Consider the following 56,824-nt stretch of genomic DNA (forward strand, 5'->3'; position numbering starts at 1 on the left):
ATTTCATCGGGGACCAGTTCGGAGGCGATGCACGACTGGCCCGGATTTACGGCTTCGCCTATGACGGCACCTATTACGAGATGCCGGAACCCACGATCTTTCTGGTGCATGGCGAAGGCGAGAGCGCGACGGGTGGCAACCTGCCCCATGGCTTCAAGCTGCAGACCAGCAATGACGCTAACGCGCCGGACACCACGCAACAGGCCGCACGCGCGCCGATGAACCCCTCGGTTTCGGGCGTCGCGGCAGCGGATTACCAGATGGCCAATGACATCCGCGTCTGGAACTACGATCAGGCCGATTACACCATCCGCATGGATATCGCAGCCGGTCAGATCGAAGACGTGCTGCTGGACGTCTATTTTGAATATGACGCACCGATGATGTCCGGAGCCAAGGTCTCGGGCGCCAAGGTGAGCGGGGCCAAGGTCTCGGGCGCGAAGGTCAGCGGGGCCAAGGTGTCCGGTGCTAAGGTGTCAGGTGCCAAAGTCAGCGGCGCAAAGGCGCGTGGTGAATAAGAAGGCTGAAATGATCCTGACCTATTGACGTTTGGTTTTATTCCGACGTCTGCTTTGGGTTGGCGGGCCATTTATGCCTGACCCGCCATCCCTTTCGAAGATCAGAACTTGCCGTTTTCGTGCGCCATTTCGGCTGGCGTAGGCGAAACGACGTCCCAATGTTCAACGATCTTTCCATCTTCGACTCGCCATAGGTCGAAGAAGGCCCAAGGGTTCCCGCTGACGGTGGCATCTGAGGCGACAAAGACAAAGTTGCCTTCGGCCACCACAATCTGCGGCTCGAATTTGGTGATCACATTCCTCTGCTCTGCCCAGGCTTTGGTGCCCTCGATCAGGCCATCGATCCCATCGGCAAGCATTGGATTGTGCTGCATATAGACCTCGGAATACATCGGAGCTTTCTCGGGCGCGGCACCGCCCAGAACGTCACGCACAAACCCCAGAACCAGCGCCTTGTTTTCTTCTGTTTTCTCAAGATTGGTGATCTCGGTCGGCCCATCTGTCATGCCACGGCCCGACACTGTTGTTTCGGGAACGGGCTGCAAATTGTCCCAATGTTCAGCAACTTTGCCATTCTCGACGCGGAATATGTCAAAGGCGGCGAGGGTCGGTGCACCAAAAGCGTCCGCGTTGTCGAACGTGCTGTGCAATACAACCATATCGCCCTCGGCGAAGACCCGGTGGGTAGTTGCAGTCATCCCGGATTGTTCGACCAAAGGGATCAGGCCGGCCAGGCCTTCGGCTCCGGTCGGGATTTGCGGGTTGTGCTGAATATAGTCCGGGGTAACGAGCTGTAGCGCTGCCTCCGGATCATGTTCAGCAAAGGCAGCCGTAAAAAGTGCGATTACAAGTTCTTTGGGGGACATGTTGATTTCCTGTGATTCGTATCTACTGGATACGTGGTAGCAAATCCATACTACATTTCAATTACGTACTTTAAAATGACCTGGTATGCTTGAGGCTACTGCCTGAATTTTCAGGGAGTTGTACCGAAGCTAAGGTGACGCTATTGTGCGATTAAGTTTCGAAATAATACCAGAGACTGAGATGCTACCAATTGGTGTTGCCAACAAGGCAGAAGCTTCCAACTGCTCAATCCGTTCCGTACTGTCCAATGTGACGGGCAAATGGCGGATGATCATCATCCTTGCGCTGGAGGATGAGCCGAAACGCTTTGGCGATCTCAAGCGCTGTATCGGAGACATCACACAAAGTGTGTTGACCGAAAACCTGCGCGGATTGCAACGTGATGGCTATTTGACCCGCACCGTCGATCCCGGACCGCCAGTGGCAGTGTCTTATGAATTGACACCTTTAGGCCGAAGCCTGCTTGAAATGCTGAAACCGCTCGTCTTCTGGTCGCATGAGCAGATGGATGAAGTCAGGCGACTACGCATGCAGTTCGACCGCGAACAGGCGAGTTGATTTTTATAGGCGAGATCGGGCAGCAGCTCAGAACCCGGCCTTTTTGAGCCCCTCGACAAAATGCTGCGTGTCGTCGGACAGGCGGTCTGGCTGAACCTTGGCCCAGCGCGACAATGAGAAATTGGGATGCGCTGCGCGGTGTTTGTCTGCGATTTGGCGGGCCATTTCCAACTCGCCCTTATGGGCATAACTGGCGGCCAGCACGCGCTGCCCTTCGGTCGGGTTATTCATCTTGTTCACGCATGAGATCACGTCGTCATAGCGTTTGAGATTGTAATAGGCCCCGCCCAGATGCCACAGGTACTGATCGGGGAAATAGGGGTTCAGGCGCATCGCCTGCTGCAGATGTTTGATGGCGGTTTCGTTGTCGCCCCAATGGGCCAGCGCATCGGCGTAGTCCGAATGCATGTCCGCATCGTTGGGGTTAAGCTGCAGGGCGCGTTTGTAGGATTCGATCGCCGAGTCATGCTCTTTGCGATAAAGCTGCACATAGCCCAGCTCTCCAAACCCGCGCGCGTCTGTGGGGTCAAGCTCCACCGCACGCTGAGCCAGCGACAGCGCCTTGTCCAGCGCGCTGTTTGGGTCTTCGGTCCATGAATAGCGCCAATCGATGTTGAGCGTGCGTGACAGGGCTGCTGCAGCCCGAGCATAGCCGCCGTCGCGCTCAAGCGCGGATTCGTAGCAATGCTGCGCCTTGCGGTTGTCGTTGCGGGTGTATTTGAAAATATGGTGCTGCCCCTGCAGAACCGAACCATAAGCCCGCAGATCTGACGGGATTGCCTGCACCATGCGCAGCTTTTCATGCGACTCGATCATGACTGCAGTGGCGGCAACGATGCACTCGGTCACCTCATCCAGGATGTCGAAGATATCATCGAGCTTACGGTCGAACCGTTCACCCCAGATGGTGCGTTCGGTGTTGGCGTCGATTAGCTCGGCCGTGATCCGGATACGACTGGACGAGCGGCGCACACTGCCGCGCGCGATATAGCGCACGTTCAGACGCCGAGCGGCCTCCTGCGGCGACATCGACTGGGTCTTGAAGAAGAACGAGGAATTCCGGGCAATGATGAACAGGTTCCGGAATTTGGACAGGTTCATGATGATGTCGTCGGTCAGCCCTTCGGCGACCCAGCTGTCATCTTCATCCCCGCCTTGGCTGGTAAAGGGCAGCACCGCAACCGACGGGTTATCGGGCCTTTCAAGCACTTCCAGCTGCATCTCAGGACGTAGGGTTGCGGCCATTGTTGCACCCTCGACCTCGGTTCGGACACAATAGGTCGCGACCGGAGACATGATGTTCTTGAGCTGCTTGGGACCAAGGAATTCATAGCCATAGCGCAGGCGGTTGCGGATCTGTTCATAGACGGCTGCGCTGACATAAACCCGTTCTGGCTCGGCAATCTCCTGCAGGCGGGCAGCGATATTGACGTTGTCACCATGGATGCCGCGTTCGTCCATCAGAACTTCGCCCATGTGAACGCCAGCGCGGAATTTGATGTTGTGCTCATCATCGCGCGCTTGATTATGTTCCGCAGCGATCCGATGCAGTTCGATGCTGAACTCTACTGCACTGGTCGCCGTGTCGAATAAAGCAAGGATGCCGTCACCGCGCACTTCGATGATTTTGCCCTGATACTTTGAGCAAGCCGATTCAAGCTGCGAAAGCAAAGACTTCAACGCGTTATACGTATCCATCTCGTTCTCGCTCATCAGGCGGGAATAGCCGACAACGTCGGCAAAAAGCACCGCGCCTAGTTTCTGTTTTATTGATGCGTCCGAACCGGTCGTGTTCACTGGCAATACTCAATTGTGTTGTCATGTCGAATCCGACAGGACTGTTTTAGCAAAAAATGACTCAGAATACGTAACATTTTAGGTATCTGCACCGGAATCGGGGGGCCAAGACCACCCAGAGGCATCAAAACTGACCACTGTTTGGGTGCCTAACTCCTGCGCGAGCACCTCTCGACGCGCGATCCAGTCCTGCTGCAACATGCCGACGACAACCATGTCATGGAACTGCCCATCCGCGAACCAGGCTTGACGCATCGTGCCCTCGATCTTGCAGCCGATTCGCTGGATCAGATCGCGGCTGCTGTGATTGTCGGCCCGGTAATACGAAGTGATACGATTCAGCCCCAATTGCCGGAATGCGAAATCCAGCATCAGCGCAACCGAACGCACCGCCACGCCATGTCGACGGATGGATTTGTCGACAAAAACCGGAACCACCGCATCCCTGTTGACGCTGGAAATTGCTTCAAGCCCGGTCACCCCCACCAGATCACCACTGTCAGATTCGATAGCGAACCAGCATTTGCAGCAGTCCTTTGAGGCGTTTATCGCGTCTTCCCAATATTGTTCGGTCTGTACCAGGTTCTGAGGAATGCGCGACGTTCGATCGAACAGTGCCAGGTCATGGATATCCTGAAACCAGCGCGCAACTGTTCCCAGATCCGCCTTTTCCAGAGGGCGCAATCTGAACAACCGGGATGAGCTATCGGGCAAGAGAAAATATCCTCCGAGTACAATTCTGAAAATCTATTCGCGGGATACTAGCACGAAAATTTCAGAAACAATAAGAGGTTGTTCACACAACGCGGCCGTAGGCCGCTACCCGCTGAACGGGTGCAGCCGACAAACTTGTAATGGGTGGCAGGTCGTAAAGAAGCGTTACGATCAATCAGCGGTTTTCAGCGCGAATAAGGAAGATGTTGCGCAGGTAGATGGACAGGCCCATCGACTGACCCAGAATAAAGACCGGGTCACGGCGATAGATCGCATAGCTCAGCAGGATAAGCCCGCCGCCGATCGAAAGGTACCAGAACGCCATCGGGATGACGGATTTCTTGGCGCGCTCGGACGTGATCCATTGCACGATAAACCGGGCGCTGAACATCAGCTGACCGGCCAGACCGATAAAGACCCAGAGCGCCTCGGTCGGGCTGTCGACGTGCAGGATTTCCAGAATGGTTTCTTTCATGACCGGGACGCCTCGGTTGCGGAAACGGATTTGGCGCGGCGGGTCAGCCAGACGACGCCGAACAGATCCCAGATGCCGACCATGGCCCGCCCGAAATTGGTGTATTTGGATTCGCCCGACAAACGCTGCTGATGCGCCACATCCACCAGCGCGATATTCCAGCCATAGGCCTTAAACAGGGCGGGCAGATAACGGTGCATATGATTGAAAAAGGGCAGATCAAGGAAAGCCTGCCGTCGGAACGCTTTGAAACCGCAGCCGGTGTCGCGGGTGCCGTCTTTCAGCATCCAGCCCCGCAGTGCATTGGCAAAGCGCGAGGCAAGCTTCTTTGACGCAGTGTCTTGCCGGCCAACCCGTTGCCCCGCCACCAGGCCAATCGAGGCATCACCACCCGACACCAGCGGCGCCCAAATCTTTGGCAGCTCTTCCGGCGGGTTCTGTCCGTCGCCATCCAGCGTACAGCAGATATCCGCGCGTGCTTCCTTGACGCCGGAATGCACGGCAGCACTTTGGCCACCGGCCGTTTTGTGCTGCAGGATGCGCAGTTGCGGACAGTCTTTCTGCATCTGTTGCAGCGCCGCAAAAGTGCCATCGGTCGATCCGTCATCAACCGCGACAATCTCGAACGCGGGCAATTCGGTCGCAGCAGTGCAGATGCCCTGGATAAGACCAGGAACAGCCCCCTGTTCGTTATGCATGGGAATCACGATCGACACAGTGGGTCGATTGTCAGCGTTGGCATCATGATCAGCATGCATAGTGGATAGCTTTACTTGTTTCAGTCTCAGGGCTTTTGCGGGATCAACGGCGAAAATTCAAGTGGCCACCGCATCGCAGGCCAACATCTGCGCAACTTGTTGGGGCATTGTTCAGCGATGGGGCGGATTGCACCGTGTCTCCTATTCAGGGGCGGGCGTGACACCGGTTGCTGACCAATAGACCAAACCGTCAACCGCAGTTGGCTGCGTCTCGAGCCCGATCAGGTCAGGTGCCAGCTCAGACAACTCACCCTCCGAACAGAGCCCTCGCAGCGGGCCGGTGGTATAGCCGAACCTGTCGAGGTATTTGTGCAGCTCCAGCCGTCTGAGATAGACAAAGCGCCTACCGTTGGAAGCAAAGACCGATGCGGCCCCGGGCGGTACGCGCAACTTGCGGTCATAGGCGCAGAGCAGCAGGGTTTCATCCGGTTGCAGCATTGCACCCAAAGGGGTCAGAATCTCGGCCTCGGGCACGCCCAAACGCACGCGACCCTTGCCCAGATCGGTGGCATCGCGGTCATAGAACAGGCCGCCTGCAACAAAGACCAGACCCAGCGCGGCCACCATCCCGGCCCAGTGCAGGCGCTTGACCGAAAACAACAAACCGGTTGCCGCGACCATCAGCATCGGCAGGATCAGCAGGGTGTAGCGTGCATAAACCTTGCCGGCTGCGGCCCACATCATGATAATGAAGAACGCGGCTATCCCTGTTGCAGCAAGAAGTCTGGGCCGCTTTTGCAGAAATGGCAGAGCGCAGATGCCGACAAAACCCAGCAGCCGCAACCACGGCTCGCCCGAGATGATCAGATCATAGAGCTTCCCGAAGCCGCGATCGCTGAGCGATGGGCGAAAACGATCCAGCATCTCGCCTTTGATGTTGCCATCAAGCGAGTCGCCAAAGAGGAACCGAAGCTCTTGCAGGATCGGCCAGGCGAAGGCCAGCGGGATCGCAATCTTGAGCGTCCGGCGAAACGTTCTGTTCTGCCAGATCTCGCTGAACGGTTCCGTCTGCCATCTGTTGGTCAACTTCAGCGTCACTAGTGCCAGCGCCAGAAAGGCCAGCGGGGTTGGGCTTTTCTGCAAAGCGGCCAACACCAGAGTTACGCCGAAATAAGGCCAGTATTTCGGCTTTTCCAATGCTGCCAGCAGGGCTGCAATTCCAAGGGTCGAAAAGAAAACCGCACCGGTATCAAGCATCGCGGATGTGGCGTGTTTCCAGAACTGAAGCGACGTGGCCACCAGCAGGACCGAAGGCAGCATGGCCCAGGGGCTGTCCGGGATCATCACCCGCGCCAGTACGGCCGTTGCCATCAGCGCGCCCAGCGCAAAGATCATCGACGGCAGGCGCAAGGCCAGAATATCAGATACGCCAAACTCCATCAGCAGTGCAGACATCCAATACTGCATGGGCGGTTTTTTTAGGCTAGGTTCGTTGTTGGAATAAACCGCCAGCCAGTCCCCATTGCGCGCAAAGCCTGTACTGCGGTCATAAGTGTAGAATTCATCGTAGTGATAGATATTCCCAACACCCAGATCAGTCAGATACCAGGACCAGACCAGGACCATCACCAATGCGGTGACGAAGTAAGGAAGCAATCTTAGCCAATTTGGGGAGGTACCGGTCATGCTTTCCGTGGTCCTATCGCGTCATAGAAATATGTGGTGTTGATCCCGCCGGGCCTTGTTTGAAACTGCCGCGCGTCGCGCTCCCATTATTGCGTCGCCCGTCCAAGAGCAAGAAGTTTAGAAGGGCGACCGCGCTTGTCAGACTGCAGGCTCGGCCTCGTCGGGCAACATCAGGCTCAGCTCACCCTCTTTGAAGCCATCGAAGGACAAGTCCCAGCTGGCACCGGGCCAAAGCAGTTGCAACTGCTTCTTCGCAGGCCGATAGACCGCAGTATAGAGCGTGCCGAAACCTGATCTGAAAGCCGTTGAATAAAGCGGCGGACGCAGGAACGCATCGATAAACCGCTTCTCGCTTTCCGGGTGCTGGTTGAGACGGTTGAGCAAGAATCTTTCGCGTTCCACGGTGGCCGTAAAGCGCGCATGCGTGGACCATTCGACATGGCCCTGATGGTTGGTCGCGACCGGCTGGTCCGAGATTTGCGGGTGCCGGTCTGGGGCTAGATAAACCGTGCTGTGGTTATACTTGGCATCCAGAACGGTGACGTTATAGCTCATGTGGCAGGGGATGCGGCACAGGCAGTCGACCGCCTCGGCCGTTGTCTCGCAGGTTTGAAGGACATAGCGCAGGATCAGCGGCACGCCAAAGCCGTCGCCGACCTCGCGCCGCCCGCCAAAGGTGAGCGAGACCGTCAGACCGGCATCGTTGATGCCATCAAGCAGACCCAGAACGCCGTCGCTCATCCCGATGACCCCGCGCCCACCCCATTGGGTTTTCAGCAGAGCGGCGTCAAAGGTTTTTGGATGGTAGTCGTAATTGCGCACCAGAAACGGTGTTTTGCCACGCCAAATCGCCTGGCTGCAGCCCGAAAGATATTTCGGCGGGCAGTAAAAGCTGAGAAACCGTGCCTGGCTGTCGCTGCCGCCGACCAGTTCGACGATCTCTTCGTACAGCGGCAAAATCTCGGGCATGTGTTTTTGCAGGGCGCGTAGACATTCGCGATAGGTGGGGCGGGCCGAATACCCCTCTTGCGCCCACCATTTGCGGTAGGCGGGCCAGTATTCGGCAAACAGCCCGGCCAGCTTGGGACCGGGCTGTTCCTCGTCGATTGAGCGAAAAACAAGCGCCATAGGGCTTTCTACATAATTTTGAACGCGGGGTCTTCCATCGGCTGTGCCGCGGGCAGCGGTTCAGCCGTATAAGCCGAAGTGATCCCATGAATCCACTTCTTCGATTTGTCCGTCAGTTTAAAGCCCTTGGTCATTGACCGCCCGCGAGTCACGAGGATACCCAAATCAGCGCCCTCATAGCGGTAATCACCGACATTCGAGATACGCAGGAAGAACGCTTCGTTCTCGCCCACCGCGCGGCGGTGATAGTCGAACCGGTCGAACACGACGCGGCCATCTTCCAGCATCTTGTAGATGCCCGATTGTGGGGCCTGCGTGATCCGGTCGACACTGTCATCGGTGTGTTTGATTACCATTTGCGACCAGCTGTCGATCATGTCCGGATCCGCCCAGCGGGCATTCAGTTCCTCGACATCCAGCTCGAAGGGCTTCTTTGAAAACTCAAGTAGATGGAACAGAAACAGTGGCGCATCAGCGTGCGCAAAGGCCGCGTGGTTGGTCATCGAGCTGGCGCCAGTGATACGGGGGTTCAATTCGCCCAACCACAGTTCGTCGGTTTTCTTATCGATCAGGAAGTCGAGTTCGAAATAGCCGCGATAGCCTGATTTGCGCAGCTCTTCCCCGAATTGGAAGGTCAATTGCCGCGCCTGTTCACGTGCTTTCGGTGGAAAGGCGGTTGAGAAAATCTCATTCCCGCACCAGCCGCCGCGATAAGGCGTGAGTTCCTTGAAGCCCACAAGCTCAGTCATCAGCGGGCCAACGATGGTACCCTCCGAGGTCGCACAAGCCTCGATCGCCGCCCCGCGACAGTCGATCCGCTTCATGATCTTGATCTCGCCTTCGCCGACGATCTCGTCTTTGTGCTTGTTGAAATCGGCCTCGGACTTGATGAAAAACGTCGTATGGCCACTGTCGCCGAAGGCGGATTGTAGCACCAGATCATTCCCCAATCCGGCCTTTTCGCAGATCTTTTTCAGGTGATCATAGCTTTTGACAACGCTCAGCGTGTTGGGCACCGAAGGCACACCCGCCTTATTGCCGATACGGACAGTTTCGATCTTGTTGTCACATTTGGTGCGCAGCTTGGCTTTGGGGAACCACAGCTGACCGCCCAGCTCCTTGACCAGCTTCTCGGTCGTCTCGTCGAACATCAGGAAGACAAACTTGGGCTTGCCACCGCGCCGCTTGACCAGGTCGATGACCTCTTTGTGCTGCAGCAGATAATTGTTGATGTCTTCGATGGACTGAAACTCATCATGCGGCATTTCCGAAGGCACAAACACGTTCGGATGTCGCCCGTCAAAGCAATCCATGTAGCAGATATAGGTGAAGTTCATCACCCATTCATCCAGCCCCAACAGGTTGAAATTGGTCGCCGATACAAAATAGATCGGGTCCTTGTTGGTGTGGAAATACCGGCGAATTTCCGAGATGTTTTTCAGCACCTTCTTTGGCATGATTGTTGTCCTCCCTGACCCCTTAGGGGTTCTTTACTGATTTCAAAGCGTCTTCGGTAAAAATGCGCAGGCCCAGATCGGCACGGAATCCGTGGATCTCTGACACGTCCAGTTCCTGCATGAATTTGAGAATTTCAGGGCTGATCACCTGCCCCGGTACCAAAATGGGAAAACCCGGCGGATAGGGAATCACGAAGGTGGCCGAGACCATCTCTTCCCCGGCTTCGAGCCGTTCCAACATCTCCTTGTCGGGCTCGACGTAGTCGCAATTGTCTTCGTCATAGGACAGAAAAAACGCCGTGCGAATGTCACCAGCTTCGGTACCTGCCTCACAGCGGAACGCATCGTGGAACCGACTAAAATCGGGCAGAGGTGGGACGTGTTCGCTCAGATTCCTGACGCGCTTTTCAAAGGCCCGTTTTTCCATCTTCGAGGCATCGTCCATCAGATCGTCGAGTTCCTTGGCGATCTCGACCAGCACCTCGATAAGATAGGCGACCGAGCTGCGCGTGGTGCCGATATTGGTCATGAACAACACGGTATTACGCGAGGTTTTGTTGATCTGGATGCCGTATTTATCCATCAGGATCTTGGTCTTGAACGTATCCCCATCCCAGCCGGTCGCGCCCACATGCAGGGTGATACGCGTGGCATCCAGAACAAACTCGTCTTTGGCCCAGCAATCCCAAACATCGGCCCAGCCCTGATCGGGATCGAAATAGCTGGTCATGCCGCTTTCGCGATATTGCTCGGGGATCATGTCGCCCGCCGTGACCAGCTTGAAATACTTCCTGAGCAGCGGATGGGTCGTCACGGCCCGGCGGATTGCCATCGCGCTTTCGACCTGCCGCTGGACGAACTCGTACCCTTCGATCTCGACCTGTCTGCGCCCAACATCCAGCGAGGCGATGATCTGATAATTGGGAGAGGTCGAGGTGTGGGTCATATAGGCCTCGTGAAACGCCTCTTCGACCGCACCTTTGAACTGCTGGTCATTGACGTGGATCATCGAACCCTGCCGCAGCGCAGTCAGCGTTTTATGCGTTGATTGTGTGGCATAGACCCTAACGCGTGCATCGGGCGGAGCGATCAGGCGGGTGTTCAGAAGGGTTTCATCATCCGCGCCCTTCAGTTCCTCCTGCTGGTTGGCATAAGCCTCGGCATGTTCTGGGGTGCGGAATTGTTCGCGCAGGATATTGGCTGATCGCATCGCAGTACGTACGCGCGAATTTGGGGCAAAGCGCGCGTAACCGAACCACGCCTCATCCCACAGGAACACAAGGTCCTTTTTGATCGCCAGACATTCCTGCATCACCCGCTGCACGTTGTAGACGATGCCGTCGAATGTGCAGTTGGTCAGCAGCACCATACGAACCTGATCCAGCTTGCCTTCGGCCTTCAGGGTCAAAAGCTTGTGCTTGATCTCTCGGATCGGCACCGCGCCATACATCGAGTAATCGTGCAGCGGATAGCTGTCCATATAGACGACGCTCGCCCCGGCCAGCACCATGCCGTAGTGGTGCGATTTGTGGCAATCGCGGTCGATCAGCACGATGTCTCCGGGCCGTACCAGCGCCTGCACCACGATCTTGTTGCAGGTCGAGGTGCCATTCGTGGCAAAAAACGTCTGTTTAGAGCCGAATGCGCGGGCGGCAGCCTCCTGCGCCTCTTTTATCGGACCTTTGGGTTCCAGCAGAGAATCCAGCCCGCCAGACGTGGCCGAAGTTTCCGCCATGAAGATATTTGATCCGTAGAACGCCCCCATGTCCTGAATCCAGTGGCTGCGACTAATCGATTTACCCCGGCTGATCGGCATCGCGTGGAACACGCCCGTGGGCTGTTTTGAGTATTCCTTGAGCGCCGTGAAGAACGGTGTCTTATAGCGCCGCTGCACCCCGCGCAGGATGTTCAGGTGTAATTCCAGAAAGTCTTCCTGATTGTAGAAGACCCGCCGGCACAGGCCCAGATCGAGACCGGCAATATCTTCCGCCGAACGGTCGGTGATTAGATAAGCGTCCAGCTCGGGGCGCAGCATGCCGATCCTGCGGCAGGTTTCAGGGCCGTATTCCGAAGGGGACAGCGCATCAAGATCGGCGCCCTCGCCATAGAGGCTGATATAGCGGCCCAAAACATTGGTTTCGTTCTTGGACTTCAGGCTAAGGCCCGGGCGAACAATGACCGCCTGTACATTCTGGTTGAACAGAACCCCGATCAGCGCATCCTCGACACTGGGAACGACAACGGTTTCATAAATAAACGGATCTTCGCTGCGGCGCATCCGTTGCAGGCTGGTTTGCAGGAACCGTTCCTGATGTTCGTTGACCTTGTCAACGATCATCACCTCGAAATATGGGCGGCCCAGCGCGCGGGCTTCATGGCTTTGGGTGGACTCGTCCTCAAACTCATCAACCTCGGTCTCATCCGCGATCAACGGGATCGAGCGGCGACGATAGGCCCCTGAGGTCAGCGCCCGCGACACCCGGCGCACGGCGGTAGAGAAATCGCCAAAGTTACCATGGTCCAGCAAACGACGCAGATAGTCGAACGCCGATCCGCCCGGAAAAGCGAAATACATCTCGATCGGGGCCAGCGCCTGCAGCAACTGCCGTGCCCGGTCCCGATCTTTTTCGTTACCGCCCTGATCCAGGGACTCGGCCGTTTCCCGCAGCGCGCTCCATCGGTCTGCCCTCAGTTGCGAGGCGCTGTAGTAGTCCGAGATGGTGTGGAGCTTTTCGCTATCGGAAATGCCGTGCATGAAATTTTTCCTTTCTGCCGATACCGAAAAGCTGGGCCGGTATCAGTCTGTGCCAGAGCGTCCTTTGTAGAGATACAGATTGTCGGGCTTGGTCGCGGCGTCTTCAGTATATCCCAGCGCCGTTCTGGGGTCGGATGCAGCGACGCCCGCAACGTCGCCTTTCTGCGGAATGCGCAGCGGGCCGAGCGTGTGCAGATAGGCATCCGCCCCGCTGGAACGGTCATAGACCGGGAACTCCGCCTCGCGGTCGCGGAAGCTTTTGAGAACCTGCCCCAGACCTTTCAGTCCGACCTCGCGTTGGCGGCGGACCTGATCAAGATCGATCTCGATAGGGAAGATATCCTCCTGTCCCGCAGACTGGTGCAGCACGGTGGCCGAGGGATCAACGACCAGTGAGCGGCCCACGCCCCCGGCGGCCAGCCCGTTCACGTCAAACACGTAGCATTGGAACTGCGCAGCGGTCGCCTTGGCGATCGACAGCTCGGCCTCGCGGTCGGTTGTGCCGGTCAGAACCGGGTGCAGAAGAACCTCGACCCCTTGGCTAGTCAGGTGGCGGGTGGTTTCGGGGAACCAGATGTCGTAGCAGATCGACAGGCCAAACCGGCCCACATCCGGCACATCAAAGATGCAGAATTCGGTACCCGATGCTATGTTCTGTTCATAAGGCTTGAACGGGAACATCTTGGAGTATTTTGAGACGATCTCACCTTCGGGGTTGATCACCACCGAGGTGTTGAAAATCCGTCCATCTTCGTGCTTTTCGAACATCGAACCGGGGATCAGCCAGATCCCATAACGCCGAGCGGCATCCTGAAAGCGCGACAGGTCGTCATTGGGAAAGGGCTGGGCAAACCGGTCGAGCGGACCATGAGGCGCCAGTTCGCTGAACAGGGCCATCTGGGTCCAGGGGAACCGTGCCATCATAATGTCGATCCGGTGCAGCATCGCGTCGACATTCGACTGCAACGCACCGACATGCATCTGGATTCCGGTTATCGCAAAAGGGGTCATTTTTCGTTTCTTCTCATTTTCTTGCCGATTGCGACCGCCGATTTGATCCGGCGTTCTTCATCGGAACATAAAACCGTGTGGTCACGCAAGCCTGCTGTCCTCAGGCTATGGTTTTCCGAGGCGACTGCCCTCATACTGCGGCTTCCTCGGCGGTATCTTCTGCCTGCGGTTCCACAAAATCGATGTCGTTGCGAACCCAGAAGAACCGGAATCCGCAACTGCGCAGCCATTTCTCAAGCCGATCAAGGCTGGACCACTCCCGCCGCAGCCCGCGCGTGGATTCGACCAGCGCCCATTGGCCATCGACCAGAAAGTATACAGTCCAAGTATTGGGATGCGCCGAGTGGTTGGCAAAGCCGCCGCTGATCACCTCACGCGCCGTGCGAACGGCGACCGGATAGTCGCCGATGCGACCCTCAGCCGCGAGAATGGCCAGATCGTTTTGACGGATCGTGAATGTGGGAAGGGGGGCGTCGTTCATGCAGCCTCGATCTGCGCCGCGTCCAGCAGCGCTTTTCGCCGTTCACTGATATCCGCTGGCTTCAGGTTTTCGACGCGGGTCGCCAACGTCCAGACATGACCGAACGGATCGGCAATCGTGGCGCAGCGTTCACCCCAATAGGTGTCCGCCGCCTCAGCGATCAGGCTGGCACCGCTTTCCAACGCGACTGCAAGGGCAGTGTCCACATCTTCGACATACATATGATGCCCAATCGGAGTGACTGTGCCCGGAATGGCGGGGCCGTGCGCACCCCATCCGGCGGTGACAAACAGCATCGAGTTGCCGATCTTGATCGAGGCAAAGCCGGGGGCCTCATCCGCATCATAGGCCTGTATCTTCGCATCAAAGGCGCTTTCGTAGAAAGTTAGCGCGGCATCGACGTCGGCGACGGCAAGCGATGCGGTGCAGGTGCGATAGCCACGTGGCAGAGTGGCAGGTTTCTTTTTCATTCCGGTACTCTCTGAATTGGGCGGCGGACACCCTGGATTATCTGCAGGAATTTCCCGCACTATGCATCATACTGTGGATCAAACCAGGAGATACTGCAACACTATGATGCATAGTGCTAAAATTTCTGCCGTGATGCTTAGAATGTAGGCGGAGTACAGGCGCTGATGACCCGGCAAACTTCGGGGCCGACCTGCCTGAACCGGTGCGGGGTGCGACTGTCGAAATAATAAGCATCGCCTGGTCCCAGTACCTTGCGCTTATCGCCCACGGTCACCTCCACCCGACCCGAGATGACAATACCGCCCTCTTCCGCCTCATGCCCGTACATCACGCGACCGGTGTCAGCCCCTAACTCGTAAGTTTCCTGCAAGATCATCATAGCGCGACCATGAAGGTTTGATCCTACCTGCCGCAGAGACAGCCCACCCTTTCCGATCTCAGTAAGTTCTTCTGAGGCGTAAAACACGGTCTGCTCAGGTTCGATTTCGAAGGAAAAGAAATCGGACATGCCAATCGGTATGCCTTGCAGAATACGCCGTAACGCACCAACCGATGGATTCATCTTGCCCGACTCGATCAGTGAGATGGTTGAGTTCGGCACATCCGACTTCTTGGCCAGCGCCCGCTGAGATAAGCCTGCACGCTCTCGCAAGGTTCGCAGGCGCAATCCGAGGGTCAAATCCTCTTGGCTGGTGTTCTTCATGTTCAGTATCCGCAACACTTGATCCTGCCGGGACGGTAAATCAATGGCTTATGAATCACAAGAAACAGGCTTTCGCTTGCAGGCGCAGATACTACAGTCGCGCAGTCAAACATACGGGCACCGCGCCCGGAAACGGGAAAGGACGCAAGATGCTGAACGCTCAGATTGCTGAACGCCGGAATACCTCGATCGCGCAAGGCGTGGGGATGCAAACGCAAGTCTATGTGGACCGTGCCGTGAATTCCGAGGTCTGGGATGTCGAAGGCAAACGCTATATTGATTTCGCCGCAGGCATCGCCGTTGTGAACACCGGGCATTGCCACCCCAAGGTGATGGAGGCTGTTCAGAAACAGGCCGCGAACTTCACCCATACCTGCCATCAGGTTCTGCCTTATGAGAACTACATCCGCCTGGCCGAGCGCCTGAACGAGAAGGTGCCTGGCGACTTCACCAAGAAAACCGTCTTTGTCACTACAGGTGCCGAGGCGGTCGAGAATGCCGTCAAGATCGCGCGTGCTGCCACTGGCCGCCCGGCTGTAGTGGCCTTTGGCGGCGCTTTTCACGGCCGCACCTTCATGGGCATGTCGCTGACCGGCAAGGTTCAGCCCTATAAAGCGGGCTTCGGCGCGATGATGCCCGATACCTATCACGTCCCGTTCCCGATCGATCTGCATGGCACCTCGACCGAAGATTCGCTGGGTGCTTTGACTAAACTGTTCAAGGCCGATCTCGATCCGGGCCGGGTGGCCGCGATCATCATCGAACCGGTCCAGGGCGAAGGTGGCTTCTACCCCGCTCCGGCTGAGTTGATGCGTGGTCTGCGCGCGCTTTGCGACGAACATGGCATCGTTCTGATTGCCGATGAGGTACAGACCGGCTTTGCGCGCACTGGCAACCTGTTCGCGATGGACGCTTATGACGTCTCTGCTGATATCACCACCATGGCCAAAGGTCTGGCCGGTGGTCTGCCGCTGGCCGCCGTCACCGGTCGTGCCGAGCTGATGGACGCCGCGCACCCGGGTGGTTTGGGCGGAACCTATGGCGGCAACCCGCTGGGGATCGCCGCCGCCCATGCTGTGATGGATGTGATCGAGGAAGAAGACCTGTGCACGCGCGCCAATGAGCTGGGCTCGCGCTTGAAACAGCGTCTGGAATCGATCCGTTCCCGCACGCCCGAGATCGTAGATATTCGTGGTCCGGGCCTTATGGTTGCGGCCGAGTTCAACACGACCGACGGCAGCGCCCCAAATCCCGATATGGCAAACGCCATACGGGTCGAGGCATTGAAGCGTGGATTGATCCTGCTGACATGTGGCGTATATGGGAACGTAATTCGTTTCCTCGCGCCGTTGACGGTGCAGGACGAAATCTTCGCCGAGGCCATGGATATCCTCGAAGCCTCGATCGACGCTGCCAAAGGAGCCTGAACATGCTGGATACCAAAGTGACCAAGCTGGAGCTGAAAGATCCCAGCCTTCTGGAACCCCGCGCCTATATCAACGGTGAATGGGTCGAAGGTGAGGCAACGTTCCCTGTCTACAACCCTGCAACCGGTGATCTGATCGCCAATGTGACAGATGTCAGCATCGAAGGCACAACACAGACCATTGATGCAGCTTACGCTGCGAAGAAGGAATGGGCTGCTCAGACTGGCAAGGAACGCGCCGCCATTCTGCGCAAATGGTTCGACCTGATGGTCGAAAACGCAGACGATCTGGCAACCATCCTGACCGCCGAGATGGGTAAACCCTGGCCCGAGGCGCGCGGTGAAATCCTATATGGCGCGTCCTTTATCGAGTGGTTCTCGGAAGAGGCCAAGCGTGTTTACGGCGACGTCATCCCCGGCCACCAGCGCGACAAGCGCATCGTGGTGCTGAAGCAGCCCGTGGGCGTAGTGGGATCAATCACGCCTTGGAATTTCCCCAACGCGATGATCGCGCGCAAAGTTGGCCCGGCGCTGGCCGTGGGCTGTACTTTTGTGGCGCGCCCAGCGACGTTGACGCCGCTGTCGGCGACGGCGATGGCGGTTTTGGGTGAACGTGCGGGTATACCAGCGGGCGTGTTCAACGTGATCCCGGGCACAGACAGCTCGGGCGTTGGTAATGAGCTTTGCACCAATGACAAGGTCGCCAAGATCACCTTCACCGGCTCGACCCGTGTAGGACAGATCCTGATGCGTCAGGCGGCGGGCACCATCAAGAAGATGTCGCTGGAACTGGGCGGTAACGCACCATTCATCGTCTTTGACGATGCCGATGTGGATGCCGCCGTGGATGGCGCGATGATCGCGAAGTTCCGCAACAATGGCCAGACCTGCGTCTGTGCCAACCGCATCTATGTGCAGGCGGGCGTCTATGACGAGTTTGCTGCCAAGCTGGCCGAGAAGACAAAATCTTTGAATGTCGGCGACGGCTTTGGCGACGGCATCACCACAGGTCCCCTGATCAATCAGGCGGCGGTCGACAAAGTTGAAGAACATATATCGGACGCGGTTTCCAAAGGGGCGACTGTAACGCTGGGCGGCAAGCGCTCGGAACTGGGTGGGACATTCTTTGAACCCACCGTTCTGACTGGCGTAACCCGCGACATGGTTGTGGCAAAGGACGAAACCTTCGGCCCCGTCGCTCCGCTGTTCAAATTCGAGGAAGAAGACGACGTCGTCAACATGGCCAATGACAGCGAGTTCGGCCTGGCCTCGTATTTCTACAGCCGCGATCTGGCGCGCGTCTGGCGTGTGGCCGAGGCGCTGGAATCGGGCATGGTGGGCATCAACACTGGCCTGATCTCGACCGAAGTCGCCCCGTTCGGCGGTGTCAAACAATCCGGTCTAGGCCGTGAGGGTTCGAAATACGGGATCGAGGATTTCCTTGAGATGAAGTATCTCTGCATGGGTGAAATTCAGTAAGCGCCTCGTGCCTCGAAAATTCAACGCACTCGCAGTCCGCTGCGGGTGCGTTTTTCGTTTCAGACCGATGCGTGCCCGCGCAGACGGAACACCAACGGCATCATCACCAAGACCAGAGCCGCCGAGAAAAAGAACGGTGCGCCGGGCAGATAAGTGCCTTCGCCATCGACCGACGCCTGAAAGATGCCGGTCATCACCAAAGGCGACAGAACCGCAGCGACAGAAGACAGTGACGCGATGACTCCCTGCACCACGCCCTGCCGGTCTTCGTCCGCCTGGTTCGAGGCCATAGCCGTGATCAAGGCAGGCACGAGGTCGGACAGCGCGGCAAGCAGAATAAAGATGACAAGGGCCGTAACCGTTACGGTAAACCCAAAGCCGATCATTCCGACCAATGCCGATACCATCCCCAGCAGCAGGGTTCGGTAATCGCCGATCCAGCGAATGAAGACCGGCATCAGTCCGGCTTGGACGAAGGCCAACAGCACGCCGTATGCGGCCAGCGACAGGCCGATATACAGCGTGGACCAGCCAAACACCTCTCGTATCCAGAAGGCCCAGAGGGTGGGGTAGACCATGTTGGCAAATTCAAAGATGAAAATGCACAGCAGCGGCACTGCCAGCCCCGGAAAGCGGAAGGCGTCAAAGATCGATTTGAACGGGTTCAGGTCGCGCTTGCCAAAGGGGCGGCGCTTTTCTGGTTTCAGGCTCTCGGGCAGGACGAAGACTCCGAACAGGGCGTTGGCGGCGGACAAGACCGCAGCGATCCAGAACGGCGCAGTAATGCTGATCCCGGCAGCGATGCCGCCGATGGCCGGGCCAAGCACAAACCCAATCCCGAAGGCCGCCCCGATCAGACCGAAATTCGCCGCCTTCTCAGTCGGTGAGGATATGTCAGCGATGTAAGCCGTTGCGGTAATATAGGTCGCCCCCGCAAGCCCCGCGAGCGTTCGTCCCAGAAGAAGCAGCCAGAATGTTTCGGCCAGCGCCATAATCACATAATCCAGCGCCAACATGGTCAGTGCTGCGATCAGGATCGGCCTGCGCCCGACCGCATCTGAAATGCTGCCGACAATGGGTCCGCACAGGAACAGCGCCCCGGCATAGGCGGCCATCAGCAGCCCACCCCAAAAGGCCCCTTGTCCGGTATTGCCCGCACCGACGCGATCCATCAGATCGGGCATGATCGGGAACACGATGCCAATACCGATGGCATCGATCATCAGTGTGATCAGAATGAAGGTTATTGCGCGGCTTTTGAACATACCGCCCTATCGGACGAGTACGCTGTTAAAGCAAGAGAAAAGGGCTGTGTGGTACAATTGTCCAGCAGCCCTTTTCCAGTTCATGTTTATTGGCCCAATGCCACGCCTTCGCGACGAGGATCAGCAGCGCCGATCAACTGCCCGTCCTTGATCAGGATGGCATGCAACCCGCTGTTGAGATCGACTTCTTTCACCTCATGACCTTTGGCGGTCAGAGCATCTGCGAATTCGGCAGCGGATGTTCCCTGCTCAAGATCCATCGCAGACCCGTTGCGATGCACGAAATGCCCGGTTTCGATGGCATCCTGCGGGTCCATTTCCCAATCCAGGATCGCAATGATCGTTTTGGCCACATAGTTGATGATGCGGCTACCACCGGGTGAACCGATCAGCAGATAGGGCTCACCATCCTTCATCACGATAGTTGGTGACATCGAACTGCGCGGGCGTTTGCCACCCTCAACGCGGTTGGCCACCAGACGGTCGCCATCCTTTGGTGCGCGGTCGAAATCGGTGAGTTCGTTGTTCAGCAGGAAACCCCGCACAAAAACCCGGCTGCCAAAGGCGGTCTCAATAGTGGTCGTCATCGACAGCGCGTTGCCGTACTGATCTCGGATCACGATATGGCTGGTGCCGGGACGACCCGGGTTTTGCGAGGGCGCAAACAGGGCGGTGTGATCACGTGGCGGCTCACCTGCCTGACGCTTCTCGCTGGCTGCAGCAGGGTCGATCATCTCCGAGCGCAGCTTTAGATAGTCCGCGTCCAGCAGACCCTTGACCGGTACATCGATAAAATCGCCGTCGGCCATGTAAAGCGCGCGGTCGGCATAGGCCAGCTTGGCGGCCTCGGCATAGAGATGCGCCATCTCGGCGTTCCAACCGGTGCCTTCGAGGTCGAAGTTGCTGAGGATCCCCAGAATCTGGCCCACGGTCAGACCACCCGAGGTGGGCGGACCCATTCCGCAGACATCGTAGCCGCGATAATCGGCGCAGACGGCGGGGCGGATTTTGACGCGGTAGTCGGCCAGATCTTCAAGCGTGATGTTGTTTTCCACCTTGGATGTGGCATCCACTGCCGCCACGATATCTTCGGCGATGGGGCCGCTATAGAAGGCGCCTGCGCCCTGATCGGCCAGAATGCGCAGGGTTTCGGCAAACTCGGGGTTCCGTAGTAAGGTTCCAGCCTGCAGCGGCGTGTCATCTTCGTTGAAGAAATACGCTTTGCCCGCCGGGAACACACCGACTGAGCGCTCACGTTCAATCGTGCTTTGGATCGAGTTTGCCATGCGGGGCGAAACCTCAAACCCCTGCTCGGCCTGATCGATGGTAGACTGGAACAGCGAGGCCCAGTCTTTCTTGCCATAGAGGTTATGGGTCACTTCCATCAGGCGCAGAATGCCCGGAACGCCAACAGATTGTCCGCCTACAACAGCTTCGGGCCACGGCATCTTTTCACCGTCCGGTAACAGAAACCGTTCAGGCGTGGCTTTCGCAGGGGCTTTTTCACGCGCATCAAAGGTGGTCAGAGTTTTAGCCGACGCATCCCAATACAGCATGAACGCACCACCGCCGATGCCCGATGATTGCGGTTCAACCAGATTGAGCATCAGCTGCACGGCAATCATCGCATCTGCGGCTGTGCCACCTGCGGCCAGCACATCATATCCGGCTTTGGCAGCAATGGGATTGGCGGCCGAGACCATGAACTCGGTGCCAGTCACCGAGTTTTTGTCCTCCCAACCATAGCCATATTCCGGCGCAGGGTCCTGCGCATTGGCCGCGCAAGCGACAACACCCAACGCCAGAACGGCGCCGGTTTTCGTGAATGTCTTCATCATAGAAATCTCCCGGTAAGGATCTGCGAGATTGGCTACTAAGTAACGAACTTCAAATGGCAGATTCTCAGCTTAAATCCGATCGATTTACCGCACAACATATACTGACGTGTGCGAATGCCTCACGACCCGCGCCGCATTCGGACCGAGCAAATAGTCTTTCAAGTCAGGCTTATGCGCGCCGATCACGATCAAGTCCGAGCCCGCGCCTTCCGCGGTTTTGAGGATCTCCTGATAGGCGCTGCCAGTTGCCACCACATGACGGACCTTGGCGTTGCGCTCTTCCCCCAGCGTGGCGGCGCAGAGGGCGACCAGCTTTTCATGAGCCTCTTCAATCACCTTTTCGTGGTGGTGGGGCTCGAAGAAACTGCTGACGAAACCTTCGCCATAGTCGGGTGTCACGGTCACGACATCCAGCCGCGCGCCATCCATTTCGGCCAGCGCTGCGGCGCGTTCAAGGACAGCAACATCAAGATCGCCATTGCTGATATCCACGGCGCACAGAATTGCTTGGGTCATGCGGGTTCTCCCTGTTTTGCGGCACGGCCACGCTGGAGGAAGGCGACAAGACCCAACAGGATCAGCGCCGGGATAAAGATCAGCTCTTTCGCGGGCTGGCTTTGCGGGGCCTGAATGCTGGTGATGCGAACGGCATCGTCAGCATAATAGTCGAACATATCCAGCTCATCCGCGACCGGCGTACCGAACATCGGCTCGTCGAGTTTGACCAGACCATCCTCTTCCAGCGTCATCAGGCCCAGAGCGTCAATGCGTGCTGTGCCGTCGGCCCCTTCCGGAATATCCAGAACCACGGTGGTTTCGGTCATGTTGCCAGTGTCAAAGTCCGGACCTGCGACCTCAATCCGCATGGTGCTGCCGGGTGCGGCCTCACCCACGGCCTGTGTCAGCTGTGCCGGTTCGATCTGCGCAAAGGGCGGTGCGATGCGGTTCATGAAGAAATCCGGACGGAACAGCGCAAAGGCGATCAGAATCAGCGCCACGCTTTCATAGATGCGGTTCTTGGTCAGGAACCAGCCCATGGTACCTGCGGTGAAGATCAGGATCGCGATGGTCGCAGAGACGGCCACCAAGATGCCCTGTACCCAGCCCACATCGATCAGCAACAGATCGGTGTTGAAGATGAACACGAAAGGCAGTGCCACGGTGCGCAAGCTGTAGAAGAAGGCGGTGAAACCGGTCTTAATCGCATCCCCACCAGAAACGGCGGCGGCCGCAAAGCTCGCCAGACCCACGGGCGGTGTCACATCAGCCATGATGCCGAAGTAGAAGACGAACAAGTGCACCGCGATCAGCGGCACGATCAGCCCATCCTGCGCGCCCAGTTCGACAACCACACCCGCCATCAGCGAGCTGACGACGATGTAGTTCGCCGTGGTCGGCAGGCCCATTCCGAGGATCAGGCTGAGAAGACCGACCAGCGCCAGCATGGCGATCAGGTTGCCACCCGACAGGAACTCGACCAGATCAGCCATCACTTGGCCCACGCCGGTCAGCGTCACAGTACCAACGATCACACCCGCGGTGGCGGTCGCCAGCGCGATACCGATCATGTTGCGCGCGCCGTCAATCAGGCCGTTCCACAGATCAACAACACCGGCCATGAAGGCATTCGCAGTGTCACTTTCACCCCGGAAGATCGACTTGAGCGGTTTCTGCGTCAGCAGGATCACGAACAACAGCGAAGTCGCCCAGAAGGCTGATAGGCCCGGTGATTTCTGTTCGATCATCAGGAAATAGACCAACACGATGATCGGTAGCAGGTAATGCAGACCGGCCTTGTAGATTTCGGCAATTACCGGCAGTTCAACCTCTTTGGCATTAGGATCGTCAGGCACCAAGTCCTCTACTCCGGAAGCCAGCCAAAGCAGGATCAGATAGGCCAAAACGATCAGCGCCGACAGGACCAGACCCGACGCATCGGGCATGAGCGCGACAATCGCTTTGATCGGGTACTGGATGCCATAGCACAGCCCGGCAAAGCCCACGAAGAACAGCGCCATTCCACCGATTGTGCGCCCCATCGAAACGACGCGGTCGCCCAGCGTCGGCATGTTCCGCTTCACCGCTTCAAGATGCACAATGTAGACCAGCGCGATGTAGGAAATCGCAGCAGGCAGGAAGGCGTGGGTGATCACCTCAACGTATGAGATGCCCACATATTCCACCATCAGGAAGGCAGCAGCGCCCATCACCGGTGGCATGATCTGGCCGTTCACGGATGAAGCGACCTCAACCGAGCCCGCTTGTTCGCTGGAAAAGCCCACACGCTTCATCAGTGGGATAGTGAAGGTGCCGGTCGTGACAACGTTCGCAATGGACGAGCCCGAGATCAGGCCGGTCGCCGCAGAACCAACAACAGCCGCTTTGGCCGGGCCACCGCGCAGGTGCCCCAGCGCGCCAAAGGCCATCTTGATAAAGTAGTTGCCCGCGCCCGCCTTATCCAAAAGCGCGCCGAACAGCACGAACAGGAAGACGAACTTGGTCGACACGCCCAGCGCGATGCCAAAGACACCTTCGGACGTGATCCACATATGGCTCATCGCCTTTTGCAGGCTGGCACCTTTCCAGCGGATCACCTCGGGCACCCACTCGGAGGAACCAAAGAAGACGTAGGCCAGAAAGATCGTGGCGATGATCGCCATTGCCGGGCCAAGCGCGCGACGCGCGGCCTCGAACAACAGCAGCAGGCCAACAAGGGCAAACCACTTGTCCGTATCGTCTGCCAGCCCCCCGGCATCGACGATCTTTTGATAGAAGAAATAACCATAAAGCGCCAGAAATGCGCCCACGATCCCCATGATCCAATCCTGAATCGGGATGTAGTTCCGCGGGCTGGATTTCAGTGCCGGATAGGCCGAAAAGGCCAGGAACATCGCAAAGGCCAGATGAATCTGGCGTGAGTTGTTCACTACACTGCCCGGCAGCAGATAATTCGATAGGGGAGAGGCCAGAACGACCTGGAACACCGACCACAAAACCGCAACGATCGCCAGAAACAGCCCGACATTTCCCGCCGGATCACGCGCGCCTGCATCTGATGAGGCAACCAGTTCCTGAAGCTCTTCTTCGGAAAGAGGGCGATTGCCCTGTGTGTCGGAACTCATGTTGGTATCTCCCTGTCCTTCGGCCTTGGTTTTTACGGCCGTCTTGTCTCCGGTTTAGCCCGGATATGAATCGGGGCGCCCCGAAAGGCGCCCCGTGTCAGGTCTGGTTACTGAATCCAGCCTTTTTCTTTGTAGTACTTCTCAGCACCCGGATGCAGCGGTGCCGACAGGCCGTCCGCAATCATCTCTTCTGGTTTCAGGTTGGCAAATGCCGGGTGCAGCTTTTTGAAGTCATCGAAGTTCTCGAAGACCGAGCTGACAACCGCATAAACCGCGTCTTCCGACACGTCAGCCGAAGTCACGAAGGTTGCACCAACACCAAATGTCGAGGTGTCACCATCCGAACCGCGGTACATGCCACCGGGGATGGTTGCGGTACGGTAGAACGAGTTGTCGCCCACCAGCTTGTCAACCGCGTCACCACTGACATTCACCAGAACCGAGTCGCACGCGGTGGTGGCTTCCTGGATCGAACCCGAGGGGTGACCAACGGTGTAAACCATCGCGTCGATCTGGTTGTCGCACAGGGCAGCCGACTGTTCAGCCGCCTTCAGCTCGGTCGCCAGTTCGAAATCGTCTGTGGTCCAACCCATTTCGCCCAGCAGCACTTCCATGGTGCCGCGCTGACCGGAACCGGGGTTGCCGATGTTGACGCGCTTGCCCTTCAGGTCTTCGAAATTCGAGATACCCGCGTCGGCACGCGCCACAACCGTGAACGGCTCTGGGTGTACCGAGAACACGGCACGCAGGTTCTCAAACGGGCCGGCTTCTTCGAATTTCGAGCTGCCGTTGAATGCGTGGTACTGCCAGTCCGACTGTGCCACCCCAAACTCAAGCTCGCCTTCGCGAATGGTGTTGATGTTGTAAACCGACCCCCCAGTCGACTCCACCGAACACCGGACCCCGTGCTCTTTCCGGCCCTTGTTGACCAGACGGCAGATCGCGCCACCCGTCGGGTAATAGACACCCGTAACGCCGCCAGTTCCGATCGTGATAAATTCTTCAGCATATGCCGCTGGTGCCATCAGGGCCGCCGCGGCAAATGCGGTGATTGAGGTTTTCTTGAACACTTTGACACTCCTGTTGTCAGTCTTTTTTGATCTGTGGGGTGCCTGAAACCTTTCAGAACACAACAGAAAAAATCGCACTGGAATCAGGCCCCCCGATGATAAAGAGGAAAGCGAAACCAAACAGCAGGTGTCTATACGGTAGATTACGTATAGGCTTGGATTTAGATATAAGGGAAAGAGGGTAACTGATCACATTCTGTGACTGTGATACCGACCCGTGCAGAAGGTCGTTTGGACAAGAATTGAACTACGCAGGGCAACAAGAAATACGCCAGGACCACACTGAGCCAGCCCGCAGGCGAAGATCGCTGCGCGCCACGCTTGCGCTGTGTTTGGGCGGGCTGCAGTTCATCGCCATCCTTTCGGTGATCCTGTCGACCTTTGTCAGCTCGGAGAACGCGCTGTTGCGGCAATCCCGAACATCGCTGAACGAAGTCAGTGTCAATGTCATCGGCCAAGTCAAAAGTTTTCTGAACCCCGCCCGGCAGGCCTTGGATGCAACTCGGCGACTTGCTGAAAATGACGTACTGGATATCAGCGATCCTGGCGTATTGGAAAGCCATTTTTTTCAGCAGCTACAGGTCGCGCCTCAACTCGCAGGGATGTATCTGGCCGATGCGACGGGCAGGTTTGTCTATGTCATGCGCGCGGAAGAGCCCGGACGCTATCGCACCAAGTTCGTTCCGCCATTCCTGCCCGGCACCGCGGAACATCCCGCCGATTTCCAATGGCGCAACGATCAGTTCACATTGCTGGAAACGGCCACTACCCAGACTGACACCTATGAGGCGCGCACCCGGCCTTGGTTCAGAATGGTGACCGAAGCCAAAGCACCGATCTGGACAGAGCCTTATATCTTCTTCACCACGCGCCAGCCGGGGATCACTTATAGTGTCCCCATATTGGACGATACCGGAGATATCCGTGCCATTTTGGGTGTCGATATCCAGATCGACGCCCTGTCGGGATTCCTGCTGGACATCTGGTCGGAACGACGCGGTGCCGCGCTGGTTCTGAACGAAAATGGCGCGGTGCTGGCGCATCCAACGCTGGTGCTGATCCGGCAGGAAGCACATATGGAAGCGCCCGAGCTGACGCGTGTGGACCAAATCGCAGACCCCATCGCGCAAAAGGCGTTCGGAGATGTCGTGCAAACCGGTCTGAGCGACACGGAAGGACCGGTTCATACCGATTTCCAGCTGAACGGTCAGGACTATGTGGCGATGCTGATCGAGGTGTCCGAGCCGGGGCTGCGTTGGTTGATCGGGCTTTATGCGGCCGAGGACAACTTTATTGGCGAGATCAAGAAGAACCGGACGCAAGGCGTCTGGATCGCGCTTGCCATTGCCATTCTGACCGGCGCAATTGGTTTGGCCATGGCCGACCGGATCTATGCCCCTGTGCGCACCTTCGCCAGCCAGAGCCAGCAATTGCGCAGCGGAGAGATCACCACCGAAGAAGGCCTGCACAGCCCCTATCGCGAGCTGGAAGATACCGGTGCGGCTTTGACTCAGGAAGTTCGGCAACGGCAACGGTTCGAAACCGCCTATGGCCGCACCTTCGATCTGGCCTCGCGCGGGATGGCGCAGATCTCGCCCGAAACGGGGCGGTTTCTGCGGACCAACGAACAGCTGTGCGATATCATGGGATATCAGCCGGATGAATTGGAGAAGATGACGCTGGCCGACATCCTGCCGGAAGACGAACAGCGGATCGCGGTCAAGTTCCGCGAAACCCTGCTGCAGGATTCCGAGTTCATCGCCGAGAACCAGTTTATCCGAAAAGACGGATCCCCCATCTGGTTGCGGGTCAATGCCATCCTCATCCGCGATGAAAGCGGGACCCCTGATCATGCGGTTGCCATTATCGACAACGTCAGCGATCGAAAGCAGGCCGAGGATGAAGTAAGCCGCCTCAGCCGCGATCTGTCCCATGTGGCACGGGTCAACCTGATGGGCGAGATGGCCTCGGGGCTGGCGCATGAGCTGAACCAACCGCTAAGCGCGATTTCCTATAATGTCGACGCCGCGAAGATCACGCTGGATGAAATCGGCGATCCCGATCCTGAGGTTATAGAAATCCTTTCGGATATCGACCGCCAGTCGCGCCGTGCGGGCGACATCATCCGCGCCCTGCGTGATGTGGTGCGTAAGGATCGCGGACGTCAGACTCCGTTTGAACTGAACGGGCTGATCCGGCAAACCGTCAGCCTGATGGACGCCGAGGCGAAGTTACACGAGATCAAGCTGCTTTATGAAGAAACCGACCTTCCTCTTGTCATCGGAAACCGGACGCAAATCGCTCAGGTTCTGGTTAACCTGTTGCGCAACGCGATCGACGCCCTGGCCCTGGAACCGGATGGCAAGGGTAAAATCACCATCACTACAAAGACCAGCGATGAACTGGTCGAGGTGCGGGTTGAGGATAATGGGCCCGGGATTAGCGATGGTGTCACCTTGTTCAACTCGTTTGACACCCAGAAGACCGACGGGATGGGGCTGGGCCTGTCCATTTGTCGGACCATCGTCAAAGCCAATGACGGAGCCATTTGGTACGAGCCTACTGAGACGTCCGGGGCGCGCTTCTGTTTCACCCTGCAGCGCCGCGATCAGCCCAAGGAGGATCACGCATGACCTTTGAGCCGCTGGTCGTCTATATCGTCGATGACGATGAAGATGTGCGCGTCGCCTTATCTCGGTCGCTCAGCAAACGCGGACTACGGGTCGAGCATTTTGCCGATGCGCAGACATTTCTGAATCAGGTGCATGAGGACGCAAAAGGTTGCCTGATCCTGGACTATGGCATGCCCGGCATGGACGGGCTGGAATTGCAGGAACATCTGAACCGGCGCGAGTCGACCATACCGGTCATTTTCATCTCGGGTCATGGCGGCATTCCGGAATCCGTGCGGGCCACCAAGGCGGGTGCAATTGATTTTCTGGAAAAACCCTTTGACCTGCAGGTGCTGATCGAACGGATACAGGCCGCGTTTGAAATAGGCGACCGTCTGCGCGCCGAGAAATCGCGACGTCAGATGCTTGCGGACAAGCGCAGACTTTTGACCGACCGCGAGGAGCAGGTCCTGCAACATATTCTGACCCACCCCGCGCGCACGTCGAGCAAGGAGATCGCAACTGCCTTGGGTATCAGCCCGCGCACGGTAGAAATTCATCGCGGGCGCATCCAGCAGAAGGTCGGCGTGAAGACCACGATAGAGCTGTATGAACTGTTCGGGCAGATGCAATGATCGCAAGCCTGATGATGTATGCCCGCCCTCAGCTTGATGAGGCACATCTGCGATACTGGAACCTCATCCGTGACAATCTGAACCGCGCCGGGATCGAGAGCCCTGAGCATCTGTCGCAGGACGCCGAGGAATTCTCGATCTGGCAGCACCCGGAACTGGTGCTGAGCCAGACTTGCGGCATGCCGTACCGGACATGGCTACACGATAAGGTCGCGTTGGTTGGCACGCCAGACTATGGTCTCGACGGGTGCCCGCCCGGCTATTACCGCAGTGCTCTGGTCGTGCGCGCCGATGATCCACGCACAAATCTGATGGCGTTTCGGGAAGCGGTGTTCGCTTACAACCAGACATTTTCGCAATCTGGCTACGCCGCGCCTTATTGGCATCTTGAGCCGCATGGCTTCTGGTTCAAGCACCGTGTGCAAACCGAAGGTCACCTGAAGTCGGCGCATGCCGTTGCGGAAGGTCACGCCGATATCGCCGCCCTTGATGCGGTTTCTTGGCGATTGATGGCTGAGTATGAAGAGTTTGCCGCATCTCTGCGGGTGTTGGAGTGGACGGACCCGACCCCTAGCCTGCCATTGATCACTGCGGAGGGTAACGATCAGCAAGCGATTTTTACAGCGGTTGAACGGGCAATTGCGCAGTTGGATGACGCGGATCGTACTGCCTTGGGGATCAAAGGTCTCGTGAGGATTCCGGCCGAGCGTTATCTGGACGTGCAGAACCCGCCGGGATCGGTTTAGTCGTCTTGTGTGCCGGTGTCGCCGACGACAGCCGATAGCACATAATGGCTTTGGTCGTCCTTGATCAAAATCGGTGGGCCGGGTTGTTTAAGCTGCGGAACGACGCTTTCAACGCCGAGACCGCGCGTTAGGTCTGTCGCGCGACTTCCTCCGAGACCGGCTCGGCCTTTCCCTCGATCAAGTCCTCTTCGACCGGCTCTTCAAGTGACTCTTCAGCACTTTCTTCAGGTTCCTCTGCCTCTTCAGCCTCTGATTGATCCTCAAGCGCGCCAACGATCAGAGGCAGCATGTGCACACCCGTCGCACTAGCAATCTCGGGCGTCTGAGGCGTCTGCCAGCTGAGCGTATCGAAGCTGCCGCAGTTCTGGCATACCGGTCCCCATTCAGGCTGAATGTCGTGGCAATTGGTGCAGACCCATTGCGGCCCGCGCGGTGCGTTCAACGCCTTGGCCAGCCAACCCTGAACCACCGCGTCCGAGGCGCCCTCGCCCCGTTCAATCGCAGCCATCAGCGTGTAGGCCCGTGCATCCCCCTGCTTTTCGACAACATCACCCAGCGCGCGTCGCGCTTCGGGGAAGTCTTCGGCTACGATGTTCAGCTCGGCCAAAATCAGGCGTGTTTCCATATTATCTGAATGAATGCGGGTCAAAGCGGTGAACCGCTTGATCCGCTGTTCAGGTGTTTCGTCTGGCACAATCTCGGCAAAGGCATGGGCCAGATCGGGGTGAGGTTGTACTTCCCACGCCTTTTTCAGAATCTTGGTGGCTGCACGCGGTTTGCCCTTTTCGATATAGGCACGCGCGGCCATGGCGGCTGCTGGGACAAGATCGGGTGAAAGGCGGTTTGCCTCAATCGCATGTTCCTGCTGTTCGACCGTCGCCGTGTCGTCCAGCAGCACTTTGGCCTCGGACAAAGCCAGGACTGCGTCTCGCCGTTTGAACACGTCGCGCGGCAAGTACCCGGCCTTAAGCTTCGAGGTCAACGTGGACCGCGCACCGGCCCAATCCTGCGCTTTGGTCTGCAGGTTCAACAGCACATCCTGCGTTTCTTCGTGCCGGGGTTTGAGGGCCAGAGCCTTCTCGGCCAGCTTGCGCGCGGTTTCATCATCGCCTTCGGCCAGCTTTTGCTTCATGATCCCGCGCACACCGACAAATCGCGTGGCGTTGTTGGTGACCAGCTTCTTGTAAGTCTCGGACGCTTTCTTGGTATCGCCGGTCATCTCGGCTGCCTGCGCCACCAGCAAATTGGTCAGTTCCGGATTGTTCAGCAGCTTCTCGGCCTTATGAGCCTTGGTCATCGCCACGCGCCCCTCACCCGAGGCCAGCGCCATCAACCCGTCCGCCAGCGCCTGATATCCTCGCTTTTCCCGACTGCGATCGAAATAACGTGAAAGGGCGGTTTCATCACCGTTTAGGAATTTCAGCGTGGCGATCAGCAGCGTAAGCAGCTTGAAGAACAACCAGACCGCAAACACCAGCACGCCCAGCGCGATCACTGATTGCAGCGGGCCCAGTGTGTATTCGGTGCCTGCGACGGTGATCTGCACGCCGCCGGATGATTCCATCAAGAACCCAGCACCCATGGCCAGCAGGCCGATAATCGCAACAAAAACAAGGATCTTTAACAATGACCACAGCATGGCAGGTCCTTCAGTTCGAGTTCAGGCTTGAAGCAAGCGTATTTGCGGCCTCGACGGCAGAGGCCCGTGTCTGCGCCGCCTGCTCCCAATCCGCCAATGCGGTCTGCGCCGCTTCGGGCAGGGATTTCAATTCGGTCAGCGCCTTTGAGACATCACCATCTGCCAACGCTGCCTGAGCACGCGACAGGACCGCGTCCGGATCGTCGCCCTCTTGCGGGGTCACCGACCGCGCGCCTGTCTGGCGCTGCAAGAAAGCAACCAAGCCTGTGCCTTTATCGGCATCACGGGCATCCGCCAGTGCGACGCGGGCTGCGGGGGCAAACGAGCTGCGCAGCGCCGAAAGCGTCTCAACTCCGTCCTTCGAAGATGCAGCCAAAGCATCGGGCACATCGACACCACCGGCTTTCAGTTCAGAGACCAAATCTTCATAGGGTTGACCGGCATCCAATTGACCATGCAAACGCGACAGGATGGCAGCGTTGGTCGCCGCGCGCGCTTCGGCCGAAGCTTTAGCCTCTAAAGCCTTCGCGTCTGAGACCATCTTTTCCACTTCGCTACGCTGAGCGGCCAGAGAATCCTGTAGTTTCTTCAATTCTGCCTCGAACGCGGCTGTGGCCTCGGGCGAGACATTTGCTTCAAGCGGCTGCTTCTCAAGCGCGGTCAGGCGTTCCTCAAGCGGGTCGACCTTGCCGGTCAGGCCATCAACACTGCTCTTCACGGCAGACAGATCGCTTTCGACCGGAGCAAGCTTATCCGACAACGCCTTGATCTGATCTGACAAGCCCGAGGCATCGGGGCCTTCAGCAAGAGTTTTTGTCAGTTGGGCAATCTGATCGGATTGTTCCGCCAGCTTCGACTCGAGCGCGGAAATTGCGTCCGAGCTATCTGCTCCTTGAGACAATAACCCGCTGTTGCCTGCAGCAAATCCGAGGCCTGCAGCAATAACCCCGCCCAACAAAGCCGGAACAAACCCACCGCGTTTTTCGACTGTGCGTTCGATCACCTTTTCTTCGGTCGGCTCGGCCCTGTTCAGGGCTTCGGCTTCGGCTTCGGCTTCGGCTTCGGCTTCGGCTTCGGCTTCGGCTTCGGCTTCGGCTTCGGCTTCGGCTTCGGCTTCGGCTTCGGAAGTCAATTCGTCCGCAGCGTTATCCGCGTCAACGGATTTCTCATCCGAGACTGCATCACTTTCGGTCTCGGCGGCTTCTACCACCTCTTCGACGCTGGGGTCTTCGACCGGTTCCTGATCGGGTTTCTTCTTATCAGCCACCGCGTTAATCCCCTTATCGATTCCCAAAACACATGAACAACAGACTAACCCAAGTTAATCTGCACCCGGCGCGCCCTCAACCCGCATCGCGTGTTTCACGAGTTTTTTCACGGCTTTCTGCATTTTGTCCGGGGTCGGTTCATCCGCGATCTTCAGCCGCTCGAAACTCAGTGTTTTAAGGGGTTCCGCTGTGGCTTCGCTGATCGCGGCCAGCCACAGAGGCGCGGATCCGGCCCAGACATCGGCAAATTGTCGCGCTGTGCGGGGCGAAAATAGCGGGGCGATGATGGGCTGATCACCCTCGGCGGCGTGGGAAGCCTCATCACTCAGCGGCAAAAGCTGTTGCCGATAAATCGGCTGTTCGCGGGTGGTCAGCCCGGATTCAGTCAAACGCGCGGCGACGTTGCCACGGCTGTGTTCTCCGCGCAGATGTAGCAGCGGGCTGTTTGGCTTGAGTTTGAGCAGATTGGCCACCAGCCCTTCGGCCGTCGCACCCAGCATCTGAGCATCCCACCCTGCCGCCTGCGCTGCCTGCGTGGTCACCGGACCAACGCAATAGGCGGGCAGGCTGCGTTCCACATTCAATAGGGCGGCGGCGTTCACGCCATTTGCCGAGGAAAAGATCAGTCCAGCAGAATCATCGGACTCAACCATGACACCCAGCGGTTCGATCTTTAACAAGGGTGAATGGATAACCGCGACTTGCGACCGAATGTGGTCCGGCAGTTGCGCAACGAACCTGTCCGAGGCGGCGCGAGGGCGGGTCATCAACAAATACAACGGTCGGCGCCTTCGGCCTTGGGATTGTTTGCATCCGCGCGGGGTGATACCCCGCTTGGCAATCATGATGCAACGGATCAGGCCTATGGTGCAAACACTTACCGTCCTTGGACTGGAAAGCAGCTGCGACGATACCGCAGCCGCCGTTGTGCGGCAGGGCACAGGCGTAGCGGCCGAGATCCTGTCATCCGTGGTGCATGGCCAGACTGAGTTGCACAGCGCCTATGGTGGCGTTGTGCCTGAGATCGCAGCGCGTGCGCATGCGGAAAAGCTGGATATTTGCATCAAACAGGCTCTAACACAGGCCGAAATTGGCTTAGATGATCTGGACGCTATCGCTGTCACCGCCGGTCCCGGCTTAATTGGCGGCGTAATATCCGGCGTGATGTGCGCAAAGGGCCTAAGCGCAGCAACCGGGTTGCCGCTAATCGGGGTGAACCATTTGGCCGGGCACGCGCTGACACCAAGACTGACCGACGAGATTGCTTTTCCCTACCTGATGCTGCTGGTCTCGGGTGGTCACTGCCAATATCTGATCGCTCATGGACCGGAACAGTTTACCCGCCTTGGGGGGACGATCGACGATGCCCCCGGTGAAGCCTTCGACAAGACCGCCCGTCTGTTGGGCTTACCCCAGCCCGGTGGCCCCTCGGTCGAGGCTGAGGCGCGCGCGGGTGATGCCAAACGTTTCCGCTTTCCCCGGCCCCTTCTGGATCGCCCCGGATGTGACCTGTCTTTTTCGGGACTCAAGACCGCGCTGATGCGGATGCGGGATAAGGTCGTAGCCGAAAAAGGGGGGCTGACCCGACAAGATCGCGCTGATCTGTGTGCCGGTTTTCAGCAGGCTATTGTTGATACCTTGGCTGAGAAAACCCGCCGCGCGATTGCCCAGTATCTTGAGACATCACCGTCAGAACCGGTTATTGCCGTTGCCGGAGGTGTCGCAGCAAATTCCGCTATTCGCGCAGGATTAGAGACTGTTTCCGCGGAAATGGGCGCCCGATTTACTGCCCCTCCGCTGGCTTTGTGCACTGATAATGCCGCAATGATCGCCTATGCGGGTATGGAACGATTCCGCACCGGTGCACGAGATGGGTTGGATCTGACGGCGCGGCCCCGCTGGCCCTTGGATCAAACCAGCCCTGCAATGCTGGGTAGCGGCAAAAAAGGGGCCAAGGCATGAGCGTGACCGTCCTTGGTTCTGGCGCATTTGGAACCGCTCTGGCGATATCTTTGGCGGGCAATGGGCCTGTAACTCTCTGGTCACGAGATGCCGAGCAAGCAGCGCAGATGCAGCACGGGCGCGAGAACCCGCGACGATTGCCTGGCGTTACATTGCCCGCCAGTGTTTCAGTGACAGCTGAATTAGAACAAGCGGCGCAATCCGATGTGTTGTTACTGGCCGTTCCAATGCAAAAGCTGCGCGATGCGTTGACGCAATATACCGGCGAACTGGGTGGCAAGGTTTTGGTGGCTTGCTGCAAGGGGATCGAACTGTCCACGGGGCTGGGTCCCGTTGCAGTCATCCGTCAAACCGTTCCGGACGCACTACCGGCCTTGCTGACTGGCCCCAGCTTTGCCGATGATATCGCGCGCGGTTTGCCTACGGCGTTGACGCTGGCTTGTGATGATGCCGAACTGGGTGAAGCGCTTCAGCAAGAGCTGACATCTGTCAATCTGCGTCTTTATCGTACCGCCGATACCGTCGGAGCAGAGCTAGGTGGAGCGCTAAAGAATGTGATGGCTATTGGTTGTGGCGCGGCCATTGGTGCAGGGCTTGGCGATAGCGCCCGCGCTGCGTTGATCACACGCGGATTTTCTGAGATGCAGCGCTTTGCCGCCCAGCGCGGGGCACGGCCCGATACGCTGATGGGGCTATCGGGGCTGGGTGATCTGGTGCTGACCTGCTCATCCGAATTGTCGCGAAACTATCGTTTTGGCCTGTGTTTGGGTCTAAACAAGCCATTTGACACCACGACAACCGTCGAAGGTGTCGCCACTGCGCAGGCCATGTCCGAAATCGCAGCGAGCGAAGGGTTAGACATGCCCATCAGCGCAACGGTGGCGAAACTCAGCAGCGGTGCCTACAGTGTCACCGACGCGATTCAGGCCCTGCTGGGTCGCCCACTCAAGGAGGAATAATATGCTCATCGCCCTGATCGCCCGGGATAAAGCTGGTGCCCTACAGACCCGGCTGGACAACCGCACGGCCCATCTGGCTTACATTGAAGAAACCGGTGTTGTGGCGCAGGCCGGGCCGTTACTGGACGGCGATGCGATGATCGGATCGCTGGTCATTCTGGATGTCGAGAATCTGGCCGCCGCTGAGGCCTGGGCCGCAAATGACCCCTACGCGCTGGCCGGCCTGTTCGACTCGGTTGAATTGATCCCGTGGAAAAAGGTCATCGGCTGATGGCGTATTGGCTGTTCAAATCCGAACCCTCGACCTGGAGCTGGGATCAGCAGGTCGGCAAGGGGGACGCGGGCGAGGAATGGGATGGGGTGCGCAACTACCAGGCCCGCAATTTCATGCGTCAGATGCAGATTGGTGACCGGGGTTTTTTCTACCACTCGCAAAAGGACAAGGAGATTGTCGGCATTGTCGAAGTCTGTGCCGAGGCCCATCCCGACAGCACAACCGATGATGAGCGTTGGGAATGCGTGGATATCAAAGCCGTCCGGTCTTTCACAATTCCGGTCAAACTGGATCAGATTAAGGCGGATGAGCGTTTGGGTGAAATGGTTCTGGTCAAGAATTCACGCCTTTCAGTGCAGCCGGTTAGCGATACAGAATGGCAGTTGATCTGCGCTTTGGGCGAGACAGAGGCGGATTGAATGAAAAGGGAAGGCCCTGACGACTTCAGAACCTTCCCTACCCCGCGTACTCCCAAGCTCACCACACGCATACGGAAATCTGTTGGTTCTGACCGTCCTGGTCATATCCTGACCTTAGCCGATTTCAGAACCGCGCTTCAAACGCCAAGTATTTAGAGTTTCAATCAAATACAAAACACCCGCCGGTAAGACCGACGGGTGCTGAAATGGTTCTTGGCTGGATCAGCTATAGACCGATTCTTTGCCGAAATGCTTGGTCAGCATGTAATAGACGACAGCGCGGTACTTGTTACGCTCGGACATGCCATAGGTCTCCATGGCCTTGTTGATCCCTTCCATCAGTTCGGGACCATCCGACAGGCCCAGCTTTTTGATGAGGAAGTTGTTCTTGACCGTCTCAAGTTCGCCTTCCTGGCTGGCCGCTACTGTCGACGCATCCGCGTCATAGATCGCCGGACCGCAACCGATGGTGACCTTGGTCAGCAGGTCCATATCGGGGTCCATCCCGCATTTGCCTTTTAGATCTTCAGCGTATTTGGCGATCAATTCGTCGCGTTTGCCCATGTCCCAATCTCCTTAATCCATTGTCACGGAACTTTTTACCGATGCACGAGAGACTAGCCTTGTCGGCGGAATTCCCAAAAGGGAAAAATCACAAGGTTTCCCCCTAGGCTGAACTTCGCGGGACTCGGTGATTTGATTTTTTCAGATTTATTATTTAACATTTTTGTTAATTATGATTCCCGGAGGTCCCCATGCCCGTAACGTTACCGAATGAAACCACCGAATATCGGTCAGCTCGTAATGCACTTCTATCCGCCGAGCGGGACCTGAGAGCAAAGGTTGAAGAGGTCGCGGCCTTGCGCCGTTCTCTTCCAACCGGAGGCAAAACCCCTAACGATTATGCGTTCCGAGATCTTGCAGGCGAGGGTGCGCCTATGTCGTCGCTGTTTGGCGACAAGGATACGCTGATTATCTATTCGCTGATGTACGGACCCGACGCGGAACGCCCCTGCCCTATGTGTTCGGCGTTTCTGGACGGGCTGAACTCTCAGGTTCATCATCTGAAGCAGAACGCCTCGGTCGCCGTAGTGGCGCAGAATACGCCCGAAAAACTCTCGGCGCTCAAGGATGAGATGGGTTGGAGTGCGCTGCCGCTCTATTCTGCACTAGGGACGAATTACCAGAGCGACTATCTGGCCCAGACCGAAGGGGGCGATCAGCTTCCCATCCTGAATGTCTTTCAACAGCTCCCTGATGGCATTCATCACTTCTGGAGTTCCGAGCTGTTCTTTGAACCCAGCGACTGGCATCCCCGGCATGTGGATGCAGCTTGGCCTTTGTGGAATGTGCTGGATTTCACACCACAGGGCCGCGGCGATTTTATCCCACCTCTACGCTGAGGTACTATCGGCAGTAGCCCCAGCCGGGCCCCTGCAGGTGGAAGTGATCGGCATGTAAGCGGTTGTAATCAGGGCCAAGCACCACGCGGAACCAGTCACAGGCTCCGCGCCAGATCTGGCGCAGAAAATCGGCCTCGGGCCCGTCAGCGTCCCAGTCAGCCAGCAGGTTCAAGCTGCGCCCGTCCGAGAGATCCATTCCGACGATGTCGATCGCGTCCGCAGTGGCGTGACTGCTCCAACCATTGTCTTGTCCTTGCGCGGTGCGCATCCGGCGGCAGTTATAGCTGCCGATCTGGCGCAATCTGCTGACGGAAGTCCCCAGTAGTTGCTGCGCAGCGGGTTGCACAACATGGTGTTCCCACATGACAAGCCGCAAAGTTGTGGCACACCGGGTCTCGACTGCAGTGACGCGGGCGTTCACCAGACCGGACAACCGGCCGCGTCCCTCGATTCCGCAATTCTGGTCCACCACCAGATCGTCCAGCGGATCAAACCGAGCTCCAGCCTCGGCCAAGGCTGCACGGCATAAAGCGTCATCCGCCAGTGCGCGGTTCAACTGGTAAGGGGTGACCGGGGTGACCGGGGCCGTCACGTTCAGATCACGCAGCGGGTTCCAGTGCGGGGGTACAGGCGTATTGGGATGGGCAAGCAGCCACCAAACGCCGCCGCCCAACACGGTCAACAGCGTTAAGAGGCCAAAAAGAAAAGACGCCGCCGAAAGCAGGATTCGGCGGCGTCCAGAAGCTTTGGTCATGCGTCTTTCGCACTTAGTAGCGGTAGTGTTCCGGCTTATAGGGGCCTTCGGGTTTCACGCCGATATAGGCCGCCTGATCGCTGTCCATCTGGGTCAGCTTCACGCCGATCCGGTCCAGATGAAGACGGGCAACTTTTTCGTCCAGATGCTTGGGCAGGATGTAGACTTCGTTCTTGTATTCATTGCCTTTGGTGAACAGCTCGATCTGGGCCAGGACTTGGTTGGTGAACGAGGCCGACATCACGAACGAGGGGTGACCGGTGGCGTTGCCAAGGTTCAGCAAGCGACCTTCGGACAGCAGGATAATGCGGTTGCCCGAGGGCATCTCGATCATGTCCACCTGTTCCTTGATGTTGGTCCATTTGTGGTTCTTCAGGCTGGCTACCTGAATTTCGTTGTCGAAATGGCCGATGTTGCCGACGATCGCCATGTCCTTCATCTCGCGCATATGCTCGATGCGGATCACGTCCTTGTTGCCGGTTGTGGTGATGAAGATATCCGCGTTTGCGACTTCGTCTTCCAGCAGGGTGACTTCGAACCCGTCCATGGCCGCTTGCAGCGCGCAAATCGGGTCGACCTCGGTCACTTTCACGCGGGCGCCTGCGCCACGCAGCGAAGCCGCCGATCCTTTGCCCACGTCACCATAGCCGCAGACCACGGCAACCTTACCGGCCATCATGGTGTCGGTGGCGCGGCGAATACCGTCTACCAGCGATTCCTTGCAGCCGTATTTGTTGTCGAACTTCGACTTGGTGACCGAGTCGTTCACGTTGATCGCCGGGAACGGCAGGTGGCCATCTTTCACCAGCTGATACAGGCGGTTTACACCGGTGGTGGTTTCTTCAGAGACGCCTTGGATCTGGTCGCGCATTTTGGTGAACCAGCCCGGAGACGCGGCCATGCGCTTGGCGATCTGCTTCTTGATCACCTCTTCCTCTTCCGAACCAGGAACGGGGATGATGTCCTCACCCGCTTCGGCGCGGGCACCCAGCAGGATATACAGCGTCGCGTCGCCGCCATCGTCCAGGATCATGTTGGGGCCTTCGTCGAACAGGAAGGATTTGTCCAGGTAATCCCAATGCTCTTCCAGCGTCTGGCCCTTGATGGCGAAAACGGGAATACCAGCCTCGGCAATCGCCGCCGCCGCGTGGTCCTGCGTTGAGAAGATGTTGCACGACGCCCAGCGCACATCAGCGCCCAGCGCCACCAGCGTTTCGATCAGAACGGCGGTTTGGATGGTCATATGCAGCGAACCGACGATCCGCGCGCCTTTCAGCGGCTTGCTTTCGCCATATTCGGCGCGCAGGGACATCAGCCCCGGCATTTCCGTTTCAGCGATATCCAGTTCCTTGCGGCCAAACCCGGCCAGCGAAATGTCCTTAACGATATAGTCCCCGGCCATCAGGTTCTCCACTCCGGTAAATCTTGGTCCGGGCTGCCCCTAGCATTCCTTGGGACAGGAGGCAATGTGGATGGCCGGAAACAGGAAGTCTGGTGACAAAATATCAGCTTGGCGTACCCTCTGCCTTGATTTTGGGGATCGCTTCAAAAAAATCAGTGCCAACGGCGACAATACAACTCATGCCGTTCGCCTGGGTCACCAAAACGGTATAACTTCCCGTTTCCTTCGAGGTCCAAACCTCCATGACCGTCTGCCCGCCACGTGATTTCTGAAGACCGCCAAAGGTTAATTCCTCGGAGTAATTGTCTTGCAGTTTGGTAATCACGTGCTCGCGCTCTGCGCAGTTCTGGGCAAAGGCAGGTGGCGCGGTTGCGGCCATTCCGAAGGTCAGGGTTATTGCAAACAAACGCTTGAACATAGCAAGCTCCTTTCGATACGAGTTTCGTTTCGAGAGGGCGCAACTGGGAGGAGTCAGCACCCCCCTCAGTCCTTGATGTCGGGATCGTATCGCGCAGGTTCAAAGCACGAATGCTCAAGAAATTGTTGGCAGCATGTGATCCAGACAGATACATCATACCACAAGAACGCGAATTGAACGTGTCCCAGTTCACAAGGCATGGTAAAATGGCAACACAACCCAGAGCGTGGCAAAGAATGCTGTCGGGCCGTCGGCTGGATTTGCTGGACCCGACACCCGTGGATATCGAGATCGAAGATATCGCGCACGGGCTGGCCTTTGTGGCGCGGTGGAACGGTCAGACCAACGGGGATTTTGCCTATTCCGTGGCCGAGCATTCCCTGCTGGTGGAAGAGCTTTTTGGCCGCATCGCACCAAATGCACCGACGAAATGGCGGTTGGCGGCACTGTTACACGATGCCCCCGAATATGTGATTGGTGACATGATCTCTCCAGTGAAATCCGCCGTTGGCCCGGATTATGGTGATTTAGACGACCGGCTGGCTGCTGCGATTCATATACGTTTCGGGTTGCCCGCCGTGGTACCAAAAACAGTGAAACGCCAGATCAAGAAGGCGGACAAGATCAGCGCCTGGATGGAGGCGACGCAGATCGCGGGTTTTTCTGATACCGAAGCATCAAAGTTCTTTGGTCGTCCGGACAAGGCAATATTAGAGGGGTTGCAGATCAAACTGCGTCCCCCGATTGAGGTGCGGCAGGCCTATACCGCGCGGCATCAGGAATTGTTGGGCAGCATTTAGGTCGCCAATAGATCAACAGTTCGGCCTATGCTAATTTTCCGCTAAAACAAGACCATAATCGGACGCAGGTTCAGATGAGCGACGCAGACAGCCAGATACCGGTCACGAACGCGCAGATGGAATATGCCAACGCGTGTTTACGTGAAGCGTACAATCTGACAGGCCGAGGGCGGGTGCGCAATCTGATCCGAAAGTCACTGCTGCCACAGTTGATCGCCTACCGGGGCATTCGAATCCACCTGCACCCTTATGACAATTTCAGCGAATTCTCTCTTTGGCAGAAGGGCCGGTCTCCGGAAGAGCTTGAGCTGAATTGGCTGAAAGAAAGCTTTGCGGGGAAGACTCTCAAGGTTTTGGATATCGGGGCAAATTTTGGTCTGTATTCACTTTTCTTGTCGTCAATTCTTAGCCCGGACTCCCGGATTCATGCGTTTGAGCCTAATCCGACACTGGCCGAACGCCTCAGCAATAATTGCTCTCTGAACGGATTTGGCAACGTGGAGCTGAACACTTTCGCGATCGCGGGCGAAACTGGTGAGGCGACACTTATTATAGAAAAGCGGGGCGACACGGCCACCAATCTTGGTCAGGCGCGCTTGGCAAACGACCCAGCGTATCTGGAGCTATCAAAATACGATACGATTGAGGTGCAGACCCGAACACTGCTTGAGCTTACACATCTGCATGATGCCGATTTTGCCAAGCTTGATGTTGAAGGGCACGAGCCGAACATTCTTATGCCTTTTCTTGAAAGCGCAGAAGATGCAGCGCTTCCCCAATATCTACAGCTGGAAACCGTGAATCTTGGTGATAGCGCCGAACGCCTGTTTGCCTCACTTTCTGATCGTGGCTATGAAAATGCCTTTCAAACTCAACGTAATATCATCTTCAGAAGATAGGCCGTGCAAGGAAGAACCGCGATCATGATCAAACCCACTCAGGCCAAGCCGATATGAAGGTCGGGCTATTCTCCTGCGCCAAGGATGAAGGGCCGTTTATTCTTGAGTGGGTCGCGTATCATCTGCTGGTCGGGTTTGATCCTATTCTGATTTACAGCAATGACTCGACAGACGGCACCGCCGAGCTGCTTGATGCGCTGGATAAAAACGGGGTTATTTCCCATGTTCTGCAAGATCTGAAACCCGGGCAAGTACCACAGCATACAGCGGCGGAAACGGCCTATGCGCATCCTTCGCTTAACGATGCCGATTGGCTGATGTGGCTTGATAGCGATGAGTTTCTTTTCTGTGCAAACGATGAAAATCAGGTCGCAGGTCTCATTGAATGCTGTTCCGGTTTCGCCGAAGGCGTCGCGGTGAATTGGTTGATCTTTGGAAATGGGGGCAACGACAAGTGGGAACCGGGGCTGGTCACGCAACGGTTCCTAGAGCGTGCCGACACAGATCATAACTTGCATCACTACTTCAAAACGCTTTTTCGAAAGTCCGATAAAATACGGGGGTTTGGCCTGCACCGGCCCTACTTGCGACCGGACTTTCGAAACGATGGATCGCAATTTGTAAATGCTGCGGGCCTGCCGATGCACGAACGCATGTATCGTTCGGGATTGCGACGAAGACATGCGCTGGGCGCCGCGCCCGAGCATCTGTCTACACACGATTGGGCTGCTGTCATTCACTACCCGGTGAAAACGCGAGACAGTTTCGCGCTCAAGCGGCAGCGCGGGCAAGGCACGAAAGCGACAGATGCACCCAACCGGTCCAGCCGGTTTCGTGAAAGGTATTGGAACAAGTACAACCAGAACAGCGTTGTGGATGATCGAATGCTGGCGATGGGTGGCAAGCTACAGGCAAAGGTTGATGAGTTGCTGTTATTGCCTAAAGTTGGGTGCGCGCACTCTGCCTGCCTTAAGAATTACGCGCTGAGGCTCCAAACTCAGGCTCAACCCGCGCCCTGAAAGTCGTTTGGAACGGCCCGGGAAAACACACTATTGAGTTTACGGGTCTACCTTGGGCTACGCTTCGCCAGAATCCGCTGCAACGTCCGGCGGTGCATGTTCAACCGGCGCGCGGTTTCCGAGACGTTCCGGTCGCACAGCTCATAAACGCGCTGGATATGTTCCCAGCGGACGCGGTCGGCGCTCATGGGGTTTTCCGGCGGCGGGGGCAGTTCGTCGCCCTTGGCCAACAGAGCGTTGGTGATGTCAGTGGCGTCGGCGGGTTTGGACAGATAGTCGGTTGCACCAATTTTGACCGCCGCAACGGCGGTGGCGATGGCGCCATAACCGGTCAGAACCACAACCCGGCTGTCGGGGCGTTTTTCGCGCAGCACTTCAACCACGTCCAGCCCATTGCCATCTTCAAGTCGCAGATCAACCACGGCATAGGCAGGTGGGCGGGCTGTGGAAATGGCGCGGCCTGCGGCGACGGAACCCGCGGTTTCAACCTCGAATCCGCGTTTTTCCATGGCCTTGGCCAGACGTCTCAGAAACGGCTCGTCATCATCTACCAGCAGCAGCGATTTGTCGGGGCCGATTTCAAGCTGGGAACTGTCTGCCATATGTGGGTCTTTCCGCTATTTCATGCCTCTTGGCTTAAACATGAGTAATAGCAGCGCCATTCCAAAGGTCAAACCGACTGTTGAGGATCAGGCCTGATCAAGAAAGCAGCCAATCTTGTCCGCCATCTGCTCGGCCGTTTCATCGCGTTTGAAAAATTCCAGAAACCCATCCTCGGGCGTCATCAGATAGGTAAAGGTCGAGTGGTCGACCAAATAATACTCATCGCTTTTGTCTTGGGCCTTGTAATAGGTCTTGTACGCCTTACTGGCCGCCTTGATCTGCTCGGGCGATCCGGTCAGGCCAATCACGCGTTCATGCAGGTTGAATGCGAAATCGCCCACGACCTCGGGGGTATCGCGATCCGGGTCTATCGAGATGAACAACGGCGTCACCGACTGACCGCGCTCGGCCAGCAAATCGATCGTGTCGACATTGCGCGACATGTCAAAGGGGCAAACATCCGGGCAGAAGGTATAACCGAAGTAGACAAGCGTGGGCTCGGTGATCACATCCTTGTCGGTTACCGTCTCACCCTTGGCGTTAAGCAGTTCGAACGGCCCGCCGATCGCCGCGCTCCCGCCCGCAATCTGAGACGAGCGGCACTGCGCGTATTTGTCGTCCGCGCCGCCCCTCGTCAACAGCCACATGGCGCCAAGACCAATTGCAAGAACAACAGTTGCGAGAATAGCATAAAGACGAACCATGGCGCGTATCCTGATACGAAAGGGGATGTTGATCGATTCTGCCGGGACACCTATCAACATGTCGGACCGACGCAATAGGACATAATCGACAGATGACGAATTCCAACACCAGTCTTTGGCGTGGGCAGGAGCGCAGTACCTGGATCAGGCTGCGCACGCTGATCCTGCTGCGATGGGTCGCCATTATCGGCCAGTTCACGGCCATCACGGTTGCACAGAAATATTACGACGTTCAGCTTGAGCTGGCATTGTGTTATTTCGTCATCGGCATTTCGGTGATGGGTAACCTCACGGCGATTCTGTTGTTTCCCGAAAACAAGCGCTTGTCGGAATTCGAGAACTTCCTGATGGTGCTGTTCGATCTGCTGCAGCTGTCGATCCTGTTGTATCTGACGGGGGGGCTAAACAACCCGTTTGCGCTGCTGTTGCTGGGCCCGGTGACGATTTCTGCAAATGTAATGAGCACCCGCTCGACCCTGATCATCGGCAGCGTTGCGGTGATCCTGACCACGTTGCTGGCGCAATTCCACCTCCCGCTGAGAACCAATCTGGGGTTGGTGCTGGATATCCCCGATATTTTGCTGTTCGGAAACTGGGCGGCGATTATCATCGCCATCGTTTTCATCGGCGCCTATTCGCACCGCATCAGTTCCGAAGTTCAATCGATGTCTGAAGCGCTCTCGGCCACCCATATGGCGCTGGCGCGCGAGCAAAAGCTGACTGATCTTGGTGGTGTGGTGGCCGCAGCCGCGCATGAGTTGGGTACGCCGCTGGCAACGATCAAGCTGGCCAGTTCAGAACTGATCGAAGAGCTGGACGACCGGCCTGAGCTGATGGAGGACGCAGCCTTGATCCGCGAACAGGCTGACCGCTGCCGCGACATCCTGCGCGATATGGGCCGAGCTGGGAAAGATGATTTGCACCTGCGTCAGGCGCCTCTGTCCACCGTGATCCATGAAGCGGCAGAGCCACATATCAATCGTGGTAAAGTGGTGCATTTCGACGAAGGACCAGTTGCGGATGGCGATGTGCAGCAGCCCTCAATCCTGCGCAAGCCCGAGATCATTCACGGGCTGCGCAACCTGATCCAGAACGCAGTGGATTTTGCCCAGTCGACGGTCTGGGTCGAAGCTGAATGGACCTCTGACCGGATCAGCGTTTCGATCATGGATGATGGTCGCGGCTACCCCTCCCACATCATAGGTCGGATTGGTGACCCGTTCATGCGCCGCCGCCGCGCCGATCGCAGTAGTCGGCCGGAATACGAAGGCATGGGGCTAGGTCTGTTCATCGCCAAAACCCTGCTGGAACGCAGCGGTGCCGAACTGAGCTTCGCCAATGGCGCGGACCCTTATCAGACCCTGACTGACCAACCGGACCGCAGGGGGGCGATCGTCAATGTCGTTTGGCCGCGCAAGCTGATCGACGCGCAAACCGGAGACACTCCGGTTCCCTCGGGCGCCAACCAACCGTTCCAGATCTGAGTTAAGACCCCGTTAACCATTGTTGTTCATATAGATTCAAACGTTTTACCCGGGGGTTGGAGCAATGGCCGAATGGATCGTTCTGGCCGCATTCAGTGTGGTTTCGGCCAGCTTTGCGATATTGTGGCTCTTGCCACGCCATCAGGCCAAAACAAGAGATTTCGGGCTGTCAGCGCCCGGAGCGCTGTTCGATGTTGTCTTCCTGTTCGATGGCGACCGGTTGATCAGCCACTCCGATATTGCGCTGGCAGGTTACGAATCCGTCAGCAACTGGGCTGATCTGCGGCGTTTGCTGCAACGTGATTTTCCCGCTTTCCCCGAAACTCCCGAGATTGTCCGGTCCGGGGGCAACATCGCCGTTTCAGCCATCGACTGCACAGTCGAGCGCGAGGTTCTGTGCGAATGGATCGACGGTATCATTCGGGTTCAATTACGTGATCTGACGGGGACCATCCCTACGCCACGCCGTGACCAGCGCGATCCAATTCGTTTGGCGATGGAGCAGGCGCCCTACCCTGTTTGGCTGATAGATCACCGTGATAAGGTGGGCTGGTGCAATGCGGCCTATGTACGGTTGGTTCGCAAGATCGCGGGACCGGATGCCGATCTGACGGACCCTCTGTTTCCTTCTCACAGGGACGAGGCGCAGCTGAGTCGAAAAACCCGTGTCTCGATTCCGGTCAGGGACAGCGATGCCAAGCTCTGGTTTGACCTGACCCAGGTCGCACACGAACAGGATCAGTTGTGTTACGCGGTCGATATCAACGCGATTGTCGAAGCCGAGACAGCGCAGCGCAAGTTTGTGCAGACCATGACCAAGACCTTCGCGCAGCTCTCCATTGGTCTGGCGATCTTTGACCGCAACCGGCAACTGGCCCTGTTCAATCCAGCGCTGATCGATCTGACCACCCTCCCACCCGACTTCCTGAGCCTGCGCCCAAGCCTGTCCAGCTTTTTTGACCGGCTTCGCGACCAGCATATGATGCCCGAGCCTAAGAACTATCGCAGTTGGCGGCGCCAGATGAACGACCTTCTGGAGGCGGCACAGGACGGGAACTATCAGGAAACCTGGTCGCTGCCATCAGGATCGGTCTATTCCGTCAGTGGTCGCCCGCATCCCGATGGGGCCGTGGCTTTCCTGTTCGAAGATATCACCGCCGAAATCACACTGACCCGACGGTTCCGCGCTGAAACGGACCTTATGCAATCCATTCTGGACAAGCTGGCTGATGCCATCGCGGTGTTTTCGGATGACGGTTCGCTGGCGATCACAAATTACGCCTATCAGGTGTTGTGGGGCGACAGCGGCGAAGTAGGATTCGAACCAGCAACGGTGCTGGAAATCACACGCCAATGGCAGGAGCACTGCACCGCCACACCGATCCTTGGCGAGATCCGCGAATTCGTCACCGCGCGCGAGAACCGGGCCGAATGGTCGGCTGAACTGATCCTAAAATCCGGCGGCTCTTTGAACTGCACGGTCAGCCCCATGCAAAACGGGGCAACAATTGTCCGTTTCGCCTCGGACAACCCGGTCAGGAACATCACGGAAATACAAAAAATCAGCGCGTGAACCGGTTGCAGCCGACCCGGCGCAGGTTCATTGTGACGCTATGAACGCACCGCTGACTCTGACCTCGAAATCCCCATTCGACACTGCTGAAGTTGCCACCAAACTGGGTGGCGCATTGCAGTCTGGCGATACTATCCTGCTTGAAGGTACCATCGGCAGCGGCAAAACCCATTTCGCACGCGCATTGATCCAATCTCTTCTGTCCGCACCCGAAGATGTGCCTTCACCGACCTTTACTCTGGTTCAGGTTTACGAGACGCAGCTTGGTGAGGTCTGGCATTCAGACCTCTATCGTCTTTCTGCCGTGGAAGAGATCGAAGAGCTGGGGCTGGTCGACGCCTTCGACGCCGGCATTTGCCTGATCGAGTGGCCTGAAAAGCTGGGTCCCCTGACGCCAGAGCCGGCCTTACTGATCCGGTTCACCACAGACGCCAACGAACAAGATACGCGACAACTTAAGATGTCGTGGACAGACCCGAAATGGAACGCCAAGCTGGAGGGGATCCAATGACGAACCGGGCCATTCTGGCAGAAGCCTTGATCGCGCAGACACCATGGAACGGCGCACGGCATACGCCTTTGGCGGGTGATGCCTCGAACCGCAGGTACGAGCGTCTGACCGACCCTGCCACCGGCCGGACCGCCGTTTTGATGGATGCTCCGCCCGACAAGGGCGAAGCTGTTGAACCCTTCGTGCGTATGTCGAAATACCTGCGTTCCATTGGGTTGAGTGCGCCGGAAATCTACGCCGAGGACTGCGAATACGGGTTTCTGTTGCTCGAAGATTTGGGCGACGATCTGTTCGCACGCGTCTTGCGGGACGATGCGACGCTTGAGCGCACGCTGTATGACGCCGCAACCGATGTACTTGTCCATCTTCACGCGGCGCCGACGCTTTCGCTCGACAGTTACGACCCCGCTCTGATGACCGAATTGGCGGCGCTGTCGTTCACGAAATATGCGCAAGGCATTCTTGGATCGCACGACGACGAGGCCCGCGCCCGGTTCGAGCTGCGCTTTGCGGATATCCTGCACCGGGAAACCGGCGGAACGCGGGTTGTTGTGCAACGCGATTACCACGCAGAAAACCTGATCTGGCTGCCCGAGCGCGAAGGTCTGGCGCGTGTCGGTCTGCTGGATTTCCAAAGCGCGATGCTGGGGCATCCCGCCTATGATTTGATGTCACTGCTACAGGATGTGCGTCGGACTGTGCCCGCCGGGATCGAGATGCGGATGATCGACCGCTATATCACCGCAACCGGCGTCGATGGGCATGATTTCCGCACCGCATATGCTGTTCTGGGCGCACAGCGTAACCTGCGCATTCTGGGCGGTTTTGCCCGGCTGGCGACCGATTATGGAAAGCCACACTACGTCGACCTGATCCCGGCTGCGTGGGCACATTTGATGCGCGATCTCGAACATCCCGGGTTGGTGCCGGTGGCAGACCTGTTGCGCAGCGCTCTGCCCGCCCCAAGCCCCGAAAACCTGGAAAAGCTGAGGGCGCAATGACCGGCCCCCCCCAAGCTGCAATGCTGTTTGCCGCGGGCTTTGGTACTCGCATGGGTGCCCTGACCAAAGACCGGCCCAAACCGCTGATCGAGGTGGCCGGGCGGCCCCTGATTGATCACGCACTGGATCTGGTCGATGCGCTCAGGCCGCTGCGGGTTGTTGCCAACCTGCACTACCACGCTGATCAGTTGGCTGATCATCTGGCGGGCTGCGACGTTATGATATCGCGGGAAGAACCGCGCATTCTGGATACTGGTGGTGGGCTGCGCGCAGCGCTACCTCTGCTTGGATCCGATCCCGTATTCACCTTGAACAGCGACGCGATCTGGGCTGGGCCCAACCCGCTGAATTTACTGAAGGATCAGTGGAATCCGGATAAAATGGATGCGCTGCTGATGTGCGTTCCAGTTGGGCAAACCCTTGGCCACTCCGGCCCTGGTGACTTCACTCAGGACAGCACAGGGCGGATCGTCCGCGGTGCAGGTCTTGTTTACGGCGGGGTACAAATTCTGAAAACCGAAGCGCTGCATGACATCGCTGAGGACGTGTTTTCATTGAACGTGTTGTGGGATCGAATGCTGCAGCAAAAGCGCCTGTTCGCACTGTCTTACCCCGGTCGCTGGTGCGATGTGGGGCGTCCCGAGGGTATTGATCTGGCCGAGGGGCTGATTGCCGATGTTTGAGCCCAGCGCCCTGCCCCGGGCCTTCGCCGTTCCTCCGGGAGCGGATTTTCCCAAGGTGTTGGTTGACGGGCTACATGAGCGGTTTGTGGGGCAGCCGCCCGACGCGCTGGCCCGGGTGCAACTGGTGATCAACACCCGACGGATGGCGCGCCAGGTGCGCGATCTGTTTGATCAGGGTCCCGCTTGCCTTTTGCCACGCCTCTCTTTGGTCACCGATCTTGGCGAAAGCGCCGATCTGGCGCAGATCCCACCCGCAATCCCGTCTCTGCGTCGCAGGCTGGAGCTGACGCAGCTGATCGCAAAACTGCTAGACCAGCAACCCGATCTGGCGGCCCGGTCCTCGCTGTTCGATCTGTCTGACAGTCTGGCCGGGCTGATCGACGAGATGCAGGGGGAAGGTGTCTCGCCCGATGCGATCAGGCAACTGGATGTCAGCGACATGTCCGGCCATTGGGCACGGGCGCAGGCCTTTATCGGCATCGCCGATCAGTTCATGGAATCCGGTTCGGACGCGCTGGATGCGCAGGCCAGACAGCGGCGCGTGGTCGAGAACCTGATCGCGCGCTGGGAGGCGTCGCCGCCCGAACATCCTGTCATTCTGGCAGGCTCTACCGGGTCTCGCGGGACCACCCTGATGCTGATGCAGGCGGTCGCGCGTCTGCCTCAGGGGGCGCTGGTGCTGCCTGGCTATGATTTCGATCAGCCTGAACATGTTTGGCACAATCTGGATAACCCGCTGACATCTGAGGATCATCCTCAATACCGGTTCCGCAAGCTGATGCTTGGGCTAGGGCTTGGCCCGGATCAAATCCGGCCATGGACCACGGATCAGGCCCCTTCACCTGCCCGTAACAAGCTGATTTCGCTTGCATTGCGCCCTGCCCCGGTCACCGACGCATGGATGACTGAAGGCCCGCTCCTGCCCGACCTGAACGGTGCGACCAAGGATGTGACGCTGATCGAGGCGCCCTCGCCCCGGGCCGAGGCCTTGGCCATTGCGCTACGCCTACGGCAAGCCGCCGAGACCGGCCAGACCGCCGCGCTAATCACCCCCGACCGGATGCTAACCCGGCAGGTCAGCGCCGCACTGGACCGGTGGAATATCCTGCCTGATGACAGCGCGGGCCTGCCACTGCAGCTGTCTCCGCCCGGGCGGTTCCTGCGCCATGTCGCCGGGCTGTTCGCGCGCCGCCTGGATGGCGAGGCTCTGCTGACGCTGCTCAAACACCCACTGTGCCATGACGGGGGCGACCGGGGCAGCCACCTGCTGCATACCCGCGATCTTGAGCTTGACCTGCGTCGCTATGGCCCGCCCTTTCCCGACAGCGCCAGCCTGACCGCTTTCGCCATTCGTACTGAAGCGCCCGAGGACTGGGTCCGCTGGGTTACCCAGACATTTTGCGATCAATACGACCCCACCGAACAGCCACTGCCGGACTGGGTCGCCCGGCTTCACACGCTGGCCGAGATGATCTCGGCAGGTGCAACCGGTGAATCTGGCACATTGTGGGACAAGAACGCGGGCCAGAAGGCGCTTGCGGTGATCTCTACTTTGGAAGCCGAAGCACAGCATGGCGGTGCGATGACCGCCCATGACTTTGCCGACCTTCTGGGCGCGTTGTTGGCAGGTGAAGAAGTCCGCGACCGTGATGCACCTCACCCGCATCTGATGATCTGGGGCACCCTGGAAGCGCGCGTTCAGGGTGCGGATCTGCTAATTCTGGGTGGCTTGAACGAAGGCAGCTGGCCCGAGGCTGCGGCACCCGACCCCTGGCTGAACCGTCAGATGCGCAATGAGGCCGGTCTTTTACTGCCCGAACGCAGGATCGGCCTGTCCGCGCATGACTTCCAGCAGGCGGCAGGTGCTGCAGAGGTGGTTTTGACCCGCGCTACCCGCTCGGATGATGCGGAAACCGTACCATCCCGTTGGCTGAACCGCATGACCAACCTGTTGCAAGGCCTGCCTGAACAGGGTGGAACTAGGGCGTTAGAAGCAATGCAAGCGCGGGGCCAACGGTGGCTGGATTGGGCAGAGATGCTGGAACATGCACCCCGAATCGCACCCGCGCACCGCCCGTCGCCACGACCACCCGTCGCGGCGCGGCCACGGCGGCTATCGGTGACCGAAATCAAACGCCTGATCCGCGATCCGTACGCCATATATGCCCGACATGTCCTGCGATTGAGACAACTGGACCCGCTGGTTCAGGCGCCAGATGCCCTGCTACGCGGTATCGTCATCCACGAGGTGATGGAACAATTCGTGCGCGACAGCGTTCTGGATCCGGCTTTATTGACCCGAGAAAATTTCCTGAAACGCGCCAAAGCTCTGCTGGACGACCACGTTGCGTGGCCAACTGCCCGAAAGCTGTGGCTGGCGCGGCTAGAGCGGATTACCGATAGCTTTCTGTCCGCCGAGATTCACCGCCGCGCCGATGGCGGGCCTGTAGCATTTGAAGTTGGAATGCGGCTGGCGTTGACGCCGCTGGACTTCACCATTGCCGGACGTGCCGACCGAATCGATCGAAGCGGGCAGGGGGCTTTGCGTATCATCGACTACAAGACGGGCACTCCGCCAACGGAAAGTCAGCAAGCCAAATTCGACAAACAACTGCTGATCGAGGCCGCAATGGCCGAGCAGGGCGGTATCGAAGGATTCGATCCGCTTCCCGTTGCACAGGCGATCTTCATTGGCATGGGCGGCACCTATAAAGAAGTGCCCGCACCGCTGCAGAAAGAGCCGACCGACAAGGTGCTGGCCGAACTGAAAGAGCTCATTTCAGCTTATTTAGAGCCTGATCAGGGGTTCTCTTCACGCAGGATGCCGCACAAGGACACAGATATAGGGGACTATGATCACCTCGCCCGGTTCGGCGAGTGGGATCGTTCGGCGGAAACCGAACCGGAGGACCTGACATGACCCCCCGCAATGATGCCACCGAACGGCAGGTTCAGGCCGCGCGCCCGGACGCCTCAACCTGGCTGGCGGCCAATGCGGGCTCGGGCAAAACCCGGGTGCTGACCGACCGGGTGGCGCGGCTGTTACTGGATGGCGTACAGCCGCAGCATATCCTGTGCCTGACCTATACCAAGGCCGCGGCCAGCGAGATGCAGAACCGGTTGTTCAAACGTCTTGGCAAATGGGCAATGTTGGGCGACGGCGACCTTCAGTCTGAGTTGGTCGAACTTGGCGTACCGGGCGTGATCGATCCCGACCGGTTGGCGCAAGCACGGACCCTGTTTGCCCGCGCTATTGAGACGCCTGGTGGCCTGAAAATCCAAACGATCCACTCCTTCTGTGCTTCGCTGCTGCGACGGTTCCCGCTTGAGGCGGGGGTCAGCCCTCAGTTCTCCGAAATGGAAGACCGGGCTGCGGCGTTGCTGCGCGAAGAGATCATTGAAAGTTTTGCCGACGGCCCTCAGGCCGAATTGATCGAAGACGTTGCCCGCTTTGTCACCGATACCGGTTTTGACAAACTGACTGCCGCTGTTGCGCAGAAACGAAATCAGTTTGAACATGTGCTGCAATGGCCGGACATTCTGCAACGGTTTGATCTGCCCGAAGGTTTTGATGAACAGGTCCTGCTGCGTAACGTGTTTCTGGGCGGTGAGGTCGAACTGATCCAGTCCATTTTACCCGCGCTTTCGGAAAGCGGAGGGAACAATGCCAAGGCCGCCGACAAGCTTGTCGGCTTTACCGACGCCCGGCTCAGCAAACTGACGATACTTGAAAACGTCCTATTGACGGGTAAGGGTGCGAAAGAGCCCTTTGCCGCAAAACTCAACAGCTTTCCAACCAAGGCGCTGCGTGAAGGGGTGCTGGCAGATCGGATGCCCCAGCTCGAGGCCCTGATGCTGCGGGTCGAAGCCGCGCGGGAACAACGACTGGCGCTGGTTGCGGCCCAGAAAACCCATGTATTACATCGCTTTGCCGCGGCCTTCCTCCCGGAATACGAGCGGTGCAAGCAGGTGAGGGGTTGGCTGGATTTTGATGACCTGATCCTGCGCGCACGTCAGGTGCTGAACGACCCAGCGGTGGCGGAATGGGTGCTGTACCGGCTCGACGGTGGCATCGATCACATTCTGGTGGACGAAGCGCAGGACACCAGCCCAGATCAGTGGGACGTGATCGAAAAATTGGCTCAGGAATTTACCAGCGGGGAAGGGGCCCGATCCGGAGTTGAACGCACGATCTTTGTGGTCGGCGACAAGAAACAGTCAATCTATTCCTTCCAAGGTGCCGACCCGCAAGCCTTTGACCAGATGCAGGCCGAATTTGGACGAAAACTTCGAGAATCAGGCTCTAAACTGTGGGATTCAACGCTGGAATATTCGTTCCGCTCGTCCAGCGCGATCCTTGGGCTGGTCGATGTACTGTTCGAAAACCATGTAGAGGCCGGGTTCCACAAGGATGCCTTACACCGGGCATTCAAGGCCGATCTTCCTGGGCGCGTCGACCTATGGCCGGTGATCGAGAAGGTTGAAGACGAGGATGACAGCGATTGGACCGATCCCGTTGATCGACCCGGCGCGCGGCATCACACCGTCATTCTGGCAGAACAAGTTGCCCGGTCGATCAAGGATATGATCAGGGATGGCGCCACCATTCCCGATGATGGCGATGCGTCGGGGACATTTGTCCGGCGCAAAGTGCAGCCCCGCGACTTTCTGATCCTTGTCCAACGCCGCTCGGACCTGTTTGCCGAGATCATTCGCGCCTGCAAAAGTGAGGGCCTGCCCATCGCGGGGGCGGATCGCCTGAAGGTGGGCGCGGAATTGGCGGTCAAGGATCTGGCTGCTTTGCTGAGCTTTCTGGCCACACCCGAAGACAGCCTATCCCTGGCGACAGTCCTGAAATCCCCACTGTTTGGCTGGACGGAACAACAGTTGTTCGATCTGGCTCATCGCAGGGAGGAAACTTATCTATGGGCAGCGTTGCGCAATCGTGCCGAGGAGTTCCCGGTAACGCTTGCGATTCTGAACGACCTACGCGATCAAACCGATTTTCTGCGTCCTTATGATCTGATCGAACGTATCCTGACGCGCCATGACGGGCGACGCAAACTGCTGGGCCGGCTTGGGGCCGAGGCTGAGGATGGTATCAACGCGTTGCTGTCGCAGGCGCTGGCCTATGAACGGACAGATATCCCAAGCCTCACCGGTTTTCTGGTCTGGATGCAAACCGACGATCTGGAGATCAAGCGCCAGATGAGCGGAGTCGGCAATATGATCAGGGTGATGACCGTTCATGGCTCGAAGGGATTGGAATCACCGATCGTAATCCTGCCGGACACTGGTAAACGACAGCCACCACGAGATGCCGAGATCATGATGGCGGGCGATACTCCGTTGTGGAAAGTGCCTTCTGATGCCTCACCTGCATTAATCGCAGCTGCGCGCCAAGAAGCCAGAACGCGCGAGGAGAATGAGCGGCTGAGGCTACTCTATGTGGCTCTAACACGGGCAGAAAAGTGGCTAATAGTGGCGGCCGCCGGGGATGTAGGCAAGGATGGCAACAGTTGGTATCAGATGGTTGAGGCTGCGATGGTGCGGGCAGGGGCTACTCATGTACCCGGCACCCAGAACCTTCGACTAGCGCATGGAGATTGGGAGGCTTTGCCCGCTGTTGAACAGGGCAGCATCCCGCACAACGAACAGCATTTGCCTGTATTTTTTGACCACCCCGCGCCAAATGCACCCGCGCCAGCCGAAACGCTCAGCCCCTCTGATCTTGGGGGTGCGAAGGCCTTGCCCGGAGATGCGGGGCAGGATGAAGAGGCGGCGAAACGACGCGGATCGCAGCTGCACCTGTTGCTCGAACATCTTCCTGCTGCCGCACAGGATCAATGGCCGCAGCTTTGCGCACGGCTTCTGGCCGATATGCAAGATGTTGAGCGGCAAGATCTGCTGACTGAGGCCACTTCGGTGCTGACGGCCGAATATCTGAAACCGGTCTTTGGCTCGGATGCGCTGACCGAGGTTTCGGTCTCTGCCGATCTGAACGGCACACGAATGCATGGGGTCATCGACCGGCTGATTATAACGGATACAGAGGTGCATGTGATTGATTTCAAATCCAATGCGACTGTTCCGACCGGGCCAGAATCCTGTCCCGAAGGGCTGTTGCGCCAGATGGCGGCCTACGCCCATGCCCTGTCGCAAATCTATCCCAATCACAGTATCCGCACCGCTATCTTGTGGACGCGAACCGCGCACCTGATGTGGTTGCCACACGATATGGTGACGGACGCTCTGACACCGAACCCTATATCTTGACCTTGCCCGGTGCCGCACCTAGGTTCTGAGCCCAAGCATTCCCAGTCAGGAGACAGACATGTCGACCGTAGCCGTTACCGACGACACCTTTGACGCCGAAGTCAAGAATTCCGATATCCCCGTCGTGGTGGATTTCTGGGCCGAGTGGTGCGGCCCCTGTAAGCAGATCGGCCCCGCCCTGGAAGAGCTGGCCAGCGAATATGGTGGCAAGGTGAAGATTGCCAAGGTCGATGTCGACAGCAACCCAAACTCAGCCGCGGCCATGGGCGTGCGCGGGATTCCGGCGCTGTTCATTTTCAAAGACGGTCAGGTGGTTTCGAACCGCGCTGGCGCGGCCCCGAAGGCGGCCCTGCAAAGCTGGATCGACGAGTCGATCTGACCTTCGCTAGTGTCCGAACGCAAAAAGGCGCCCCGCATTAGGCGCCTTTTTTTGTGAAAGCCACTGCGTGACAAGAGTTTAGACTCACTTGATGGTCCACCTCACCGATACTCCCGCGCCGTCTTTGTGGGTAAATGTAACGGTGTCGTCTGCGATTGAAACCACCTGACAGTCATGGGGCATCACTTCACCGACGATCACGATTCTCCGACAGTAATACCTGTCTTTCCACTCCCACGTGCCGCTGATACTGCCACCTTTCGGGCCTTTGCCCTCAACCGTGCCGTCCTTGTGAATTGTCACCCAGGTTTCGCCCTGAACCAGCTTCTTATCAACGATCAGGTTCATAAATTTCGCTTTGTTTTCTATGACTTCAGCGGATACGCCTGGCGCCAGAAGTCCAAACAACAACAATGATGACATGAGCCGAAAATACGTCATGGAATCAAACCTTTCATAGATCGTGTGCTTAAACAGACAGAATTCTAGTCGATAGCTGCGGTACACACCAAACATTCGGGTTTCGTGGTTTGGCCGGATGCAGTTCACTGTACTGGTTCTTTCAATTCGCAAGAACTCGTGCAGATTGTCGGGTCATCAGGAATAAGGAGGCGACATGCCCAAAACTCGGGTATTGGTGGAATTCGGTATGGGTACGTCGCTTCGGCGCGAAGACTATACCGAAGCAGCGCTGCGCGCGCTCAAGGATGCGCTCTGGCATAACTCGGTCAATATGGCGGAATTGTTCGGATTCCCGAAAGAGGCCATGATCATCGACGCGGAAATCGGAGTACAGCAACCGGACCGGGTGGATTCACAGGCGTTGAAGGCCATTTTCCCCTACGGCCAGCCCAACATCACGGTCACACATGGTGGCTTGGA

General features: G+C 57.7%; 52 protein-coding genes (2 of these 52 only partly in view). 24 read left to right on the forward strand and 28 right to left on the reverse strand.

Annotated features, from left to right (window positions below):
• Window positions 1–518 carry the 3' portion of a pentapeptide repeat-containing protein gene (locus ACR0DE_RS19190; RefSeq protein ID WP_170397991.1) on the forward strand. It extends 403 nt beyond the left edge of the window, so the window shows 518 of its 921 coding nt (coding positions 404–921); the start codon falls outside the window, past its left edge; it ends in the stop codon at window positions 516–518.
• A gap of 101 nt (window positions 519–619) precedes the next feature.
• Here the strand turns inward: ACR0DE_RS19190 and ACR0DE_RS19195 are convergent, their stop codons facing one another.
• Window positions 620–1,384 carry a nuclear transport factor 2 family protein gene (locus ACR0DE_RS19195; RefSeq protein WP_480754835.1) on the reverse strand — a complete coding sequence of 255 codons (765 nt, stop codon included), beginning with the start codon at window positions 1,382–1,384 and terminating at the stop codon, window positions 620–622.
• 181 nt (window positions 1,385–1,565) lie between these two features.
• On the opposite strand from ACR0DE_RS19195, the gene ACR0DE_RS19200 reads away from it, so the two are divergent.
• A complete protein-coding gene (locus ACR0DE_RS19200; RefSeq protein ID WP_170397987.1) occupies window positions 1,566–1,943 on the forward strand; it encodes a winged helix-turn-helix transcriptional regulator in 378 nt (125 codons plus the stop codon).
• Window positions 1,944–1,970: 27 nt separating this feature from the next.
• Here ACR0DE_RS19200 and ACR0DE_RS19205 read toward each other — a convergent pair whose 3' ends face one another.
• The 12 genes from ACR0DE_RS19205 to ACR0DE_RS19260 form a co-directional block, all read right to left on the reverse strand.
• A complete protein-coding gene (locus ACR0DE_RS19205; RefSeq protein WP_170407986.1) occupies window positions 1,971–3,740 on the reverse strand; it encodes an adenylate/guanylate cyclase domain-containing protein in 1,770 nt (589 codons plus the stop codon).
• Window positions 3,741–3,818: 78 nt separating this feature from the next.
• Entirely contained in the window at window positions 3,819–4,454 is a 636-nt protein-coding gene (locus ACR0DE_RS19210; protein ID WP_480754837.1) for a GNAT family N-acetyltransferase, read from the reverse strand.
• 175 nt (window positions 4,455–4,629) lie between these two features.
• Entirely contained in the window at window positions 4,630–4,929 is a 300-nt protein-coding gene (locus ACR0DE_RS19215; RefSeq protein WP_039542759.1) for a lipid-A-disaccharide synthase N-terminal domain-containing protein, read from the reverse strand.
• Window positions 4,926–5,687 carry a glycosyltransferase family 2 protein gene (locus ACR0DE_RS19220; protein WP_170407982.1) on the reverse strand — a complete coding sequence of 254 codons (762 nt, stop codon included), beginning with the start codon at window positions 5,685–5,687 and terminating at the stop codon, window positions 4,926–4,928. The genes ACR0DE_RS19215 and ACR0DE_RS19220 overlap by 4 nt, the downstream gene beginning before the upstream one ends.
• A gap of 141 nt (window positions 5,688–5,828) precedes the next feature.
• Window positions 5,829–7,313: an ArnT family glycosyltransferase gene (locus ACR0DE_RS19225; protein ID WP_480754839.1), complete on the reverse strand. Its 1,485-nt coding sequence runs from the start codon at window positions 7,311–7,313 to the stop codon at window positions 5,829–5,831.
• Window positions 7,314–7,451: 138 nt separating this feature from the next.
• Entirely contained in the window at window positions 7,452–8,441 is a 990-nt protein-coding gene (locus tag ACR0DE_RS19230; protein WP_480754841.1) for a C45 family autoproteolytic acyltransferase/hydolase, read from the reverse strand.
• An 8-nt stretch (window positions 8,442–8,449) separates the two neighbouring features.
• Window positions 8,450–9,898, reverse strand: a complete 1,449-nt coding sequence (locus ACR0DE_RS19235; protein ID WP_170625379.1) for a biotin carboxylase — start codon at window positions 9,896–9,898, stop codon at window positions 8,450–8,452.
• Between the two features lie 22 nt (window positions 9,899–9,920).
• Window positions 9,921–12,653, reverse strand: a complete 2,733-nt coding sequence (locus tag ACR0DE_RS19240) for an aminotransferase class I/II-fold pyridoxal phosphate-dependent enzyme (protein ID WP_170625378.1) — start codon at window positions 12,651–12,653, stop codon at window positions 9,921–9,923.
• A gap of 42 nt (window positions 12,654–12,695) precedes the next feature.
• On the reverse strand, window positions 12,696–13,664 hold the full coding sequence (locus ACR0DE_RS19245) for a carbon-nitrogen hydrolase family protein (protein ID WP_170425418.1): 969 nt from the start codon (window positions 13,662–13,664) through the stop codon (window positions 12,696–12,698).
• Window positions 13,665–13,794: 130 nt separating this feature from the next.
• Window positions 13,795–14,145, reverse strand: coding sequence for a hypothetical protein (locus ACR0DE_RS19250; protein WP_170397963.1), 351 nt, complete (start codon window positions 14,143–14,145; stop codon window positions 13,795–13,797).
• Entirely contained in the window at window positions 14,142–14,615 is a 474-nt protein-coding gene (locus tag ACR0DE_RS19255; protein WP_170397960.1) for a VOC family protein, read from the reverse strand. Before ACR0DE_RS19255 ends, ACR0DE_RS19250 begins: the two co-directional genes overlap by 4 nt.
• Before the next feature lie 137 nt (window positions 14,616–14,752).
• Window positions 14,753–15,319, reverse strand: coding sequence for a cupin domain-containing protein (locus ACR0DE_RS19260; protein ID WP_170425413.1), 567 nt, complete (start codon window positions 15,317–15,319; stop codon window positions 14,753–14,755).
• 149 nt (window positions 15,320–15,468) lie between these two features.
• On the opposite strand from ACR0DE_RS19260, the gene ACR0DE_RS19265 reads away from it, so the two are divergent.
• A complete protein-coding gene (locus ACR0DE_RS19265) occupies window positions 15,469–16,746 on the forward strand; it encodes a 4-aminobutyrate--2-oxoglutarate transaminase (RefSeq protein ID WP_170397954.1) in 1,278 nt (425 codons plus the stop codon).
• 2 nt (window positions 16,747–16,748) lie between these two features.
• Entirely contained in the window at window positions 16,749–18,224 is a 1,476-nt protein-coding gene (locus ACR0DE_RS19270) for an NAD-dependent succinate-semialdehyde dehydrogenase (protein WP_480754843.1), read from the forward strand.
• Window positions 18,225–18,283: 59 nt separating this feature from the next.
• Here ACR0DE_RS19270 and ACR0DE_RS19275 read toward each other — a convergent pair whose 3' ends face one another.
• The 5 genes from ACR0DE_RS19275 to ACR0DE_RS19295 all read right to left on the reverse strand — a co-directional run bounded on the left by ACR0DE_RS19275 (window position 18,284) and on the right by ACR0DE_RS19295 (window position 25,519).
• Entirely contained in the window at window positions 18,284–19,489 is a 1,206-nt protein-coding gene (locus ACR0DE_RS19275) for an MFS transporter (RefSeq protein WP_170407966.1), read from the reverse strand.
• Between the two features lie 86 nt (window positions 19,490–19,575).
• Complete coding sequence (ggt, locus tag ACR0DE_RS19280) at window positions 19,576–21,327, reverse strand: gamma-glutamyltransferase (protein ID WP_480754845.1); 1,752 nt, start codon at window positions 21,325–21,327, stop codon at window positions 19,576–19,578.
• 84 nt (window positions 21,328–21,411) lie between these two features.
• Window positions 21,412–21,843: a universal stress protein gene (locus tag ACR0DE_RS19285; protein WP_170397943.1), complete on the reverse strand. Its 432-nt coding sequence runs from the start codon at window positions 21,841–21,843 to the stop codon at window positions 21,412–21,414.
• On the reverse strand, window positions 21,840–24,449 hold the full coding sequence (locus ACR0DE_RS19290; protein WP_170802459.1) for a TRAP transporter permease: 2,610 nt from the start codon (window positions 24,447–24,449) through the stop codon (window positions 21,840–21,842). The genes ACR0DE_RS19285 and ACR0DE_RS19290 overlap by 4 nt, the downstream gene beginning before the upstream one ends.
• A 107-nt stretch (window positions 24,450–24,556) precedes the next feature.
• Entirely contained in the window at window positions 24,557–25,519 is a 963-nt protein-coding gene (locus tag ACR0DE_RS19295) for a TAXI family TRAP transporter solute-binding subunit (RefSeq protein WP_170397937.1), read from the reverse strand.
• A 242-nt stretch (window positions 25,520–25,761) separates the two neighbouring features.
• On the opposite strand from ACR0DE_RS19295, the gene ACR0DE_RS19300 reads away from it, so the two are divergent.
• From ACR0DE_RS19300 to ACR0DE_RS19310, 3 genes are read left to right on the forward strand one after another with little or no spacing between them, the layout of a single operon-like run.
• Window positions 25,762–28,152 carry an ATP-binding protein gene (locus ACR0DE_RS19300; RefSeq protein ID WP_480754847.1) on the forward strand — a complete coding sequence of 797 codons (2,391 nt, stop codon included), beginning with the start codon at window positions 25,762–25,764 and terminating at the stop codon, window positions 28,150–28,152.
• A complete protein-coding gene (locus tag ACR0DE_RS19305) occupies window positions 28,149–28,766 on the forward strand; it encodes a response regulator transcription factor (RefSeq protein ID WP_170397932.1) in 618 nt (205 codons plus the stop codon). Before ACR0DE_RS19300 ends, ACR0DE_RS19305 begins: the two co-directional genes overlap by 4 nt.
• A complete protein-coding gene (locus ACR0DE_RS19310; protein ID WP_480754849.1) occupies window positions 28,763–29,512 on the forward strand; it encodes a phosphate/phosphite/phosphonate ABC transporter substrate-binding protein in 750 nt (249 codons plus the stop codon). Before ACR0DE_RS19305 ends, ACR0DE_RS19310 begins: the two co-directional genes overlap by 4 nt.
• Before the next feature lie 127 nt (window positions 29,513–29,639).
• Here the strand turns inward: ACR0DE_RS19310 and ACR0DE_RS19315 are convergent, their stop codons facing one another.
• The 3 genes from ACR0DE_RS19315 to ACR0DE_RS19325 are packed head-to-tail and all read right to left on the reverse strand — an operon-like array spanning window position 29,640 to window position 33,186.
• The gene (locus ACR0DE_RS19315) at window positions 29,640–31,151 is read right to left on the reverse strand and encodes a heme biosynthesis HemY N-terminal domain-containing protein (RefSeq protein ID WP_480754851.1); all 1,512 of its coding nucleotides are present in this window, start codon (window positions 31,149–31,151) and stop codon (window positions 29,640–29,642) included.
• Window positions 31,152–31,161: 10 nt separating this feature from the next.
• Window positions 31,162–32,418: a COG4223 family protein gene (locus ACR0DE_RS19320; protein ID WP_480754853.1), complete on the reverse strand. Its 1,257-nt coding sequence runs from the start codon at window positions 32,416–32,418 to the stop codon at window positions 31,162–31,164.
• Window positions 32,419–32,472: 54 nt separating this feature from the next.
• Window positions 32,473–33,186, reverse strand: a complete 714-nt coding sequence (locus tag ACR0DE_RS19325) for a uroporphyrinogen-III synthase (protein WP_480754856.1) — start codon at window positions 33,184–33,186, stop codon at window positions 32,473–32,475.
• Window positions 33,187–33,283: 97 nt separating this feature from the next.
• On the opposite strand from ACR0DE_RS19325, the gene tsaD reads away from it, so the two are divergent.
• From tsaD to ACR0DE_RS19345, 4 genes are read left to right on the forward strand one after another with little or no spacing between them, the layout of a single operon-like run.
• Window positions 33,284–34,381 (forward strand): tRNA (adenosine(37)-N6)-threonylcarbamoyltransferase complex transferase subunit TsaD, encoded by a 1,098-nt coding sequence (gene tsaD / locus ACR0DE_RS19330; protein WP_480754857.1) that lies wholly within the window; start codon window positions 33,284–33,286, stop codon window positions 34,379–34,381.
• Window positions 34,378–35,340, forward strand: coding sequence for an NAD(P)H-dependent glycerol-3-phosphate dehydrogenase (locus tag ACR0DE_RS19335; protein WP_480754859.1), 963 nt, complete (start codon window positions 34,378–34,380; stop codon window positions 35,338–35,340). Before tsaD ends, ACR0DE_RS19335 begins: the two co-directional genes overlap by 4 nt.
• Before the next feature lies 1 nt (window position 35,341).
• Entirely contained in the window at window positions 35,342–35,611 is a 270-nt protein-coding gene (locus tag ACR0DE_RS19340) for a YciI family protein (RefSeq protein ID WP_170407946.1), read from the forward strand.
• Window positions 35,611–36,033, forward strand: a complete 423-nt coding sequence (locus ACR0DE_RS19345; protein ID WP_170397911.1) for an EVE domain-containing protein — start codon at window positions 35,611–35,613, stop codon at window positions 36,031–36,033. Before ACR0DE_RS19340 ends, ACR0DE_RS19345 begins: the two co-directional genes overlap by 1 nt.
• A 222-nt stretch (window positions 36,034–36,255) precedes the next feature.
• Here the strand turns inward: ACR0DE_RS19345 and ACR0DE_RS19350 are convergent, their stop codons facing one another.
• Window positions 36,256–36,597 (reverse strand): DUF2853 family protein, encoded by a 342-nt coding sequence (locus tag ACR0DE_RS19350; RefSeq protein ID WP_170397892.1) that lies wholly within the window; start codon window positions 36,595–36,597, stop codon window positions 36,256–36,258.
• Between the two features lie 191 nt (window positions 36,598–36,788).
• Between ACR0DE_RS19350 and ACR0DE_RS19355 the strand changes: the two genes are divergently transcribed.
• Window positions 36,789–37,436: a DUF899 family protein gene (locus ACR0DE_RS19355; RefSeq protein WP_223117334.1), complete on the forward strand. Its 648-nt coding sequence runs from the start codon at window positions 36,789–36,791 to the stop codon at window positions 37,434–37,436.
• 4 nt (window positions 37,437–37,440) lie between these two features.
• Here ACR0DE_RS19355 and ACR0DE_RS19360 read toward each other — a convergent pair whose 3' ends face one another.
• The 3 genes from ACR0DE_RS19360 to ACR0DE_RS19370 all read right to left on the reverse strand — a co-directional run bounded on the left by ACR0DE_RS19360 (window position 37,441) and on the right by ACR0DE_RS19370 (window position 40,010).
• On the reverse strand, window positions 37,441–38,190 hold the full coding sequence (locus tag ACR0DE_RS19360; RefSeq protein WP_480754862.1) for an extensin-like domain-containing protein: 750 nt from the start codon (window positions 38,188–38,190) through the stop codon (window positions 37,441–37,443).
• Between the two features lie 13 nt (window positions 38,191–38,203).
• Window positions 38,204–39,592: an adenosylhomocysteinase gene (gene ahcY / locus ACR0DE_RS19365; protein ID WP_480754864.1), complete on the reverse strand. Its 1,389-nt coding sequence runs from the start codon at window positions 39,590–39,592 to the stop codon at window positions 38,204–38,206.
• Between the two features lie 103 nt (window positions 39,593–39,695).
• Window positions 39,696–40,010, reverse strand: coding sequence for a hypothetical protein (locus ACR0DE_RS19370; protein ID WP_170397881.1), 315 nt, complete (start codon window positions 40,008–40,010; stop codon window positions 39,696–39,698).
• Window positions 40,011–40,216: 206 nt separating this feature from the next.
• Here ACR0DE_RS19370 and ACR0DE_RS19375 point away from each other — a divergent pair, with 206 nt between their 5' ends.
• From ACR0DE_RS19375 to ACR0DE_RS19385, 3 genes are all read left to right on the forward strand, one after another.
• Complete coding sequence (locus tag ACR0DE_RS19375) at window positions 40,217–40,810, forward strand: HD domain-containing protein (RefSeq protein ID WP_170397878.1); 594 nt, start codon at window positions 40,217–40,219, stop codon at window positions 40,808–40,810.
• 74 nt (window positions 40,811–40,884) lie between these two features.
• Window positions 40,885–41,709 (forward strand): FkbM family methyltransferase, encoded by an 825-nt coding sequence (locus tag ACR0DE_RS19380; RefSeq protein ID WP_170397875.1) that lies wholly within the window; start codon window positions 40,885–40,887, stop codon window positions 41,707–41,709.
• Between the two features lie 53 nt (window positions 41,710–41,762).
• The gene (locus tag ACR0DE_RS19385) at window positions 41,763–42,728 is read left to right on the forward strand and encodes a glycosyltransferase family 2 protein (RefSeq protein WP_170397872.1); all 966 of its coding nucleotides are present in this window, start codon (window positions 41,763–41,765) and stop codon (window positions 42,726–42,728) included.
• A 47-nt stretch (window positions 42,729–42,775) separates the two neighbouring features.
• On the opposite strand, the gene ACR0DE_RS19390 is transcribed toward ACR0DE_RS19385, so the two are convergent.
• Together ACR0DE_RS19390 and ACR0DE_RS19395 are read right to left on the reverse strand one after the other, a co-directional pair.
• Window positions 42,776–43,330 carry an ActR/PrrA/RegA family redox response regulator transcription factor gene (locus ACR0DE_RS19390; RefSeq protein ID WP_039542641.1) on the reverse strand — a complete coding sequence of 185 codons (555 nt, stop codon included), beginning with the start codon at window positions 43,328–43,330 and terminating at the stop codon, window positions 42,776–42,778.
• Between the two features lie 87 nt (window positions 43,331–43,417).
• The gene (locus ACR0DE_RS19395) at window positions 43,418–44,035 is read right to left on the reverse strand and encodes an SCO family protein (protein ID WP_170397869.1); all 618 of its coding nucleotides are present in this window, start codon (window positions 44,033–44,035) and stop codon (window positions 43,418–43,420) included.
• 92 nt (window positions 44,036–44,127) lie between these two features.
• On the opposite strand from ACR0DE_RS19395, the gene regB reads away from it, so the two are divergent.
• From regB to trxA, 8 genes are all read left to right on the forward strand, one after another.
• The gene (gene regB, locus ACR0DE_RS19400; RefSeq protein WP_170397866.1) at window positions 44,128–45,519 is read left to right on the forward strand and encodes a sensor histidine kinase RegB; all 1,392 of its coding nucleotides are present in this window, start codon (window positions 44,128–44,130) and stop codon (window positions 45,517–45,519) included.
• Between the two features lie 64 nt (window positions 45,520–45,583).
• On the forward strand, window positions 45,584–47,092 hold the full coding sequence (locus ACR0DE_RS19405; protein WP_480754866.1) for a PAS-domain containing protein: 1,509 nt from the start codon (window positions 45,584–45,586) through the stop codon (window positions 47,090–47,092).
• A 40-nt stretch (window positions 47,093–47,132) separates the two neighbouring features.
• Window positions 47,133–47,603, forward strand: a complete 471-nt coding sequence (gene tsaE / locus ACR0DE_RS19410) for a tRNA (adenosine(37)-N6)-threonylcarbamoyltransferase complex ATPase subunit type 1 TsaE (RefSeq protein ID WP_170407927.1) — start codon at window positions 47,133–47,135, stop codon at window positions 47,601–47,603.
• Window positions 47,600–48,604 carry an aminoglycoside phosphotransferase family protein gene (locus ACR0DE_RS19415; RefSeq protein WP_480754868.1) on the forward strand — a complete coding sequence of 335 codons (1,005 nt, stop codon included), beginning with the start codon at window positions 47,600–47,602 and terminating at the stop codon, window positions 48,602–48,604. Before tsaE ends, ACR0DE_RS19415 begins: the two co-directional genes overlap by 4 nt.
• Window positions 48,601–49,287, forward strand: coding sequence for a nucleotidyltransferase family protein (locus ACR0DE_RS19420; RefSeq protein ID WP_480754870.1), 687 nt, complete (start codon window positions 48,601–48,603; stop codon window positions 49,285–49,287). Before ACR0DE_RS19415 ends, ACR0DE_RS19420 begins: the two co-directional genes overlap by 4 nt.
• Entirely contained in the window at window positions 49,280–52,207 is a 2,928-nt protein-coding gene (gene addB, locus ACR0DE_RS19425) for a double-strand break repair protein AddB (protein WP_480754872.1), read from the forward strand. The genes ACR0DE_RS19420 and addB overlap by 8 nt, the downstream gene beginning before the upstream one ends.
• Window positions 52,204–55,563, forward strand: coding sequence for a double-strand break repair helicase AddA (gene addA / locus ACR0DE_RS19430; RefSeq protein ID WP_480754874.1), 3,360 nt, complete (start codon window positions 52,204–52,206; stop codon window positions 55,561–55,563). Before addB ends, addA begins: the two co-directional genes overlap by 4 nt.
• Before the next feature lie 58 nt (window positions 55,564–55,621).
• Complete coding sequence (trxA, locus tag ACR0DE_RS19435) at window positions 55,622–55,942, forward strand: thioredoxin (protein WP_170397826.1); 321 nt, start codon at window positions 55,622–55,624, stop codon at window positions 55,940–55,942.
• 84 nt (window positions 55,943–56,026) lie between these two features.
• Here trxA and ACR0DE_RS19440 read toward each other — a convergent pair whose 3' ends face one another.
• Window positions 56,027–56,290, reverse strand: coding sequence for a hypothetical protein (locus ACR0DE_RS19440; protein ID WP_170397824.1), 264 nt, complete (start codon window positions 56,288–56,290; stop codon window positions 56,027–56,029).
• Between the two features lie 268 nt (window positions 56,291–56,558).
• Between ACR0DE_RS19440 and ACR0DE_RS19445 the strand changes: the two genes are divergently transcribed.
• Window positions 56,559–56,824, forward strand: the 5' portion of a protein-coding gene (locus tag ACR0DE_RS19445) for a Lin0512 family protein (protein ID WP_170397821.1). 85 nt of this gene lie beyond the right edge of the window; the window shows 266 of its 351 coding nt (coding positions 1–266); the start codon lies at window positions 56,559–56,561; its stop codon lies beyond the right edge, outside the window.

This window comes from Ruegeria sp. C10 (assembly GCF_056537805.1).

What these genes read in the sequence shown, in the direction of transcription:
- ACR0DE_RS19195 (WP_480754835.1), bottom strand. Translation starts at nt 1,384, where the DNA reads ATGTCCCCCAAAGAACTTGTAATCGCACTTTTTACGGCTGCCTTTGCT.
- ACR0DE_RS19200 (WP_170397987.1), top strand. Translation starts at nt 1,566, where the DNA reads ATGCTACCAATTGGTGTTGCCAACAAGGCAGAAGCTTCCAACTGCTCA.
- ACR0DE_RS19215 (WP_039542759.1), bottom strand. Translation starts at nt 4,929, where the DNA reads ATGAAAGAAACCATTCTGGAAATCCTGCACGTCGACAGCCCGACCGAG.
- ACR0DE_RS19220 (WP_170407982.1), bottom strand. Translation starts at nt 5,687, where the DNA reads ATGCATGCTGATCATGATGCCAACGCTGACAATCGACCCACTGTGTCG.
- ACR0DE_RS19225 (WP_480754839.1), bottom strand. Translation starts at nt 7,313, where the DNA reads ATGACCGGTACCTCCCCAAATTGGCTAAGATTGCTTCCTTACTTCGTC.
- ACR0DE_RS19230 (WP_480754841.1), bottom strand. Translation starts at nt 8,441, where the DNA reads ATGGCGCTTGTTTTTCGCTCAATCGACGAGGAACAGCCCGGTCCCAAG.
- ACR0DE_RS19235 (WP_170625379.1), bottom strand. Translation starts at nt 9,898, where the DNA reads ATGCCAAAGAAGGTGCTGAAAAACATCTCGGAAATTCGCCGGTATTTC.
- ACR0DE_RS19240 (WP_170625378.1), bottom strand. Translation starts at nt 12,653, where the DNA reads ATGCACGGCATTTCCGATAGCGAAAAGCTCCACACCATCTCGGACTAC.
- ACR0DE_RS19245 (WP_170425418.1), bottom strand. Translation starts at nt 13,664, where the DNA reads ATGACCCCTTTTGCGATAACCGGAATCCAGATGCATGTCGGTGCGTTG.
- ACR0DE_RS19250 (WP_170397963.1), bottom strand. Translation starts at nt 14,145, where the DNA reads ATGAACGACGCCCCCCTTCCCACATTCACGATCCGTCAAAACGATCTG.
- ACR0DE_RS19255 (WP_170397960.1), bottom strand. Translation starts at nt 14,615, where the DNA reads ATGAAAAAGAAACCTGCCACTCTGCCACGTGGCTATCGCACCTGCACC.
- ACR0DE_RS19260 (WP_170425413.1), bottom strand. Translation starts at nt 15,319, where the DNA reads ATGAAGAACACCAGCCAAGAGGATTTGACCCTCGGATTGCGCCTGCGA.
- ACR0DE_RS19265 (WP_170397954.1), top strand. Translation starts at nt 15,469, where the DNA reads ATGCTGAACGCTCAGATTGCTGAACGCCGGAATACCTCGATCGCGCAA.
- ACR0DE_RS19270 (WP_480754843.1), top strand. Translation starts at nt 16,749, where the DNA reads ATGCTGGATACCAAAGTGACCAAGCTGGAGCTGAAAGATCCCAGCCTT.
- ACR0DE_RS19275 (WP_170407966.1), bottom strand. Translation starts at nt 19,489, where the DNA reads ATGTTCAAAAGCCGCGCAATAACCTTCATTCTGATCACACTGATGATC.
- ggt (WP_480754845.1), bottom strand. Translation starts at nt 21,327, where the DNA reads ATGATGAAGACATTCACGAAAACCGGCGCCGTTCTGGCGTTGGGTGTT.
- ACR0DE_RS19285 (WP_170397943.1), bottom strand. Translation starts at nt 21,843, where the DNA reads ATGACCCAAGCAATTCTGTGCGCCGTGGATATCAGCAATGGCGATCTT.
- ACR0DE_RS19290 (WP_170802459.1), bottom strand. Translation starts at nt 24,449, where the DNA reads ATGAGTTCCGACACACAGGGCAATCGCCCTCTTTCCGAAGAAGAGCTT.
- ACR0DE_RS19305 (WP_170397932.1), top strand. Translation starts at nt 28,149, where the DNA reads ATGACCTTTGAGCCGCTGGTCGTCTATATCGTCGATGACGATGAAGAT.
- ACR0DE_RS19310 (WP_480754849.1), top strand. Translation starts at nt 28,763, where the DNA reads ATGATCGCAAGCCTGATGATGTATGCCCGCCCTCAGCTTGATGAGGCA.
- ACR0DE_RS19315 (WP_480754851.1), bottom strand. Translation starts at nt 31,151, where the DNA reads ATGCTGTGGTCATTGTTAAAGATCCTTGTTTTTGTTGCGATTATCGGC.
- ACR0DE_RS19325 (WP_480754856.1), bottom strand. Translation starts at nt 33,186, where the DNA reads ATGACCCGCCCTCGCGCCGCCTCGGACAGGTTCGTTGCGCAACTGCCG.
- tsaD (WP_480754857.1), top strand. Translation starts at nt 33,284, where the DNA reads ATGGTGCAAACACTTACCGTCCTTGGACTGGAAAGCAGCTGCGACGAT.
- ACR0DE_RS19335 (WP_480754859.1), top strand. Translation starts at nt 34,378, where the DNA reads ATGAGCGTGACCGTCCTTGGTTCTGGCGCATTTGGAACCGCTCTGGCG.
- ACR0DE_RS19340 (WP_170407946.1), top strand. Translation starts at nt 35,342, where the DNA reads ATGCTCATCGCCCTGATCGCCCGGGATAAAGCTGGTGCCCTACAGACC.
- ACR0DE_RS19345 (WP_170397911.1), top strand. Translation starts at nt 35,611, where the DNA reads ATGGCGTATTGGCTGTTCAAATCCGAACCCTCGACCTGGAGCTGGGAT.
- ACR0DE_RS19350 (WP_170397892.1), bottom strand. Translation starts at nt 36,597, where the DNA reads ATGGGCAAACGCGACGAATTGATCGCCAAATACGCTGAAGATCTAAAA.
- ACR0DE_RS19355 (WP_223117334.1), top strand. Translation starts at nt 36,789, where the DNA reads ATGCCCGTAACGTTACCGAATGAAACCACCGAATATCGGTCAGCTCGT.
- ACR0DE_RS19360 (WP_480754862.1), bottom strand. Translation starts at nt 38,190, where the DNA reads ATGACCAAAGCTTCTGGACGCCGCCGAATCCTGCTTTCGGCGGCGTCT.
- ahcY (WP_480754864.1), bottom strand. Translation starts at nt 39,592, where the DNA reads ATGGCCGGGGACTATATCGTTAAGGACATTTCGCTGGCCGGGTTTGGC.
- ACR0DE_RS19370 (WP_170397881.1), bottom strand. Translation starts at nt 40,010, where the DNA reads ATGTTCAAGCGTTTGTTTGCAATAACCCTGACCTTCGGAATGGCCGCA.
- ACR0DE_RS19375 (WP_170397878.1), top strand. Translation starts at nt 40,217, where the DNA reads ATGGCAACACAACCCAGAGCGTGGCAAAGAATGCTGTCGGGCCGTCGG.
- ACR0DE_RS19380 (WP_170397875.1), top strand. Translation starts at nt 40,885, where the DNA reads ATGAGCGACGCAGACAGCCAGATACCGGTCACGAACGCGCAGATGGAA.
- ACR0DE_RS19385 (WP_170397872.1), top strand. Translation starts at nt 41,763, where the DNA reads ATGAAGGTCGGGCTATTCTCCTGCGCCAAGGATGAAGGGCCGTTTATT.
- ACR0DE_RS19390 (WP_039542641.1), bottom strand. Translation starts at nt 43,330, where the DNA reads ATGGCAGACAGTTCCCAGCTTGAAATCGGCCCCGACAAATCGCTGCTG.
- ACR0DE_RS19395 (WP_170397869.1), bottom strand. Translation starts at nt 44,035, where the DNA reads ATGGTTCGTCTTTATGCTATTCTCGCAACTGTTGTTCTTGCAATTGGT.
- regB (WP_170397866.1), top strand. Translation starts at nt 44,128, where the DNA reads ATGACGAATTCCAACACCAGTCTTTGGCGTGGGCAGGAGCGCAGTACC.
- ACR0DE_RS19405 (WP_480754866.1), top strand. Translation starts at nt 45,584, where the DNA reads ATGGCCGAATGGATCGTTCTGGCCGCATTCAGTGTGGTTTCGGCCAGC.
- tsaE (WP_170407927.1), top strand. Translation starts at nt 47,133, where the DNA reads ATGAACGCACCGCTGACTCTGACCTCGAAATCCCCATTCGACACTGCT.
- ACR0DE_RS19415 (WP_480754868.1), top strand. Translation starts at nt 47,600, where the DNA reads ATGACGAACCGGGCCATTCTGGCAGAAGCCTTGATCGCGCAGACACCA.
- ACR0DE_RS19420 (WP_480754870.1), top strand. Translation starts at nt 48,601, where the DNA reads ATGACCGGCCCCCCCCAAGCTGCAATGCTGTTTGCCGCGGGCTTTGGT.
- addB (WP_480754872.1), top strand. Translation starts at nt 49,280, where the DNA reads ATGTTTGAGCCCAGCGCCCTGCCCCGGGCCTTCGCCGTTCCTCCGGGA.
- addA (WP_480754874.1), top strand. Translation starts at nt 52,204, where the DNA reads ATGACCCCCCGCAATGATGCCACCGAACGGCAGGTTCAGGCCGCGCGC.
- trxA (WP_170397826.1), top strand. Translation starts at nt 55,622, where the DNA reads ATGTCGACCGTAGCCGTTACCGACGACACCTTTGACGCCGAAGTCAAG.
- ACR0DE_RS19440 (WP_170397824.1), bottom strand. Translation starts at nt 56,290, where the DNA reads ATGAACCTGATCGTTGATAAGAAGCTGGTTCAGGGCGAAACCTGGGTG.